Annotated in this window: 55 protein-coding genes and 1 other annotated feature (1 of these 56 cut by a window edge); of the genes, 9 read left to right on the top strand and 46 right to left on the bottom strand. The window is 28.6% G+C overall.

The features are described from left to right. Window positions 1-343, bottom strand: the start of a protein-coding gene (locus tag H8923_RS05275) for a lactose-specific PTS transporter subunit EIIC (protein WP_153924290.1). Its footprint begins 1,385 nt before the window's first position; 343 of the gene's 1,728 nt are visible here — the first part of the coding sequence; it begins with the start codon at window positions 341-343; the stop codon falls past the left edge of the window. A 53-nt stretch (window positions 344-396) separates the two neighbouring features. After that, window positions 397-729 carry a PTS lactose/cellobiose transporter subunit IIA gene (locus H8923_RS05270; protein WP_153924287.1) on the bottom strand — a complete coding sequence of 111 codons (333 nt, stop codon included), beginning with the start codon at window positions 727-729 and terminating at the stop codon, window positions 397-399. 253 nt (window positions 730-982) lie between these two features. Here H8923_RS05270 and H8923_RS05265 point away from each other — a divergent pair, with 253 nt between their 5' ends. From H8923_RS05265 to H8923_RS05250, 4 genes are read left to right on the top strand one after another with little or no spacing between them, the layout of a single operon-like run. After that, a complete protein-coding gene (locus H8923_RS05265) occupies window positions 983-1,738 on the top strand; it encodes a DeoR/GlpR family DNA-binding transcription regulator (protein WP_153924284.1) in 756 nt (251 codons plus the stop codon). Between the two features lie 29 nt (window positions 1,739-1,767). Beyond that, window positions 1,768-2,196: a galactose-6-phosphate isomerase subunit LacA gene (gene lacA, locus H8923_RS05260; RefSeq protein ID WP_153924281.1), complete on the top strand. Its 429-nt coding sequence runs from the start codon at window positions 1,768-1,770 to the stop codon at window positions 2,194-2,196. Window positions 2,197-2,209: 13 nt separating this feature from the next. Next, window positions 2,210-2,725 carry a galactose-6-phosphate isomerase subunit LacB gene (lacB, locus tag H8923_RS05255; RefSeq protein WP_153924278.1) on the top strand — a complete coding sequence of 172 codons (516 nt, stop codon included), beginning with the start codon at window positions 2,210-2,212 and terminating at the stop codon, window positions 2,723-2,725. Between the two features lie 18 nt (window positions 2,726-2,743). Beyond that, window positions 2,744-3,598 (top strand): tagatose bisphosphate family class II aldolase, encoded by an 855-nt coding sequence (locus H8923_RS05250; protein WP_153924275.1) that lies wholly within the window; start codon window positions 2,744-2,746, stop codon window positions 3,596-3,598. Between the two features lie 173 nt (window positions 3,599-3,771). On the opposite strand, the gene H8923_RS05245 is transcribed toward H8923_RS05250, so the two are convergent. Beyond that, on the bottom strand, window positions 3,772-9,936 hold the full coding sequence (locus tag H8923_RS05245) for a discoidin domain-containing protein (protein ID WP_153924273.1): 6,165 nt from the start codon (window positions 9,934-9,936) through the stop codon (window positions 3,772-3,774). A 76-nt stretch (window positions 9,937-10,012) separates the two neighbouring features. Continuing rightward, window positions 10,013-10,786: a hypothetical protein gene (locus H8923_RS05240; protein WP_153924271.1), complete on the bottom strand. Its 774-nt coding sequence runs from the start codon at window positions 10,784-10,786 to the stop codon at window positions 10,013-10,015. A 557-nt stretch (window positions 10,787-11,343) separates the two neighbouring features. Between H8923_RS05240 and H8923_RS05235 the strand changes: the two genes are divergently transcribed. Both H8923_RS05235 and H8923_RS05230 read left to right on the top strand, forming a co-directional pair. Further along, entirely contained in the window at window positions 11,344-12,735 is a 1,392-nt protein-coding gene (locus H8923_RS05235; RefSeq protein ID WP_153924269.1) for a purple acid phosphatase family protein, read from the top strand. A gap of 122 nt (window positions 12,736-12,857) precedes the next feature. Continuing rightward, window positions 12,858-14,009: a YibE/F family protein gene (locus tag H8923_RS05230; RefSeq protein WP_153924267.1), complete on the top strand. Its 1,152-nt coding sequence runs from the start codon at window positions 12,858-12,860 to the stop codon at window positions 14,007-14,009. Window positions 14,010-14,217: 208 nt separating this feature from the next. Here H8923_RS05230 and trhA read toward each other — a convergent pair whose 3' ends face one another. The 6 genes from trhA to H8923_RS05200 all read right to left on the bottom strand — a co-directional run bounded on the left by trhA (window position 14,218) and on the right by H8923_RS05200 (window position 19,945). After that, a complete protein-coding gene (gene trhA, locus H8923_RS05225; RefSeq protein WP_153924265.1) occupies window positions 14,218-14,865 on the bottom strand; it encodes a PAQR family membrane homeostasis protein TrhA in 648 nt (215 codons plus the stop codon). A 258-nt stretch (window positions 14,866-15,123) separates the two neighbouring features. Continuing rightward, the gene (locus tag H8923_RS05220) at window positions 15,124-15,552 is read right to left on the bottom strand and encodes a hypothetical protein (protein WP_153924263.1); all 429 of its coding nucleotides are present in this window, start codon (window positions 15,550-15,552) and stop codon (window positions 15,124-15,126) included. 480 nt (window positions 15,553-16,032) lie between these two features. After that, window positions 16,033-17,022: an anti sigma factor C-terminal domain-containing protein gene (locus H8923_RS05215; RefSeq protein WP_153924261.1), complete on the bottom strand. Its 990-nt coding sequence runs from the start codon at window positions 17,020-17,022 to the stop codon at window positions 16,033-16,035. After that, entirely contained in the window at window positions 17,009-17,521 is a 513-nt protein-coding gene (locus tag H8923_RS05210) for an RNA polymerase sigma factor (protein ID WP_153924259.1), read from the bottom strand. The genes H8923_RS05215 and H8923_RS05210 overlap by 14 nt, the downstream gene beginning before the upstream one ends. Before the next feature lie 152 nt (window positions 17,522-17,673). Next, entirely contained in the window at window positions 17,674-18,957 is a 1,284-nt protein-coding gene (locus H8923_RS05205; RefSeq protein WP_153924257.1) for an FAD-dependent oxidoreductase, read from the bottom strand. A gap of 25 nt (window positions 18,958-18,982) precedes the next feature. Beyond that, window positions 18,983-19,945: a 2Fe-2S iron-sulfur cluster-binding protein gene (locus H8923_RS05200; protein WP_408639058.1), complete on the bottom strand. Its 963-nt coding sequence runs from the start codon at window positions 19,943-19,945 to the stop codon at window positions 18,983-18,985. Window positions 19,946-20,139: 194 nt separating this feature from the next. Between H8923_RS05200 and H8923_RS05195 the strand changes: the two genes are divergently transcribed. Further along, window positions 20,140-20,790 (top strand): TMEM164 family acyltransferase, encoded by a 651-nt coding sequence (locus H8923_RS05195; protein WP_153924252.1) that lies wholly within the window; start codon window positions 20,140-20,142, stop codon window positions 20,788-20,790. A gap of 95 nt (window positions 20,791-20,885) precedes the next feature. Here H8923_RS05195 and H8923_RS05190 read toward each other — a convergent pair whose 3' ends face one another. From H8923_RS05190 to H8923_RS05175, 4 genes are all read right to left on the bottom strand, one after another. Next, window positions 20,886-21,926, bottom strand: a complete 1,041-nt coding sequence (locus H8923_RS05190; protein WP_153924250.1) for an aldose epimerase family protein — start codon at window positions 21,924-21,926, stop codon at window positions 20,886-20,888. A 9-nt stretch (window positions 21,927-21,935) separates the two neighbouring features. Next, complete coding sequence (gene galT, locus H8923_RS05185) at window positions 21,936-23,468, bottom strand: UDP-glucose--hexose-1-phosphate uridylyltransferase (RefSeq protein WP_153924248.1); 1,533 nt, start codon at window positions 23,466-23,468, stop codon at window positions 21,936-21,938. Between the two features lie 61 nt (window positions 23,469-23,529). Then, window positions 23,530-24,516 carry a UDP-glucose 4-epimerase GalE gene (gene galE / locus H8923_RS05180; RefSeq protein WP_153924246.1) on the bottom strand — a complete coding sequence of 329 codons (987 nt, stop codon included), beginning with the start codon at window positions 24,514-24,516 and terminating at the stop codon, window positions 23,530-23,532. A 75-nt stretch (window positions 24,517-24,591) separates the two neighbouring features. Next, window positions 24,592-25,755: a galactokinase gene (locus tag H8923_RS05175; RefSeq protein WP_153924245.1), complete on the bottom strand. Its 1,164-nt coding sequence runs from the start codon at window positions 25,753-25,755 to the stop codon at window positions 24,592-24,594. Between the two features lie 299 nt (window positions 25,756-26,054). Between H8923_RS05175 and bsh the strand changes: the two genes are divergently transcribed. Then, window positions 26,055-27,044, top strand: a complete 990-nt coding sequence (bsh, locus tag H8923_RS05170; RefSeq protein WP_153924244.1) for a choloylglycine hydrolase — start codon at window positions 26,055-26,057, stop codon at window positions 27,042-27,044. Between the two features lie 46 nt (window positions 27,045-27,090). Here bsh and H8923_RS05165 read toward each other — a convergent pair whose 3' ends face one another. The 20 genes from H8923_RS05165 to H8923_RS05070 form a co-directional block, all read right to left on the bottom strand. Next, complete coding sequence (locus tag H8923_RS05165) at window positions 27,091-27,891, bottom strand: formate/nitrite transporter family protein (RefSeq protein ID WP_153924243.1); 801 nt, start codon at window positions 27,889-27,891, stop codon at window positions 27,091-27,093. Between the two features lie 21 nt (window positions 27,892-27,912). Next, window positions 27,913-28,881, bottom strand: a complete 969-nt coding sequence (gene asrC, locus H8923_RS05160; protein ID WP_153924242.1) for a sulfite reductase subunit C — start codon at window positions 28,879-28,881, stop codon at window positions 27,913-27,915. A 12-nt stretch (window positions 28,882-28,893) separates the two neighbouring features. Beyond that, the gene (gene asrB / locus H8923_RS05155; RefSeq protein WP_153924241.1) at window positions 28,894-29,685 is read right to left on the bottom strand and encodes an anaerobic sulfite reductase subunit AsrB; all 792 of its coding nucleotides are present in this window, start codon (window positions 29,683-29,685) and stop codon (window positions 28,894-28,896) included. Beyond that, window positions 29,686-30,696: an anaerobic sulfite reductase subunit AsrA gene (gene asrA, locus H8923_RS05150; RefSeq protein ID WP_153924240.1), complete on the bottom strand. Its 1,011-nt coding sequence runs from the start codon at window positions 30,694-30,696 to the stop codon at window positions 29,686-29,688. It abuts the gene before it with no gap. A gap of 134 nt (window positions 30,697-30,830) precedes the next feature. After that, window positions 30,831-31,496 (bottom strand): Crp/Fnr family transcriptional regulator, encoded by a 666-nt coding sequence (locus tag H8923_RS05145; RefSeq protein ID WP_153924239.1) that lies wholly within the window; start codon window positions 31,494-31,496, stop codon window positions 30,831-30,833. 10 nt (window positions 31,497-31,506) lie between these two features. Continuing rightward, window positions 31,507-32,013, bottom strand: a complete 507-nt coding sequence (locus tag H8923_RS05140) for a nitroreductase family protein (protein ID WP_153924238.1) — start codon at window positions 32,011-32,013, stop codon at window positions 31,507-31,509. Window positions 32,014-32,230: 217 nt separating this feature from the next. Next, window positions 32,231-33,160 (bottom strand): alpha/beta fold hydrolase, encoded by a 930-nt coding sequence (locus tag H8923_RS05135; RefSeq protein WP_243139870.1) that lies wholly within the window; start codon window positions 33,158-33,160, stop codon window positions 32,231-32,233. A 26-nt stretch (window positions 33,161-33,186) separates the two neighbouring features. Further along, window positions 33,187-34,221 (bottom strand): LacI family DNA-binding transcriptional regulator, encoded by a 1,035-nt coding sequence (locus H8923_RS05130; protein ID WP_153924235.1) that lies wholly within the window; start codon window positions 34,219-34,221, stop codon window positions 33,187-33,189. A gap of 235 nt (window positions 34,222-34,456) precedes the next feature. Next, window positions 34,457-34,909 (bottom strand): MarR family winged helix-turn-helix transcriptional regulator, encoded by a 453-nt coding sequence (locus tag H8923_RS05125; protein ID WP_153924234.1) that lies wholly within the window; start codon window positions 34,907-34,909, stop codon window positions 34,457-34,459. A gap of 152 nt (window positions 34,910-35,061) precedes the next feature. Further along, complete coding sequence (gene ytfJ / locus H8923_RS05120; RefSeq protein ID WP_172976677.1) at window positions 35,062-35,499, bottom strand: GerW family sporulation protein; 438 nt, start codon at window positions 35,497-35,499, stop codon at window positions 35,062-35,064. Beyond that, window positions 35,453-36,139: a DUF2953 domain-containing protein gene (locus H8923_RS05115; protein ID WP_153924232.1), complete on the bottom strand. Its 687-nt coding sequence runs from the start codon at window positions 36,137-36,139 to the stop codon at window positions 35,453-35,455. The genes ytfJ and H8923_RS05115 overlap by 47 nt, the downstream gene beginning before the upstream one ends. A gap of 88 nt (window positions 36,140-36,227) precedes the next feature. After that, the gene (gene scpB / locus H8923_RS05110; RefSeq protein ID WP_153924231.1) at window positions 36,228-36,776 is read right to left on the bottom strand and encodes an SMC-Scp complex subunit ScpB; all 549 of its coding nucleotides are present in this window, start codon (window positions 36,774-36,776) and stop codon (window positions 36,228-36,230) included. 4 nt (window positions 36,777-36,780) lie between these two features. Then, a complete protein-coding gene (locus H8923_RS05105; RefSeq protein ID WP_153924229.1) occupies window positions 36,781-37,503 on the bottom strand; it encodes a segregation and condensation protein A in 723 nt (240 codons plus the stop codon). Window positions 37,504-37,529: 26 nt separating this feature from the next. Then, entirely contained in the window at window positions 37,530-38,120 is a 591-nt protein-coding gene (locus tag H8923_RS05100; RefSeq protein WP_153924228.1) for a site-2 protease family protein, read from the bottom strand. Between the two features lie 201 nt (window positions 38,121-38,321). Then, complete coding sequence (locus H8923_RS05095; RefSeq protein ID WP_153924226.1) at window positions 38,322-39,530, bottom strand: dicarboxylate/amino acid:cation symporter; 1,209 nt, start codon at window positions 39,528-39,530, stop codon at window positions 38,322-38,324. 303 nt (window positions 39,531-39,833) lie between these two features. Continuing rightward, window positions 39,834-40,985: a D-alanyl-D-alanine carboxypeptidase family protein gene (locus H8923_RS05090; RefSeq protein WP_153924224.1), complete on the bottom strand. Its 1,152-nt coding sequence runs from the start codon at window positions 40,983-40,985 to the stop codon at window positions 39,834-39,836. 53 nt (window positions 40,986-41,038) lie between these two features. Then, window positions 41,039-41,266 carry a CD1290 family small acid-soluble spore protein gene (locus tag H8923_RS05085; RefSeq protein ID WP_187127852.1) on the bottom strand — a complete coding sequence of 76 codons (228 nt, stop codon included), beginning with the start codon at window positions 41,264-41,266 and terminating at the stop codon, window positions 41,039-41,041. A gap of 102 nt (window positions 41,267-41,368) precedes the next feature. Next, entirely contained in the window at window positions 41,369-41,656 is a 288-nt protein-coding gene (locus H8923_RS05080) for a DUF503 domain-containing protein (protein WP_153924222.1), read from the bottom strand. A 21-nt stretch (window positions 41,657-41,677) separates the two neighbouring features. Then, window positions 41,678-42,013 carry a YlbF family regulator gene (locus H8923_RS05075; RefSeq protein ID WP_153924220.1) on the bottom strand — a complete coding sequence of 112 codons (336 nt, stop codon included), beginning with the start codon at window positions 42,011-42,013 and terminating at the stop codon, window positions 41,678-41,680. 141 nt (window positions 42,014-42,154) lie between these two features. Further along, window positions 42,155-43,834 carry a ribonuclease J gene (locus H8923_RS05070; protein WP_153924358.1) on the bottom strand — a complete coding sequence of 560 codons (1,680 nt, stop codon included), beginning with the start codon at window positions 43,832-43,834 and terminating at the stop codon, window positions 42,155-42,157. A 215-nt stretch (window positions 43,835-44,049) separates the two neighbouring features. On the opposite strand from H8923_RS05070, the gene H8923_RS17735 reads away from it, so the two are divergent. After that, on the top strand, window positions 44,050-44,787 hold the full coding sequence (locus tag H8923_RS17735) for a metal-dependent hydrolase (RefSeq protein ID WP_153924219.1): 738 nt from the start codon (window positions 44,050-44,052) through the stop codon (window positions 44,785-44,787). A 4-nt stretch (window positions 44,788-44,791) separates the two neighbouring features. Here H8923_RS17735 and H8923_RS05060 read toward each other — a convergent pair whose 3' ends face one another. From H8923_RS05060 to H8923_RS05005, 12 genes are all read right to left on the bottom strand, one after another. Further along, complete coding sequence (locus H8923_RS05060) at window positions 44,792-45,247, bottom strand: Fur family transcriptional regulator (RefSeq protein ID WP_153924216.1); 456 nt, start codon at window positions 45,245-45,247, stop codon at window positions 44,792-44,794. A gap of 303 nt (window positions 45,248-45,550) precedes the next feature. Further along, the gene (locus H8923_RS05055; protein ID WP_153924214.1) at window positions 45,551-45,826 is read right to left on the bottom strand and encodes a DUF1292 domain-containing protein; all 276 of its coding nucleotides are present in this window, start codon (window positions 45,824-45,826) and stop codon (window positions 45,551-45,553) included. Between the two features lie 75 nt (window positions 45,827-45,901). Further along, window positions 45,902-46,324, bottom strand: coding sequence for a Holliday junction resolvase RuvX (gene ruvX, locus H8923_RS05050; RefSeq protein ID WP_153924212.1), 423 nt, complete (start codon window positions 46,322-46,324; stop codon window positions 45,902-45,904). A 208-nt stretch (window positions 46,325-46,532) separates the two neighbouring features. Next, window positions 46,533-48,698: a hypothetical protein gene (locus H8923_RS05045; RefSeq protein WP_153924209.1), complete on the bottom strand. Its 2,166-nt coding sequence runs from the start codon at window positions 48,696-48,698 to the stop codon at window positions 46,533-46,535. A gap of 9 nt (window positions 48,699-48,707) precedes the next feature. Next, the gene (locus H8923_RS05040; RefSeq protein WP_153924207.1) at window positions 48,708-48,965 is read right to left on the bottom strand and encodes an IreB family regulatory phosphoprotein; all 258 of its coding nucleotides are present in this window, start codon (window positions 48,963-48,965) and stop codon (window positions 48,708-48,710) included. A 23-nt stretch (window positions 48,966-48,988) separates the two neighbouring features. Next, window positions 48,989-51,628: an alanine--tRNA ligase gene (gene alaS / locus H8923_RS05035; protein ID WP_153924206.1), complete on the bottom strand. Its 2,640-nt coding sequence runs from the start codon at window positions 51,626-51,628 to the stop codon at window positions 48,989-48,991. Window positions 51,629-51,793: 165 nt separating this feature from the next. After that, window positions 51,794-52,010, bottom strand: a binding site (T-box leader). A 67-nt stretch (window positions 52,011-52,077) separates the two neighbouring features. Continuing rightward, complete coding sequence (gene mnmA / locus H8923_RS05030) at window positions 52,078-53,169, bottom strand: tRNA 2-thiouridine(34) synthase MnmA (RefSeq protein WP_153924205.1); 1,092 nt, start codon at window positions 53,167-53,169, stop codon at window positions 52,078-52,080. 242 nt (window positions 53,170-53,411) lie between these two features. After that, entirely contained in the window at window positions 53,412-53,864 is a 453-nt protein-coding gene (nifU, locus tag H8923_RS05025) for a Fe-S cluster assembly scaffold protein NifU (protein WP_147540875.1), read from the bottom strand. Window positions 53,865-53,894: 30 nt separating this feature from the next. After that, on the bottom strand, window positions 53,895-55,094 hold the full coding sequence (gene nifS / locus H8923_RS05020; RefSeq protein WP_153924204.1) for a cysteine desulfurase NifS: 1,200 nt from the start codon (window positions 55,092-55,094) through the stop codon (window positions 53,895-53,897). 15 nt (window positions 55,095-55,109) lie between these two features. Beyond that, the gene (locus H8923_RS05015) at window positions 55,110-55,565 is read right to left on the bottom strand and encodes an RrF2 family transcriptional regulator (protein ID WP_153924203.1); all 456 of its coding nucleotides are present in this window, start codon (window positions 55,563-55,565) and stop codon (window positions 55,110-55,112) included. A 202-nt stretch (window positions 55,566-55,767) separates the two neighbouring features. Further along, window positions 55,768-56,700 carry an ROK family protein gene (locus H8923_RS05010; RefSeq protein WP_153924202.1) on the bottom strand — a complete coding sequence of 311 codons (933 nt, stop codon included), beginning with the start codon at window positions 56,698-56,700 and terminating at the stop codon, window positions 55,768-55,770. A 119-nt stretch (window positions 56,701-56,819) separates the two neighbouring features. Continuing rightward, on the bottom strand, window positions 56,820-57,593 hold the full coding sequence (locus tag H8923_RS05005; RefSeq protein WP_153924201.1) for a GNAT family N-acetyltransferase: 774 nt from the start codon (window positions 57,591-57,593) through the stop codon (window positions 56,820-56,822). Window positions 57,594-57,671: the final 78 nt, after the last annotated feature.

Raw genomic sequence — 57,671 nt, 5'->3', positions numbered from 1 at the left:
ATACTATTGCCGCTATCATCGTAGATATATTATTGATTTGATTATTTTTAGGCATGTTTCTATTAAGCGAGTCTGTTAAATTTTTTGCCGTTGTTGCAGTAACAACTAAAGCTATGATACCCATTGAATAATTATAAGGCTTAAGAATTATTGCTTCTATTTCTGGACTCCATTTAAAGTCAAAAATATTCGGAACAAATGCTATAAGCATAAATATACTTGAGAAAAGTACTATAGGCATTGCAGATATAAATCCATCTCTTATTGCTCTTAAATATTTATTTCTAGATATTTTTTCAAAAAATGGTTTCCACTTTTCAATCTGTCTTACTAAAGTTTCCATGGTTTTATTCCTCCCCTAATATGTATTAAAACCCTTCTTATTTAATTTTATATTTATCTATATATGTCTAATAAATTTCCAATTATATCTTGTAATAATAAAGTTGTCATTAAATGATCTTGAGCATGTACAGTTAAGAAACCAACATCTAAGTTTTCCCCTCTAGCTTCTGTAACTATCATTTTTGTTTGGGCATTGTGTGCATCTGTTAAGCATTGTTTTGCTTCTTCTATAAGTTGTTCGCATTGCTCCATATTTTTACTTTTAGCATTTTTAACAGCTTCAAGTAATTTACTCCTTGCATCACCTGAATAAGCTATTATTTCAAAGGCTATCATACTTAATTCTTCTTTTGTTACTGATTGTTCTACTGATACTTCTGACATTTTAAAATTTCCCCCTTTTATTGTTTTGATTAATTTCGTTTTCAGTTCGTTTTAGTTCGTTTTGGTTTGTTTAATATCATATTATTATTTTTTCATATCCTTGTCAACGATTTCCCGAAATATTTTACCATTTTTTTCATTTTATCCATCTTGACATTACTATTCATTAGTGCTAACTTTAATTCATAGGAAACATTTTCAAAAACTTTAGAACATTTTTAAACAATTAGATATTTTAGAAAGGATACCTTATATGCTTAAAGAAGAACGATACTCTATTATACTGAATCTACTTCATGAGAAAGAGATTGTTAAAGTTAGTGATATAACAAGTGTTATAAATGTAACCGAAATGACAGTAAGAAGAGATTTACAAGATTTAGATAATAGGGGTTTACTAAAAAGAATCCGAGGTGGTGCTCAGTTATGCAATGTTGTAATCGAAGAAGAACTAAGTCATATCGAAAAACAAAACATTAATATTGAGTATAAAAAAAATATTGCTAAAAAGATAGCCGAGAAAATTTCAGATGGAGATTCTATTTTTTTAGGTCCTGGTACAACAATAGAATTAGTGTATGAGTATATAACAGCTAACTATCTAAAAATAGTAACTAACTCTATACATGTATTTAATAAATTCAAAGATGATCATCGCTATGAGTTAATTTTGGTTGGAGGAAGTTACCGCAGTAGAACAGGGGCATTTGTAGGTAGCATCGCTAATGATATATTATATAAAATGAATATAAAAAAAGCCTTTATTGGTGTAAATGGTATTTATAATAGTGCTATTTCAACATCAAATGAAGACGAAGGTATGATTCAAGCGACTATACTTAATAATTCATTAGAAAAGTATATTGTTGCAGATTCATCAAAATTGAATAAAAGAGACTTCTATCAGTTTTATAACTTAGAAAATGTAACTGCTATTATAACTGATGAAAATATAAGTAAAGAAAATATTAATAAGTATTCTAAGTATACAGATATATACTTTAAATAAATAACAGATTTAGGGGGAGGAATTTTTCTATGAAAGTTTTAATTGGATCTGACTTTAAAAGTTCAAGTTTTAAAAATTCTATAAAGGAGTACTTATGCAGTAAAGGCTTTGATGTTATAGATAAAACTGAAGAAGAAAACTTTGATTTCTTCGAGACATCTAAAGCTATAGCAACTGCTATGCTTAATAATGAAGGTCAAAGAGCAATAGTTATAGATGAGTATGGTTCAGGCTCTTTTAATGTATGTGCAAAACACAAAGGAATAGTTTGTGCACAGGTTGCTGATGAACACTCTGCAAAAATGACTAGAGATCATAATAATACCTCTATAATAACTATTGGTTCAAAAGTAACAAGTTTAGAGATTGCTAAGAAAATTTGTGAAAAGTTTATCCTATCTGACTACTCAGGTGGTAGACATCAAATTAGAGTTGATATGTTAAATAAAATGGCTTAAGGGGGAAAATAACATGATTATATCAGTTGGTTGTGACCATATCGTTACAGATATAAAAAACAAAGTAGTAGACTATTTAGCATCAAAAGGGCATAAGGTTATAGATAACGGAACATATGACCATGAGAGAACTCACTATCCTATCTATGGTAAGTTGACAGCTGAAAAGGTAGTAAATGGCGAAGCTGACTTAGGAATTGTTATATGTGGCACAGGGGTTGGTATTACTAATGCTGCTGCAAAAATTAAGGGTGCAAGAGTTGCGCTTGTAAGAGATGTAGAGACAGCAAGATATTCTAAAGAGCAATTAGGAGTAAATGTTTTAGGATTCGGAGGAAGAATCACAGGACTTGGCCTAATGGAAAATATAATAGATGTATTTCTTGATACAGAGTTCAATCCTTCTGATGAAAACAAGGAACTTATACATAAGATAGATTCAGTAATTGAAAAAGACTTTGCAAATGGTGATGAACACTATTTTGATGAATTTAACGAAAAATGGGACAAAGGCGGATATCACGACTAAATTTAAGGGGGAATTAACATGGGGATACTATCAACAAGAGAAATATTAAAAAAAGCACAAAACGAAGGATATGCAGTACCTGCATTTAATATTCATAACTTAGAAACACTACAAGCAGTTGTTGAGACTGCTGGTGAATTAAAATCACCTGTAATTCTAGCTGGAACACCTTCTACTCTAGTTTATGCTGGTGGTGATTATATAGTATCAATGGCTGAGGTTGCTTCTAAGAAATATGATATTCCTATAGCAATACACTTAGACCATTATGAAGATGTAAGTGAAATCAAAAACTATATAGACTTAGGATTTAAATCTGCAATGATAGATGCCTCTCATCTATCTTATGAAGACAATATTGAAACTGTTAAAGAAGTTGTTGAATATGCTCATAGATTTGATGCAACTGTTGAAGCAGAACTTGGTAGACTTTGTGGACAAGAAGATGATCTTATAGTTGATGAAAAAGATACAGTATACACTAATCCTAAACAAGCAAAAGACTTTGTAGATAGAACAGGTATCGATTCACTAGCTATTTCTATCGGAACATCTCATGGATTGTATAAAGGTGAAGCAAAGCTTGACTTTGATAGACTAGTAGAAATAAAAAAGTCTGTTGATGTACCATTAGTTTTACACGGTGCTTCAGATATACCAGATGAACTTGTAAAAAAATCTATATCCCTTGGAATTTGTAAAGTAAATATAGCTACAGACTTGAAAATTCCATTCTCAGATTCTTTAAAAGAATATTTCATAGAAAACCCACAAGCAAATGATCCTAGAAAATATATGGCTCCTGCAAAGAATAGTATGAAGAAAATAGTTGCTCATAAGATATACGTTTGTGGGAGTAATAATAGATATTAATAACAATAGTTAATTAAATAAGCCTAATATCTTTAATGATATTAGGCTTATTTAATTACAATCAACTTTTTTATCACTTAATTCTCAATATAAGAAAACCTATGATGAGGTATACTTCTCTCATAGGCTTTCTTTATTTTACTACGCTTTATACTGTTTTATAAAGTCATTTGCTACTTTTTGTATTTCTTTCTTCTTATAGCTACTAATCCAGCTAAAGATGCCATCCCTAATCCTAAATACCCTACTATTGAGCTATCTGATGTTTGCACATTATTATTTTGTTCTTCCTTATCAGTACTTGGTTTTAATGGTTTACTAGGCTCTTCTGGTTTACTAGGTTCTTCTGGTTTACTAGGCTCTCCTGGTTTACTAGGCTCTTCTGGTTTACTAGGCTCTCCTGGTTTACTAGGTTCTTCTGGTTTACTAGGCTCTTCTGGTTTACTAGGTTCTTCTGGTGATGCAGCTAACTCTAAACCTTCTATTGCATCTTGTATTTCTTTTATCAATTCATTTACTTCTTCTTGTGTTGCATCTTCATTTTCTAATACTTTTAAGCCTTTATCTAAAGCTTCTTTTAGTTTCGATATACTTTTCTCGGTATATTTTCCACCTTCAACTTCTTCATCTTCTTTTACTATTCTATTACCTGCTGATAATATAGTAGATAATATATCTTTGTTTACTTCATCTACTACTGGCGGTTCAACTTCTTTTAGTTCTAAGTTACTTATTACATATTGTATTTCTTTTACTAATGCGTTCACTTCTTCTTGTGTTGCATCTTCTTTGCCCAATACTTTTTGACCCCTGCTTAAAGCTTCTTTTAACTTTGATATACTTTCCTCAGTATATTTTCCACCTTCTACTTCTTCGTCTTCTTTTACTAGATTAGTTCCGAGTTCTACTATATTTTCTAGCACATCTTTATCTACTACTGGTGATGAAACTTCTTTTAACTCTAAACCATCTATTGCATCTTGTATTTCTTTTACTGATGCATTTACTTCTTCTTGTGTTGAATTTTCTTTGTCTAATACTTTTTGACCCTTGCTCAAAGCTTCTTTTAATTTAGATATACTTTCCTCTGTATATTTTCCACCTTCTACTTCTTCATCTTCATTTTCTATATTCTTTCCTAGTTCTACTATATTAATTAGAATATCTTTGTCTACTACTACTGGTGGTACAAACTCTCTTAACTCTAAGTTATCTATTGCATATTGTATTTCTTTTACTAATGAGTTTACTTCTTCTTGTGTTACATTTTCTTTGTCTAATACTTTTTGACCCCTGCTTAAAGCTTCTTTTAATTTAGATATACTTTCCTCTGTATATTTTCCACCTTCTACTTCTTGGTCTTCTTTCACTAAATTATTTCCTGATTCAATTATAGTAAATAATACATCTTTATTTACTTCTGGTTTTTCAACAACTTCTTTGAATGTTACATTTAAAGTATGGTTATTTTGTAAATATTCAAAAGTAAATTTATTATTATTTATTTTGACTTCTTTTCCGTCCACTAGTACCTTATCTACTTCGTATCCTTCTTCTGGCGTTATGAAGAAAGTCTTATCCGCTTCTGCAAAAGTAACTACTTCACCTGTCTGGCTAACTTGCCCACCTTCTCCCGCTGTTACATTTATGTTTAATTTTTCTCCATTTGTCACATATACTTCACTTATATTAAATGTTTTTGCATCTCTTCTTGTTTCAATTGTCAATACACCATCAACAGCATCATATCCAAGATTTTTAATAGTATTTAACTTTTCCCCATTAATAAATAGAGTTAAATCATATTTATTAGAATCGTTTAATCTATACTCTAAAATCATTTCATATTCTTCATTAGCTCTTAAATGTTCTCCACCAAAATATCCATAACCTTCTTTGGCTGAATCATAAAACCAAGAGTTTGCTCCTTCATCATATCCTATTCTTATTCCAGAACCCGATTGGTTCTTGATTCTAAACAATGTCTGGTCAGAAGTATTATCTACAGAAAATCTTGTATATAAGTATCCTTCTTTTAATCCAGGTGCATCATTATCTGTTGCAGATGAATTAGCTCCTAATCCTAGTTGTAATTTTCCATTTGAAATATTCACTGAACCAGCTGAGTAATTTGCCTCTTTACTAACCATGTAATCTTTATGATAGTTTACGAATTGTGCTACTTTAACAGATTCCTTAAACTCATTTAAAGCTTCTTCTAATGAAGCATATTCTTTTTGTCTATCTTCTTGTAAAGTTTCGTCTGTAACAGCTTGAGCACTTCTTATAGCACTTTGTAATTTATCTTTTGATTCTTGTGTATATTGACCTGGCTTTATACCAACTTCAGCATTATTATGTACTTTAGTAGCTTCTGCTATTAAAGCTTTCATATCATCCATAGAAACTTTTTGTGGAACATATGCTTTTACAGTATTTAACTTTGTTATATGCCCTGCTACATTAGTTAACGAAACTGTCGTATCTATCGCAGCACGAGTTTGACCTTTCGGCTTAAATACTGTATTTAATATCTCCTTATATTCAGTTAACTCATCAGCTTTCTTTATACTAAATCTATATTTTAATATATGATTTGTCTCACTTATTTCTTCTTTTGATATATCTCCAACAAGAGCCACTAACTCACTATTATGAGTTTCATTACCTACATAATCTACTAATTTTGGATTATAAGATAATTCAACTTCCATAGACTTATAACGTTTATAAATATTTTGAGTTCCTACTGATAAAGTATGGTTACCATCTTTTTCTTCTGTTGTTTTCACAACTGTTTCAGCATCACCACGAACTTCTGTACCATAGACTTCTAATTCAGTTAAAGAAATTCCCCAAGTGTCATTCCTTTCTTCTCCAGATATTCTTACATAACGAGCTACTTCTGACTCTAAATCAGTTGAATTAAGACCTGGTAATGCATCAGAAATAGTCTTAACAGTATTCCATTTCTCTCCATCTTCTGAAACTTCAATTCTATATTGTGTTGCATAAGCTCCTGGTGTCCAATCTACAACAACTTTATTAATACTATATAGTTGCTCTAAATCTACATAAATCCATTCATTATCTGACGGATTACTTCCCCAACGAGTTGCATTACTTCCATCAACTGCATTTGAAGCTGCTTTGCTTTCGTTTTCCTCTGAACTTGCTACTACATCTTTATTTTTTGCCAGATTTTCTTCTGATGATTGAGTATATGGTTCTACTATTATTGCATTTACCATAGCTTTATCACCATTTACACCCTCAAATCCTATATCTAAAACTCCATCTTTAGGTACTGCATTTAATGTTATATCTACGCCTTTATTTGCTCCACCAGCAGCATTTTTAATATTAAAGTTTTCTTTTACTACTTCTCCATTAACTTTTATATTAAAAGTATGATCTTTTGATTGTCCATCTATTGTCCCTTCATTGAAATACATTTTTATACGATATTGACCAGGTTGAACTTTAAATTTATATCCAAAGTTTTCTCCTTCTCTACCTGTTTTTAATACAGTTCCCATACCTGCATCTGGATTTGGAAGTGTATCAAAATTTCCTAAGACTTCAGTACTTTCACCATAATATCCACTTCCTTTTGTTGGATATTGTGCATCAGCATATAATCCATCAAAGCTTTCTCCACCAGCATTTATACGCATATTAACTTCAGACATTGCATTTTTAGTTAAAGATATTCCGTTTAAAATAGGTTTTGTTTCAATACCATCAGTGTTGTAAGCTGAAACTAACTTCACATCTATAACTCCATTTTCAGGGTATACTTGACCTATTTCTTCAATCTTTTCATTTGAATTTAAAACATATCCTTCTTTATATGGATTTCCATTAACTAATATATCAAACGTTCTATTTTCTACTTTTTCTAATTCTGCAAAGTTTAACTTGATATTGTAGTTTCCTTTTTCTACAAAGAATTTATAACCAAATTCACTTCCTGTAAGTGCAGTATTATTTACATCTTCACTAAACACTTTTTTACTTAACCTAGACATTTTTTTACTTAACTTTGAAACTTCTCCATAATATCCAGATTGTTTATTATTAACATTAACCTCTTGATCTTTTGAATATCCTTCAACTTCTTCTCCACCTGAGTTAAAAGACGATGATTGAGAAACTAATTGTAGACTCCATTTTTGGCTTTCCATATTTGAAAGTTCTGACATTACAATATTATTCTCTTTCTTTGTTAAATACTTATTGTTTGCTTTTAAATGATATAAGCCTGTTTTTAAATCCTCAACTTGCCAAATAGTATCATCAGCTTCTGATAATTTTCCTTCACTATTTAAATATAAATAAGTATTATCTTCTGTATTCCAAATACGTATCTTAAATCCATCTTTAGTTCCTACAAATGTAAAATCCTGATTATCATCTGTATTTTGAGAAAATCCTATATCTTTGCCTTCTGTATTTTCTAAATAAAGTCTATCATCATCATTCATAATTCGATAAGAAGCATTTTTTTCTATATCAAAATCTAAAGAACTAGTCTCTGATTCATGTACACCTATATCTGGTGCTCCTTGATATAATTTATTCCCATAAAAATCTTCATATATATTTCTATCTGACTTTGAGTCCCAGAACCCATTATTAGCAGATGATGCCTTTGGAACTACATTAACATATTCTCCTTTACCTATAGCAGGTGAGTCACTCTTTACTTGATATGCTTTTAATGTATCCCAATTATTAGTTTCTCCACCACCTGGATTAACAAACTTAGGATCTGCTTTAATTACATTTGGAGGTTCATTTTCTCCGCTTTTTCCAGATGCTTCATAAACCATTTCACCTGCTATATTTAAAGCATCTGACCATTTTGTTTTCTTCCAGTTAGTTGGAACATCTTTACTGTAGTTGTAATATATATTGTTAAACCACTGCCAATTTGTTTTTAAACTATCTTCATTAGTTCCATCAGGATTATTATTATGAATAAATTGCCAATCAGCTCCATCATAATAAAATACATTATTATAAATATAACTTGGTGTATTACTATTACCAGCTATATGTCTAAATGCTAAACCATCATTTTGACTTATATTATATCTTACAATATCTGTATCATTTCCACCCATAAGAAGCATGAATCCCATTGGTGTATCGTGGCTATAATTATATTCAAATATAGTTCCTGCACTGTTATAATCACTGTCATAAGAACATCCATCTTGATTGTATAATGGTCCACCATAAGACTCATTATATCTAAATAGAGTATCAAAAGTATTCCAGCTCCAGATACCTGCATTAGCACCTGTACCTCTCATTGTGTGATTATATAATAAGTTGTGCTCAATTAAAGCTCCTTTCGTTGAGTCAACTAATATACCATCTCCACCAATGTCTGATAAATTATTATTCTTGACAACGTAGTTTAGTGAAACTTGATTGTTATCTTTTCTACGTATATTAGCATAACGTATATGATCTCCACCTTGATCTTCACCAACTTCTCCAAGTTCTGTTAATCTAACACCCTTGATTGCAGTACGATCAACTTTGTGTATTCTATTATTTTGAATTGTTACTCCATCATAGTATGGGAAATTAGTAGTTGATTGTGTAAATTTAATTTCTACACCAATACCACCACTTAATTTATTTGTATTACGATTTTCATCTCCATCTACATCATGTATATAACATCCATCTATGTTGATGCCTTTCCATGCACGATTAGAATTTTTATCAAAAGTATCCTCAGCTTTTTCATTTATCGCTACATGTATCCCTAGACGCCTATCCCAGTTATTTCTATTATTATTTGGATCATCTGCTTTATCAGTTAAGTTAAATGCATCATCATTTGTAACTTCTATTCCTGTAATATCAACATATTCCATATTTTCAATTAAAACAGCTTCTAGGAATTTACGATTAGCATTTATTACTGGCATCTTGTCGCCATCTCCATAACTGCTAATTAAAATATGGCTCTCTTCTGTACCGCGACCTCTTGGTGTTAATTGTTGATCATCAAAAATACTACCTTTTTTAAGTAATATAGAATCTCCTGGATTTAAGTTAATTTCATTTACTTTTTTTAAACTCTTAAAAGGTGCATCCTCTGATGTACCTAGGTTACTATCGCTACCATTTACACTATCAACATAATAAGCTGTTCCTATACCTATCTTATATTCATTTGATGCTATTGCTATATTATTCAAGTTTTCATAGTTCTCATCAGCAAATGACTTAGTAATTGGTCCATTAGACATAATCATAGCTGCTGCTAATACTGAACTAATAATTTTTTTACAAAATACATTATTTCTCCCCATATGTTTCTCCTATCTTTATAATTATAAAAATATTCAAAACAAAACAAAACATACCTAAAACAAACTATTAATTAAATTAAGTTAAACCATTCTTTAATAGATCATCTAGTCTCCTTTCATCTTTAAATTTTACAGAAGCTTTTTTAGCTTCCTTATTCATATATTGATTAAATTTTTCATTTAACCCCATATCCATAACGCTAGATTTTACCATTTCAAAAGGTAATAATTCTAGCTTCCCTGTTTCATCATTTTCAGATTGAAACATTTCCTTATTATTTTCATAAACTAACTCAAGTTCTTTATCTGATATTTCTAAAGTTTTATTATCAGTTAAAACTTTTCTTAACTGTATACTTAAGTTAGTGTTTATATATTGGTAATATTCACTGAAATCAAATATAGTAGTTCCATATACAATTTTATTGTTGCTCTTATCTTCTATACGACTTTTATTTTCTTTATCCAATTCTTCTTTTATAGATTTATAATCAATATTATTTATTAATCTATATTCCTTTGCTTTTATTTGCAACAGTTTCTCATATGTACTTTTTTCTATAGCTTTATTTTTTAAGATATCACCAGCTGTTTGATTCTCTAATATTTCTTTATCCCACGAAAATTCATCTGATTCTATTTTATAAGTTCTCATAATTTCATTTCTTACAGATGAAGATAAATATTTTATACTATTTAGTAACTCTTCTTCATATACAGGCTCTTCATTAACATAAAGCACTATGCTATCATTTTTATTTAATTTCGACACTATAAATATTAACGACACAATTAATATTAATGCACTAGTTAATATTAGTAACACCCTTTTATCTCTTGTACATCTCATATAATCTACTCCCTATGATAATTAAACTAACTACAACTTCTGCAAACATTTTCCCAATCCCCACTATTAATGCTAATAACTCAGTTGTATTTTATATTATTTTTCTTTAATATATTTAAATTAATTCTGATACTAAGACTTGTTGAAATTAATTGTACCTATTTTGATTACAATCCTAGATTTTATCTAGAAGATTTAAAACTTGATTTGTTCGATTTGATTTTATTAATATAATTTAAAATTTCACTATTAAATTATTTTTGATATGTATAATTTCATAATTCTATTTAATTTTACTATATTTTACTATATTTGTAAACATAATATATATTATAAGATATTTTTTAATATATGTTCTAACTACAACTAGAACCTCATACGTAATTATTTTTAATTAACCATTATCTAACTTTATAATAACTTCATATTAACGACCCCTAGTGATGAGATTTATCTCGTAAGTTACTTTTATCTAAATCTAGGATAAATATAAAATCATACTTATATTTTTTTAGGGAATAATAATTTAAAACAATAACTATCTAGGGGGCTGAAAAATGAAAGTACCAAAGAAAATTATTAGTAGTATTTTAGTCATCGCAATAATTACATCAACATCTTTATCCTATCAATCAACTAACGTAAACAAAACTTCACAAGAATCCATTAAAATTCCTAAAACAACAGAGACGAACAATTTAAAAAGTAAAACACCCCAACAAGTAAATGTTCATATGGGATATGATACATCTACTCAAGTAAATATTTCATATACAACTATAGCTGGTGAATTAGAAACTAAGGTTGTATTAAATAAGGTTGGAGATAACAAAAAGATAATAGCAAATGGTGAAAATACTATAGGCAATGCTAATAAATATTTCCATAGTATTGTTGTAAGTAATCTAGACCCTAATACAAAATATGAATATACAGTGGGTTCGGGAGATAACATATACAGAGGTAGCTTCAAAACAGCTCCAGCAAAAGGAAGTAAGAATAGTTTTAAATTTGCATTCTTATCAGATACCCAAGTTTCAAATGAAAATAATGCTAAGGCTGCAGGAGCAACTTTTTCCCAATTAAGTAAAGATCTAGACTTCCTTTATCTTGCAGGAGATATAACTGATAAAGCTACTAACGAAACTCAATGGGAATTAGTATTTAATAACGAAGGTGCCTTTCCTAATGCTGGACAAGATTTACTAGGAAGTATATTAATAAGTGCAGTACAAGGAAACCATGATAATAACACTCTAACTAGACATATTAATGCACCAGCAGAATCTGGAAGTATAGTTTATTCATATGATTATGGTCCAGCTACATTTATAATGCTCAACTTAGAAACTGCTAGATATGATGCTAATGCAAGAGCATATCAAAAAGAATATTTAACTAATGCTGTTAATGAGGCTAAAAAAAGAGATCAATGGACTTTTGTAGGATTTCATAAATCTTTATATACGGGAGCGTCTCATATCACTGATTCAGATGTTATTGAAGCTAGACAATACTGGGCTCCAACCTTTGCAGAACTCGATGTCGATGTCGTAATGCAAGGTCATGACCATGTGTACTCAAGAGGATTTGTAACTTCTAATGGATATAATGCTAACCCTGCATCTGATGAAAATGGTTCTATTATAAATCCAAAAAATGCTCCACTATACATGGTAGGTGGTCACGCTGGTGCTTTAAAGTGGTACTCTAAAAAGAACTATACAGTTGGAGCTAATGACCCACTTGCTCCAGGATACTCTTTCTTAGATGTAAACTCTGCAGATACAGGAAGTGATGTAAAAAAAGAACAAGTAATAGTTGAGTTCGAGGTTTCTGAAAATGATTTAAGTGTAAATACTTACATGATGAAGTATGATACCGAAATTGATTCTATTACAACAGATAAATATTTATACGATTCTTTCTCAGTAACAAAAGACAAATGAAAAATTCAGATTAATATTTTATAATTAAAATAAAATATGCATAATAAAAATAAGGCAATAAACTTACTAAGTTGGTTGCCTTATTTTAAATATTTAACTATCAATATGAAAGGTATAAACGTATGCAAAAAACTAATAAAAAAATAACTTTTAAAAAAAGTTACATAGTATGGACTTTTTTCATGATATCCTTTTTTATATTATTATATTTTCTTAATAGTTCTTTAAAATTTAATCAACCTGAAGATGCACCTATAGGTATTGTATATGAAAAAGCAGTGGTTACAAAAATTACTTCTGATACTTTATCTCCTGACCCTGATTATCCTTATATTGATATAGGAAAGCAGTACTTAGAAATTAAAATTACTACTGGTGAAAACAAAGGAAAAATAGTTTCCACTATTAATTTTGTTGGCAGAACTGACAACAAGCCCGTTAAAGTAGGAACAAAACTAGTAATATCAAGCTACGATGACTTTATAAGTACAATAATAGTTAATTATAATCGTGAAGTATCAATTTACATACTTCTATTTATATTTATATTTGTTGTTTTATTTTTAGGAAAATTAAAGGGAGCAAAATCTTTATTTTCGCTAGTATTTACAATGATTTGTATTTTCTTTGTATTTATACCATTAATTATTAGAGGTATAAATCCTATTGCTTCGTCAATTATCATTGTTATTTTATCAACTATGGTAACAATGATTTCTCTAAATGGAGTAACTAAAAAAACCTTTGTAGCAAGCTTAAGCTGTATTTTATGTACTATAATTGCAGGTCTTATTGCCTATATATTCGGTAAATTTAATAATATTTCTACTTTTAACACAGCAGAAGTTCAAGACTTATTGTTTGTATCTACTAAGACCTCTTTAAAAGTTAAAGACTTACTTTTTGCAGGAATCCTAATCTCTTCACTAGGTGCAATAATGGATACTACAATGTCTATTACATCCTCTATCTTTGAAATAAAAGATGTGAATAATAACTTAAGTAAGTCACAGCTGTTTATCTCAGGAATGAATATAGGTAAAGATATTATGGGTACAATGACAAACACTTTAATATTAGCTTTTACTGGTAGTAGTATAAATATATTAATAATTTACTTTATGTATTGTATGCCATATATTCAGTTGATAAATATAGATTTAATTGTTCTTGAAATAGTTCAAGGCTTATCTGGTGGGATAGCTGTAATACTATCTATACCTATAACAGCATTTGCTGCATCTGAGTTAATTGGATACAAAAAAGCTATTTAGATGTATAGATAATTTAAAATATTGAAATAAGTATATAGTATAAGAGGGAATTGTTTTTGCAACTCCCTCTTACTACTATATACTATTATATTAACCTGTAAACTCATAATTATCATTATTTATTAGCTTGCTCTAAGTTGCCTTTGTAAATTCAATGTATCTTAATTTGTTATGCAACTCAAATAAAAATTAATTAAATTAGAATATTTTATATGACATATTCATATACAGAAAAAAAGTGACAAAGGCTTCCTAATAGTATAAAAATATGAAATATTTCATGAAACCCTAGACTTTTAAACTTAAGTGATTCTGGTTTAATTCCATATATTATAGCTCCTATAGTATAGAATATTCCTCCTAATACCAATAGTAATACTCCTTCAAATGGTATAGAATATAAAAGTGGTTTTATTAAAAATATAGATATCCATCCCATTCCTATGTAGATAGATGTAGATATCCACCTAGGACATTTGAACCAAACCATCTTAAATAATACACCACATACAGCTATTGTAGCTACTATGCTAAAAGCTACCCCTCCATAAACTCCCTTTAATCCTATCAAACAAAAAGGAGTATAAGAACCTGCTATAAGAATAAAAATCATGGAATGATCTATTTTTCTTAAAAATGCGATTATTTTTTCAGATGCAATTACTAAATGATACGTAGCGGATGCACTATAAAGTAACATTAAGCTAATTCCAAATATAATTACTGCAGCTATGTCTACAACAAAAGGGCTTGTTAATGTAGTTTTAATAACTAATGCTAGCAAACCAACAAAGGAAAGAATCGCACCTCCTAAATGTGTAAATCCATTTATCGGTTCTCTAATATATTCTTTCATAAAGTACCTCCTATTTATCCAAGTAATCAGTCGGCCGGTTGACCGATTATTTTTTAATTTTATACCTCTTCAATATGAAAGTCAATATAATAATAAATCTATAAAAACTATAACTTACAACTTTTCCATATTTAAACTTTATAATTTTGCTCCCACAACAGCATCTACTTTACTTATAATAAAAAAAGCCTTAGCCAATATATAAATAGGCTAACGCTTTTCTCTAATCTACTTAAACTTTATCTATAGAAGTATAAATTACATTTCTTCCTTTGTATCTTCATTAGAATTTTCTATTATAACTTCTTCGTACCCTTGTATATCATCAGCATCTGTTATTATTGATTCTTCTCTTATATCTTCACTAGGGTCTGCTATTATAACATTATCTTTTTTATCTTCACTATTATACTTTTTTACCTCACTTGATATATAGTTTATTTTATTTATAAAATATCCTATTGACCAGAATGATACTGCATAGAATAGATATGGCACAGATGCCCCTACACAGTAACTTATTACACTTTGTAATTCATCACTTATTACAAGACCTTGTGCAACAAGACTTGATATGTATGTATATGAATTATACATTGTAAAGATTGTGTATACACCTAAAAGAATAGATAATACATACATTATTATAGCTACTGGGTTTTTACTTTTTTTATTACTGTTTTTCATTGTTGTTTTCTCCTTTTATATTTTTCTTATTTTTATTTAAGATATTTGAGTATATGTCTTATTTCTCAATATTTTATATTATAATAAATTATCCTTAACTTAACCTTAAAAAATATACATAAAATATATAAAAAATCATCTTCTATTGAAATATAAGTATAATCTAATACATAACAATTTTTTATATAAAAAATATTTTTTATTATAGACATAATTAGTCATATTATTGTATTATTTATTTATAATCATCAAGAAACGACATATTATTTCAAAACACTAGGAATTGACATAAATGGAGGAACTTTATAATTTGTTCCTCCAACTTTTATAAATTCACAATACTACACCTTACTTAATCGTTATTTATAAGCCCAATATAGAAACATCTAAAAAAGACTGTAATGAAAACAGTCTTTTTTGTTTTATATTAACTAAAAAATTAGATAGTATAATCGATTAATTTATGGTGTAAATATCTTATTAATATAGGGGGTCAACGGCAATCCCAAATGTAGCGCCTTTTATATAAGATTTATCAAGCAATAACTCTAACTCTTCTTTACTTCCTTCTACTATAAATCCTAGTATTTCTATATTCTTAGAGCTTTTCTTCCCCTCACTAATCAAATAATCATACAACTTATTACTGTCTTTATTTCTGCTTTCTTTTAAACTATCCATCCAATTATTATAAATTCCATTAAAATAATTAATTCCTTGATATATATTTCCATTGTTATAACTATATCCGTAATTTAAACCTTTTACCTCAGATTCATTTATTCCACATGACTTTGGGTCATATTCATTTACTTCTTGCTTATACTCATTCATTTCTTGTTTATTAAAAGTATCTAACCATATCCATTTAGTACTAAGATTTCTTAAATCAAAAGCTATATCTACGATTTCATCAATCTTATATGCCTTATCTAAAGATATAGCCATCTCTATGATTTTTTCATCATCCATATCTTCCATATTGGCTAAATCATTTTTATATTTCTTATACTTTATTTTTGGATGGAAAAATAACATCTTTCTATATCCATTATCCCACAAATTAACTCCCCACGAATCATCATTTACAAAATCTTGATATGCTTTAGTTAAACCTACCATTGGAGGGTTTATTCCGAATGTTTTAGTTTTATTTTCTAAAGTAACAACTCTACCTCCTATATTTTTAGATATATTGTACTCCACTTTTCCTCCTAAAATTCCAGCTGTATAATTCGCTTTGCTAATATATCCTGTTGGTACACTAGACTCAACTTCTTCATCTAAACTTTCATCAAGCTTATTTATAGAGGTTATATTATAAATTGAATTAATAAAAATACATACAACTAAAGTTATAATCACTATAAAAGTATTTCTTATAAAACTTTTTCTCTTAGCTTTTTTTACTGTCTTTTCTAAACTATCATTATTAAAACTATTTTCAAAATCATCATCAAATTTGCTCATTAATTTTCCTCCATTCTTCCTTGAACTTGTTTCTAGCTCTGTACATATAAGTCTTTACAACATTTTCATTTAATCCTAAAAGTAACCCAATCTCTCTGTAACTTAACTCCATATCATATTTAAATATTAAAATTGACCGATACTCATCTTTCATTCCATTTAGAACCCTCAGAACGTCTTTAGATTTTTCATTTTTCAAATATTCCTCTAAGAGATTATAATTATCTACCAATTCACTATAAAAATAGGCATTATCTATAAAAATATAATTTTTTTTCTTTGATTTTTTAATATAATCTTTATATGTATTCATAGATACAGTAAATAACCAAGATGAAATTTTATTATTATCTACACCATCAATATATTTAATAGCCTTTATAAAACTATCGTGCATTATATCTTGAGCATCTTCTAGATTGCATCCATTTTTCATGAGATAATATACTATTATCTTCGATTGATTTCTATACAAATCAATAATCTTGTCATTCTTCATAGCATCTCCTTCCCCCAGATTTCATAAGGCCTTATATTTATAAGACTATTAAATCTATAAATTGTAAACAGTCTTTATCATATTTTTTATAATTTATTTAATAAAGATAAAACCACCTTAAATACAATACATTTTAAGGTGGTTTATGTTATTTATTTAATTATTTTCTTATTATATACACCTTCTAGACCTACATCTTTTACTCTCTTTCTAATGACATCAACATCAGTAGTATAAAAATCTTTTTCCTTCATTCTATTAAAATAAATGCTACCCGCAAAAGTAAATCTCTTCATATCTCCATCTTCCTTATGCATTTCAATATTAGAATAGGCAATAAAGTCACCAATCAATAAATTAGTAGGAAGTTGAAGTAAATACATGCCATCACAGTATCTTGCAGCATTATGACCAGCTAATGAACCTGTGCATATAGCTTCTGTATGACCAACATAAAATCCACTTTTTTCTCCAGCCACAAATAAATTACTCATACCTTTAGCTCTCATATAATTATCTCTAGGAGCTACAGATAAATATCTTATAGAGTTACCCTTACCTCCAGAATATGGGTCAACAATAACTGCACTTTCAAAGCCTGGAACCATTCTTAATTTTTCTAAATTAAAAAATGGAGACATTAATTTTGCATGACCAGTATCTATAAGAACTATATTTTCTGCAAAAGCTGGAAGTGCATATTGTTGACATACCTTTATGTCTAATTTTTCTTCATTTCTTAATTCTTCTGGTAAAGGCACAACTGCACATCCTTTTTCATTTAATTCTTTTTGTATTTCTTCGCTTAATGATTCTTTTAATAATTTCATTGAACCACTAAATGCACCATAGTCACCATTACTCCTTCTTCCTATCATATCTTCAATACCACATCTAGAAGTAACACTTACTCTGCCACCAAAAGATGGACATCTTAGTATACACATAGCGCAACCATTTCCATACTTAGTACAATTTCCCATAGGACCAGATGAACCTGTAGTTTCTACAAATGCATCTCCATATATTTTCTCTCCATCTTCTAATTCTACTGCTCTTATTTTATTACCATCTAATTCAACATCAATAACCCTACTAAAGAACCTCACATCAATACCCATACCTCTAACTAAATCTCTGATTGGTTTTTCAATTTTAGTTACATTATATATACTTGCATGTTCATGTCCTGGGAAATCTATTCCTTTATGCTTAGTGTACTTATCTGTAACTTCAAATAATTCCTTTCCTCCTAGAGCTATGCATTCTTCTGTTGCAGTGTATCTTCCATTATTTCTCATTATTCCACCAACATTACCTAACCCCAATAGTAAATCTGTTTTTTCTAATAAAATAACTTCGCAACCAGCTTTCCTTGCACCTATAGCAGCAGCACAACCAGACCAGCCGCCACCTATAACAACAACTGTAGCCATTAGTATCTCCCCCTAAAATATAGAATCATAGAATGTCTAGTAAATTTCTACTGTTAATTTGAGCTTTACAAGACTTGACTCTTTCTCCATTTAAATTCACAGTACATGCTCCACAAATACCTTCTCCACAGCAAATTAAATTATTATTTGCTATAGCTAATTCAATCTCCTTATTTACGCTATCTACTAATTCTTTCATATATTTATTAAAATTATTATATCCACCGCTATAAACAAGGCTTACATTATTTCGCTTTATATAGTCTAAGATGAAGTTTTTATCTTCTTCTATATCTATAATATGAATATTAACGCCTAGATTATTTAACTTTTCAGTAACTTCTTCTAATATTATTGAGTTTTTATTAATAAATACTTCTACTGTATTTTTATTCTCTAATAGTTTTCTTACTACATTGATAGAATTCACTTGAGATAATCCGCTTAATCCAACTAAACAATTTGAGTTTTTAATTTTACATATTTTATCCACCCCAAAAATCCCATTAAAATAAGGACCCTTAACTATAGCATCTTCAAAGTTTAATAAAGTTTTAGTTTTTATTCCTACTTGCTTTATAACAACTTCAAGTATGCTATTTTCTGCGTCCACATTCATCACTGATATAGGTGTGTTAAAAATTGCACTTTCTCTATTTTTGCTTTTTAATAAAACGTAAGCACCAGGACTACATAAGTGTTTTGCTAAATTCTTAGGTATCTTTATTTTAACTAAAAATAAATCTTCTGCTATTTCACTTTTCTCAAGTATATCGCAAGAATATTCTTTTCTCTCATTCACTAATTTTTCGTTACTATGTTGTACCTCATTATAAACACATATCCCTTGCCATGCACAGTCACATGTTTTTTCTCCTCTTATCAAGCTACATTTTATACAATCTCCTGTATATGCTAGATGACATGGACAATATTGGCTGCCACAATCAACACAGATTTTATTATTTCCCCTATACAAATTATCCACTTCCTTAAAATGATTTTTTCTATATACTATTAATTTATTAGGTTAGCTTTTTTTTGTTACTTACCATGACTTTATATTCTATTATTTCTAAAAAAAAATATAATGTATATATAGGATTTTCATATATCAATTTAGAATACTATGAATATACATATATAAATACATATAATTTTATAATAGGAGATAATGATAATATGGTTAATACTTTTCTTTTTTCTAGGGACCACTTAACTGTACTTTTTTTCTTTGCTTTGTTCTTATACTTTTCTCCAAAATTGACTAAAAATTTACTACCTTATAGCTATATTGTAGAAAAAGTTATCTGTATACTTATGATTTTAGAAATTGTATTTGAACAAGCATTTATTTTATCTGTTAATAATTATTCTACTCTAAGTTCATTACCTATTGATATTTGCAGATTTGCTGAATATATTTGCATTGCCATCCTATTTTTTAAACAGTATCAATTATTTAATGTGTATTTTTCTTGGAGTTTAGTTTGCTCAATAGGAGATTTAATTTTCTTCAAATATGTACCTTACGATTTTCCTAACTTTCTTCATCTAGTCTATATCTTTTCTAATGTACTTTTACTTTATGCTAATGTTTACATGGTACAAGTGAGAAAATTTAAACTTAATAAACATGCAATACTAGATAACTTGTTGGCTTGTGGAATTTATTTTTCATTTATATTCCTTTTAAATAAACTTATTGGTGCAAATTATGTTTACACTTTTTCTAGCTATAATCTTTTGAGTATATTAGTTTTTCTTGGATTAACAACTTTAATTTATATTCCTTATTATATTTTTAATAGAGATGAGTCTAGTTTTAATTGACTACTAAAATAAAACTATTTTTTACCTAAATATAAAACAAGCTATGATTTAAGAATTTTAAATTCTTAAATCATAGCTTGTACGTATATTATACTTTAATTTTTAACTGAAAACTGATAAATAGTTTTTTGTGTATATATCTCACCTTTATTTAATATAGAATCATCTATAAAACACATGTTTCTTCCTATCGGCGGTGCTTGTGTTTCAAAGCATATTCCAAATCTATTCTTTGGCCTTTCTCCTGTGTAAGCTTCAAGTTCATCATCAGAGTTCATACTATATATCACAACAGCTTTTTGATCTGTAGTTATGGACATAGTTCTCTTTGATTCTCTATCTTCTATATATATGTTATTACCATCATCTAATAAAAATACATGGTCATAACCGTTTCCTATTTTTATTTGTTCATGTTCATCATCTATATCTTTCCCTACACATTTTATAGCTCTAAAATCAAATGGAGTATTTTCAACGTTTACAATTTTTCCTGTAGGAACACAGGTATTATCTAGCTCTAATATACTATTACTATCCACTTTTAAATACTGCTCAGTTATAGGTCTTTTTATATTGCCACTTAAGTTAAAATAACTGTGGTTAGTCATATTTACTAAGGTAGTTTTATCACTTACAGCTTCGTAAATTTCTTCTATTCTATAATCTTCATAAATTTTAAAGTATACTACCACATCTACATTTCCGGGATAATTTTCTTCATTATCGTAAGATTTAGATGATAACTTCAAAGTTATATTATCATTTTCTTCTAATACATCTACATCCCATATTTTATGACTAAAACCTATATACCCTCCATGTCCTTGATGCGGATTATAATTTTTATTTAAATCATATTCCTTACCTTCAATAACAACCTTACCTTCATAGATTCTTCCAGCCGTCCTACCTATAAGGCCTCCATAGTAAAATGGATTTTTTATATAATTCTCAACATCTTTATATCCTAAAACTATATTCTCTAAGTTACCATCTTTGTCTGGCGTCATTATCTTTGTTATAACTCCACCAAGGTTAAGTATCTCAAATTCAAATCCATTTTTTCCAGATACATTGTAAGATATTATCTCTTTATCATCTATAACTTTTAGGACATTCTTAGTGTACTTCATAAGCTTCACCTATATACCTTCTATGTATGATTTTACATCATCCATATATTTTTTCATTGCTTTCTTTCCAACTTCATCCCATTTGAAAACACCGCAGTGCTCAAGTACTTTTGCAAATACTGCACCTACTTCATCTTCTATTATAGTATCTATATTATCTACATTTAAGTTATTGTACTTAGACTTTATACTATTGAACCAATCTAAATGTATCTTTAAACTTTCATCTTCTTCAACTTTACTAGATTTATTTTCATCTAATAAACATTCTTTTATTTTAGCTAACTCATCCTTTAGCCTAGCTGGCAATACTGCAAGTCCTAAAACCTCTATAAGTCCTATATTTTCTTTCTTTATATGATGAAGCTCTTTATGTGGATGGAATATTCCATCTGGATGATCATCATCACATCTATTATTTCTTAAAACTAAATCTAACTCATATTTATCATTTCTTTTTCTAGCAATCGGAGTTATTGTATTATGAGGTGTGCCATCAGTATAGGCATAAACACCTACCTCTTCATTAGAATAATCTCTCCAGTGATTTAATATCTTTTCAGCTAACTCACTAAGTTTATTTCTATCTTTTCCACTTATTCTAACTACTGACAAAGGCCATTTCACAATGGATATTTTTATATCTTCATATCCCTTTATTTCAAACTTGTATACATCTTCAGCTTTTGCCATAGCAAATTCATATCTGCCTCCTTGATAGTGATCATGAGTAAGTATCGATCCACCAACTATAGGTAAATCTGCATTTGAACCTATAAAGTAATGTGGTAATTTTTCAACAAACTCTAAATTTCTATCAAAAGTATTCTTGTTAATAACCATAGGCTCATGTTTACTAGATAATACTATGCAATGCTCATTATAATAAGAATATGGCGAATACTGAAGATTCCACTCTTCTCCTTGTAACGTAAAAGGTATTATTCTTAAATTCTGTCTAGCAGGATGGTTGACTCTACCGGCATATCCTACATTCTCCTTACACAATAAGCACTTTGGATAAGAAGCACTCTTCATATTCTTAGCTGCTGCGATAGCCTTAGGATCCTTCTCTGGCTTAGATAAATTTATAGTTATATCTATATAACCATACTCAGTAGCAGTCTTCCAAGTAATATTTTGAGCAATTCTATCAGTACGAACATAATCACATGCCTTGCTTAAATTATAAAAATAGTCAGTAGCACTTTCCTTACTATCTTTATATCTAAGATTAAACTCCCTTATAACCTCAGAAGGTCTTGGCATAAGTAAGCTCATTATCTTAGTATCCAATAAATCCCTATAAACAGGAGAATTCGATTCTAATACACCATTTTCATAAGCGTAATCCAATATGTTATCCAATATAGGTGTAACATTTTCTAAGTTTTCATCTTCTACTTCTTCAAATATATATTCATCTAATTTAAAAAGGTCTATAAGAGAGTTTCTTATATAAGTCTTATCTTCTTTTTCAAATAGATTATGCTTCAATCCATAATTAACAAGTCTTTCAAATTCTCTATGTATATTAATCATTTTATTCTCCCCCTATAAAATCCACTCCGATAAGTTTTCTGAAATACCTACCCGAAACGGCCTATTTCAAAAAACCCTCAGGATGACTTTGATGCCACTTCCAAGCAGAAGATATCATAGCTTCAACATTTTCAAATTTAGGTTCCCAACCTAATTCTTCTCTTGCCTTTTGAGATGCTGCAACAAGTTTAGCAGGATCTCCTGGTCTTCTTTCGCATACCTTAGCTGGTATTAGATGTCCTGTTACGTTTCTGGCAGCTTCTATCATTTCTTTTACAGTAAATCCATTTCCGCTTCCTAAGTTATAAATATTACTATCATAACCTTCTCTTAACTTATGAACTGCTAATATATGAGCGTCAGCTAAGTCAGTTACATGTATATAATCTCTTATACAAGTTCCATCATGAGTATCATAATCATCTCCAAATATTGATATAAACTCTCTCTTTCCTAATGGTACTTGAAGAATTAATGGTATTAAGTGTGTCTCTGGATTGTGGTCTTCTCCTATTTCTCCACTTTCATGAGCTCCTGCTACATTAAAGTATCTTAAAGATATATATTTAACTCCATGTGATATATCTGCCCATTTCATCATTTTTTCCATAGCTAATTTAGTTTCCCCATATGCATTAGTTGGATTAGTTAAATCACTCTCAAGTATTGGTATATTCTTAGGCTCTCCATAAGTTGCTGCAGTTGAAGAAAACACTATTTTCTTGACATTATGCTTTATCATAACCTTTAGAAGTACTTCTGTTCCATGAACATTATTATTATAGTATTTTAAAGGATTTGTCATACTTTCTCCAACTAAAGAATTAGCTGCAAAATGTATTACCTCATTTATTCTGTTTTCTTCAAATACTTTATCTAATTCTTCTTCATTTCTTATATCTACATTATAGAACTTAGCTAGTGGATGTATAGCATCCTCATGACCTGTTTCTAAATTGTCCACAATTATAACTTCTTCATCTCTATCTATAAGCTGTCTTACTGCATGACTACCTATATATCCAGCTCCACCGCATACTAATATCATATTAATTTCCCCCTATCTAATATACATATCTATTTTTCATTAATACTTACTATATACTTACATTGACTATGTTTATTATATTTCTCGTGTTCCATCCCCTATATTTGCAACATAGAAATCTGCATCGTATCCGATTATTTCTTTGTACCCTTTACCTACAGCATTTATGAAATCTTCTGCCATGGCTTTTTTTACTATAGAAACTGTACATCCACCAAATCCTGCACCAGTCATTCTTGCTCCTATTGTAGCTTCATGTTTCCATGCTAAATCTACTAATGTATCTAATTCTTTACCTGTTACTTCATAATCATCTCTTAAAGATATATGAGATTCATTCATAAGTTTTCCGAAAGTTTCTATGTCATTATTTTGTAAAGCTTTAACAGCTTTTAAAGTTCTTTGATTTTCATAAACTGCGTGTCTAGCTCTCTTCAATATTGTTCCATCATTTATAATATGCTTATTATTTTCAAACTCTTCTTCTGTAACCGCTCCTAAAGATTTTATATTTAACTTAGTTTGAAGTTCTGATAATGCAATTTCACATTCACGTCTTCTTTCATTATATTTAGAGTCAGCTAAACCTCTTCTTTTATTTGTATTAGATATTATTATGACTTCATCTTTTAAATCAACTTTACTATATACAAATTCTAAAGTATTGCAATCAAGTAAAATTGCACTATCTTCTTTTCCCATTCCTATAGCAAATTGATCCATTATACCACAGTTAACACCAATAAATTTATTTTCTGCTTCTTGGCAATACTTCACCAGTTCAACTCTGTCTATGTTGAAGTTAAATATCTCATCAATCATAACACCCATTAAAAGTTCTAGTGATGCTGATGATGATAACCCTGCTCCATTTGGAATATTACCAAATACAGCCATATCAAATCCTTGCTTTATATCATATCCATGATTTCTTAATATACTTATAACACCCTTTGGATAATTAGCCCAATCATGTTTCTCTTCATTTTTTAAATCATCTATATTAAAAGTTATAACTCCTATATCTTCAAAATTCTCAGAGTACATTCTAACTGTTTTATCATCTCTTAAAGCTATTGCTCCATATGTACCAAAGCTTAATGCACAAGGAAATACATTTCCTCCATTATAATCAGTATGTTCCCCTATTAAGTTTACTCTCCCTGGAGAGAAGAATACTCTAGTTCCCTCTCTATCACCATAAACTTTAGTAAATATTTCTATTATATTATTTTTCATTTTTACCTCCCCTTTCTTTCTTTTGTCACTCTGATATAATAATAACACAGCAGATTTACTCAAACAATAACGTTTTCATATATTTACTAAATTTTTTTATTTTTTTACTCTTTTTTACTAACTGTAAAATACCTTTTACGTTTCTATATATAATAAAATTTAGTTTTTGTTTAATTATTACATATGTGTATTACTATAAAGTGCAATCCTTTTCATTATTTCCCATAAATATTTTTTTACTTTTTCCATAAGATAATTTATAATATGTATTTTATTTTACAACAAAGGATGTGTTAAGCATGTGTACTGGTTTAACTCTTACTACTAATGATGGATACCATTTATTTGGTAGATCTATGGATATCGAGTATTCTTTTAATCAATCTCCACTTTTTATACCAAGAAACTTTACTTGGAATAATGTCGTTACAAAAGATATAAATAAAATCAAATATGCAATATTAGGAATGGGAACTATGATGGAAGGTCATCCTATGATGGCTGATGCCTTTAATGAAAAAGGATTGGCATGTGCTGGATTAAATTTTCCAGGTTATGCTTCTTATGAAGAAAATATAATAGATGGTAAGATTAATATCGGACCTTATGATTTAATATTATGGGTTTTAAGTAATTTTGAAAAAGTATCAGAAGTAAAAGAAGCTCTAGGAAATCTTAACATAGTAAGTGTACCTTTTTCTCAATCCACTCCACTTCCAACACTACATTGGATTGTGTACGATAAGAACGATGATTGTATAGTAATAGAAAAAGTAAAAGGAAAATTAAATGTTTATGATAATAAAATTGGAATTCTAACAAACTCTCCAACTTTTGATTGGCATATTACTAATCTAAGACAATATATGGGATTAACTTCTACTCAACCTCCAGAAGCTATATGGCATAAGCAAGAACTTATACCATTAGGCCAAGGTCTTGGATTATGCGGATTACCAGGAGACTTTTCTCCAGCTTCAAGATTCGTAAGAACTTCATACTTTAAAAGTCATATAGCACTTAATAAAGATGAATTATCTGGAGTCACTGCATTTTTCCATATTTTAGCCAATGTTTCTATGGTTGGAGGTTCTGTTGTAACACCTGCAAACCTTAATGATATAACACTATACAAGTCATCTATGTGTCTTGAAAAAGGAACTTATTATTATAATACGTACTATAATAATCAAATAACCATTATCAATATGCATAATGAAGACTTAGATGCTTCAGAAGTTAAAGTTTTCCCATATAGAGATGTCCAGTCTATATATTACGAAAATTAATTATTTAATAAAACACAACTGACGCCATATGGCGTCAGTCTTTATATTATATAGCTTTTGATTTCATATTAGCTTTAGCTTTTTCACTTCCAAGTATATAAACTCCAGTTCCCATAAATAATACTCCACCAATCATATTACCAATCGTTACTGCCACTAGGTTATACATTGCACCAGCTAATGTAGCCCCTTGTACTGATGATGATATTAAAGATACTGCATAAATAGTCATATTTGCTACGCTATGTTCAAATCCACTAGTTATAAATGTAAACAAACATAAAAAAATTATTATTAATTTAGCACTATCATCACTAGTTCTGAAAGAACATAATACAGCTACACAAACTAATATATTACAAAGTATCCCTCTAAATACAAGTTGTATAAATGGAGTAGATGCCTTTGCTATAGATATTGTTGCAAAAAATTCCATTACTGGACCTTTACTTACTAACCCACTTCCTACAAATAAAACTGAAACTAATATTGATCCTAATAAATTACCGATATAGCTATAAATCCATACCTTGCACATATCTTTTGAACTTATTCTTTTATTTAAAGTTCCTACAGTCATTATCATATTATTCCCTGTGAATAATTCTGTTCCAGTCATAATAACTAAACTTAATGCTACTGCAAATGAAACTCCCATCATTATTTTAGTTATAGGGGAGCCTGAATTAGTTAAGATACCTCCTATTGTAAATATTAAAATAATTCCTAATCCTACATATAATCCTGCAAAAGCTGCTGATATTAGATATTTTGCTTTACTATTATTAAGCATATTAATTTTATTTTTTGATGCGTTCGTTAATTTATCTAAAGTTTCCTTATGCATAATATATCCCCCTGATTTCAATTAATATCTTATACCACTCCAGTATATATTTTCACTAACCTTCACTATGTCATCTAATTTTATTCCATCTAAAGCCCACTGCTTAAATTCCATAAATCCTGTTCTATCTACTATATAACCTATATGCTCTTTTCCTCCTGTAGCATTTAAATCTATATACTCAGTTACATATTTATAAGTATTAAGTATTATTTTTATAATAGATTCCTCCTCTGCCCAAAGCAAAAAATCCTCTGCTAGCCTTGGATTTTTCTTTCCTGTTCTCCCCATAATAGCTAGTCTATAGTACTTTTTAGAATCTCTAGTCCAAGCACTAGTTGGACAGTTTAATGTACATTCTCCGCATCCTATACATTTATCATGATTTCTTATTATTTTATAGTTTTCCATTTTTAAAGCACCTGTAGATAGTTTTTCACATTTTTTTACACAAGCACCACAAGAAACACATCTATTCTTATCGTACAGAGGAAGAGTCATACCTATTATTCCAAAGTCATGTGTTCTTGCTTTTATACAATCATTTGGACACCCTGTTAATGCTATTTTAAAATGTAAATTATTAGGAAATATTGCTTTTTCTATTTTCTTTGCAAATTCAGTAGTATTATACTGAGCCTTTGGACAGACTTTATTTCCTATGCAAGCGCATATATTTCTAGTTCCTGACGCTGGATATCCTTTATACTTTTTATCTTGATTTATATCCATTTTTTCTATAACAGGCTGTATCATTTTATTTACTACTTCCATATCGTCCATACTTATACCCAGTATCTCAAAACCTTGTCTAGTAGTTATATGAATATCACCATTTCCATACTCACTGGCAATTTTTGATACTATCACTAAACTGTCAGGGTCTACACATCCACCAGGTATTCTAACTCTAAGAGAAGTTTCATATTTATTCTTTGTTATTCTGTAAGCATTTTTCATAACCTTTTTAGTATTTATATCTCTTATCATAACTTATTCCTCCTAATCTATAAGATTTTTAGCATAAGAATAATTAAATACTGGACCATCTATACAAATATAAGTATTATCCATCTTACAATGTCCACATTTCCCTACTCCACAACACATCTTTCTTTCATATGAAACCCATACATTATTTTCAGCTAAATCTTTTTTTAAGAATTCATCTACAGTAAACTTCATCATAATTGGAGGTCCTACAACTATAACTGAAGTATTCTTCTTATCTTCTATTTGAAGCTCTGGTATATATTTAGTAACTAATCCTACATTACCAGAATAATTCTCATCTGCATTGTCTACTGTGACTAATACATCTAATTTTTCACTCCATTTTTTCATATCATCTTTAAATAAAATATCACTATAAGATTTAAAGCCAGCTATTAATTTAAACTTTTTACATTTATCTATATTATTGTAAAAATATTCAACTATGCCTCTTACTGGTGCTAGTCCACTACCACCTGCAACTACGATAACTTCTCTTCCTTTATATGAACTTATATCAAATCCATTTCCATAAGGCCCTCTAATAAAAAGGTCATCTCCTACGTTGTAGTTAAATAATTCTGAAGTAACCTTTCCTACATTTCTTATTGTAAAATCTATATAATCTTCTCCATATCCGGAAACTGAAATTGGACTTTCTCCATACTTAGGTATAGATATCTCATAAAATTTCCCTGGAAGAACATTTTCTGTACTGCAACTTACCCTGAATGTCCACTCTATATTCGTATGTTTAGTTATATCTACTATCTTCGAAGAAATTGGTATATATGGGTTCATTTATTTTACCTCCTCTTTAACTGCAACTATGTTATTTATTTTATCTATGCATTCTGAGAATGATATATATTGCGGACAAGCATCATCGCATCTTCCACATCCTACACACATGTGATACCCAAATCTCTTATTAAAATCGTGTATCTTATGCATAACTTTAAATCTCATTCTTTCCCCTTTATTATTTCTAAAAGAATGTCCGCCAGCCATATCTGTATATCCATCAACTTGACAAGATGCCCAAACTCTTCTTCTTTCTCCTACATTTTCATTTTCCTTATAATATATATCTTGCATAGTAAAGCACGAGCAAGTTGGACAGACAAAGTTACATCTTCCACAAGCAATACATCTTTGATCATAATCCTCCCATATAGAATTTTTTGATAGTTCTACTAGATTTGAAATTTCTGGAACCTCTACAGATATTGTATTTTTTTTAACAAAATCAACTTCAAAATTACAATCTTTCCCATTGAATACATTAAGTTCTTCATCTTTTATATCAAGGTATATTTCATCTTGTCTTATATTTAATGCCATGGAGTAGTCATCGCTTTTGCTAGTTCCCATGCTTACACAAAAGCAGTTTCTAAAGCTTTCTTTACATCCTATAAGTACAAACTTTACCTTTTCTCTTAATCTTTCATAGTAATAATCTTTTTCTACCCCATTTCTTAAATATATTTCATCTAATCTCTTTATTCCATTCAAATCACAGGCCCTTAAAAAAACTAGTAATTTCTTATTATCTACATCACTTTCTTTATATTCTTTTTCTGTAAAATAAAATAATACTTGGTTAATAGGAAGTATAACTTCCTTAGCTGAAAAGTTTGATTTTTTATTGAGTTCGACTTCTTCTATCGTAGTTATTTCTTCATATTTAGTTATATCTGTATCTGAATATGTTCCTTTAAAAGGTATAGTAACAGGTGCAAGTATTTTATACTCTGACTTTAATGTTTTTAGACCTTCATTGAAACTTAATTTATCTAATCTTATCTTCATAAAATCTCCTCCTATACTTTGTTAAATAAATATTAACATTCCTTTATTGTATAAGTCTGTGATATTTATCACAATTTTTAAAAATAAAAATAGTAGGTATAAGTTTACCCACTATTTTATCTTAAAGTTATATTTTAAGTTATTTTAAAGTAATCAGAAAGCTTTTCTTTTTTTACATATACTTTCTTGCCCTCTATTTTTACTAGTTTTTCATCTTGAAGTACCTTCATTGCTCTAGATAAGCTTTCTCTTTTACAGCCTAACATATCAGCTATATATGTTATAGTTAGATTTATATTTATTAAAGTCCATTCTCCCTTTTCTAAGCCAAACTCTCTACTAATACGATAAAGTTTGGCTGCCAGTTTTTTATCTATTCTTATAGATACAGAATTCTTAATTTGTCTATACAGTCTTTTATTTCTATGCTGTATACAACTAATAATATTCTTAGTTAATATAAAATCTTTCTCCATAATATTTATAAAATCATTAATACTACATTCTAAAATTATTGATGGTTCAAATGCCTCGCACCCAATTGTTGAACTATTCATATTATCCAATAAAATCTCATTTATCATTTCTCCTTTTTTTAAAATGAATATTATCTTTCTCTCCCCATTTTCATTCATTTTAAAAATAGATATTTTACCTTCTTTTAAGAAATATACCTTTTCTACAATATCCCTTTCATTAAATAGTATTTCTTTCTTCTTTAAAGTTCTAAAAGATAATTTCTTACTCAATTCAATTTTACTATGATCTTTTATATTTTCAAATACTTGTATGTCATTCATATATCTACCATTATTTTTCATATAAATTTATATGTATTTTATATTTATTAAACCTATTTACAAGCTCAAATTCTTCATCACTATATCCTAATGGTATTAATGCATACGGGACTAGATTTTCAAGTATATTTAATACTTCTCTAACATAATCTACTCTTTTTGTTTTAGGAAATACTCCTCCCAAACAAGATGCTAAACCTTGATTAGTAGCTTCAAGTAATATATTTTGAGTACATGAGCCTAAACCCTGTACCCATTTGCCTACTTTTATAAATCTATCCCTATTACCTAAAACTGCTATACATATGTTACTACAACTTATATGACTTGACCTATAGTGAAGTTTTGAAAGTTTATGTAATAAATCTTTGTCTTCTACTGTAAACTCCCAATAATTTGAATTTTTATAAGAAGATACTTGCATACATTCTCCTAACATTACTTTAATTTTTTTCCATTCAATCTTTTCATCCGTATATGTTCTTAAAGAATGTCTATTTGCTATTACATCTAACATATTCCTCTCCCAAACTATAATCTCTATAAATTTTACATTTATATACAATATGATTATACCCTTTTTAGTATATAAAAATATAAAAAATAAAAGCCTCTTAAAATGTATATATAATACTAAATTTTAAGATAACTTTTATCTTTATTAAAAATATATTATTAACAACTAGAGAATCATATAGTTTTAAACTTATACTTCCTAAAATTTACAATTACTATCATAATTCATTACAATTAGTATTGTAAAACTCAATTATTTGATATATATAATTATCCAATATTTCATCCCGCTCATTATATATCTCATGTTTCGCATTTTCAATACGCACTAACCTACAATCTTTAGCGTATCTTGAAAATTTATTTTGTCCACCTGATCTTACAAAAGTATCTTTGCCTGCTTGAAACAATAGGATTGGTATATTAACACACTGTGCATTTTTCTTTTTCACTATTTTTCTTGTAGCTTTAAAGGATTCGTTTAACCAGTTAAAAGATCCACCAGATGTTTGAAGGTACTCACATTCTTGTTGTCTATTACGGTATTTATAATGCCTACTACTAGAATCAAATTTAGAATCATGGTCATTAAAATTTTTATTGAAAGGTCCGTGTCCTAAGATATATTTATCCCCTATACCTGCTATGCAAAATACCTTAGTTATTATCTTACTTATGAATGATGGATATTTGCCAGTATCTATTTCCATCATTGGACAGCTTAGTACTGCTGCATTAAAATAATTATTATATTGTTCTAAAAATAGAGCACCTATACCCCCACCCATAGAATGTGCAAATAAAAACAATTTATTATTATTTAATTTAGACTCTACAATAACATCTAAAAATGATCTCAAGTCTTCAACATAATAATTAAATTTTTCTACATTAATTTGATTATTATCAATCCCAAGTCTGCCTGATTTACCATGTCCTCTATGATCTAATGCAAACACAGAAAAATCATTCTTATTAAATATATTAATAATCTCATAATACTTTTCTACAGATTCACAAAATCCATGAGATATTACTATAGTAGCAATGATATTTTTAACCTCATAACTTTTGTAGTATATATTTAAATCATTCTTTCCTTTAAAAAAACCGTCTTTATATATTACATCATTTACTATATTCTTCATTTTGTACCTCATCTTATAAAAAGACTTTATTTAGTCAACTTTACTTCTTTTGCACTATCTCTTATTACAAGTTCACTTGGTATTATAACTTTTTTACTATATTTCCTGTTCCTATTTATTCTTTCCATAATTAAATCGACAGAAGCACTAGCTAAATGCTCAATATGTACCCTTACAGTAGTAAGAGGTGGTATAGTATGTTGAGATGCAATTAAATCATTAAAACCTACTATACTGACATCTTCGGGAACATTTATGTTATTTTCATATAAAGCTTTAAGTACTCCAGTTGCAATAGTGTCTGTACCTACAAAAAATGCAGTTGGCATATTTTTATTATCTTTTATAAATTTTTTCGTGATTTCATAACCATTTATAGCGGTCATTTCTTTAGTATCTAAAATATATTCTTTCTTATATAACGATTTTGATCTCATATACTCTGTGAAAAATTTCAATCTATTGTCTTGTGTTTTTTCTCTATAATCATCTGGAGTTTTTGTACTCCCAATATACCCAATTTCCATATGACCAAGCTTAATTAAATGGTCTAAAGCTTTATATGTACCTAATTTAAAATTTACTTTAACAGAATCATATTTTTGTTCATTTGGAGATGAATCTAAAAATACTATATCATCACAAACTTCATTTAACATAGATACTTCATTTTGAGTAAATTTTCCTATTGCAATTATTCCACTTAAGATTTCATTTCCTATATATTTATATTCATCTTCAGTTTTATATAAGTTTACTACCTCAATTTCATTATCAAAGCATTCTCTTTCTACCGCACTTCTAAGTAATAAGTAATAAGGATCTTGTAATTGTTCACTATAATTATACATTTCAACTATTCCAACCCTTAGTTTATTTGTTTTAGTTTTGCTATTAGTTTTCCTTTGTTTTAATGTTTTATATTGCATTTCTTCTGCAACTTCAAATATTTTTATCTTAGTATCATCTCCAACACTTATAGTGCTATCATTATTTAAAACTCTAGACACAGTACCTACTGATACACCTACAGCATTAGCAATTTCCTTTAGAGTAGCCACTAGATTCCCTCCTTTTCAAATAAATTAGATCATATTAATAACTTAATCATCTTTAGTAAAAATTAGAATTTTATAGTTAATTTCATAGTAACATATAGAATTTTCCTTTACAATAACGATTACCTGTTTTACCTTTTTTACTAGTTATTTTACTAAATTTATAAATAATCCTTAAAATAAAAAAGATTATGCTAATAATGTTTAATTACATTAGCATAATCCTTTATATTTTTATTTACTTATCTATAGTTACAAACTTCTTTGCTATTCTTTTAATGTTTTGTAAAGATTCAATCATAATTTTTCTTTCATCTGTACTTAGCATCATAAATTTAGATTCTAAAATAGAAGATATCTGCTTCATTTCATTATTAATTATTTCTTCGCCAATTTCTGTTATCCCATAGAAAGTATTTCTTCTATCTCTGCTATCTTCTTCTCTATAAACATAGTTTTGGTCAACTAATTTATTAAGTAATATACATAAACTAGATGTAGATACATTAAGCTCTTTACTTAAATTCTTAAGCTCCATCTTCTTGCAATTATATATTTTTAGCAAAACAAAAAATTGCCTCTCTGTAAGAATCTTATTTATAATAGCTCTTTCTCTATTAATATTCTTTATAAGATTATTAAATAATTCAATATCATACATAAGTAGTTGCGCTAAGTTTTTTTCATGCATATCCTCACCCCAAAGTCAAATTCTATATATTCAGCTTATATTACTATCATTTTTCTAATACCTTTTTATTATACTCCATAAAAAGTAATTTTCATATTAAAAATATTTCATTCTTAAATATTTAATAATTCAAATAACTAAATATAGTCATATTATTTCTTTTTATCTTTATGATTATTATTTTTATTACATTTTTCTTTATTCATTTTTTGTATTTTCTCTATAACCCTTGGAGTAATTGCAAGTATATTATCTACTAAATTAAGATTATCATCTAAACTCATAAGTCTAGTTTCTCCATCTTCAACTACTACAAATGCCACTGGTTGTACAGATATAGCTCCCGCACTACCTCCTGCAAAATTTGTATCATTTTTTTCATTATCTATTTCAATACCATTTCTATTATCATAGCCCTTTGAGTATTCTCCACCACCTATTCCAAATCCAATAGTTACTTTTGATATAGGTACTACTACTGTCGTTTCTGTTTTTATTGGATCTCCAATTATAGTATTTGCATCTATAGAACCTTTAATAGTTTCAAGCGTTGTCTCCATAAGGCTTTGTATTGACCCTGTTGCTCTCATTACGATCACCATCCTTGTTTTTTCTATAATTTTGTATAAAAGCTATAGCTAATTTCCATAAATCCTCTATCTTGGGACTTATATGTATTTTTACTTTTCCATTAATATAATTTTCTAAAAAGTTAGGTTCAACATTTAAGTAAATTTTTTCTGCATTTATTAAATTACTTAAATTACCATAAATAGTATTAATAAATACATATATAAAACATGTAAAATAAATATTTTTATTACCAAAACTTATATTAGAGTATAATTCTTTTACTTGTACATTGCTTGCAACTGCGTATATTCTTAATATCTCATATGAAAATAATTTTATCTTCCTTGTTTCTGATTTCTCCTTTTCCTTTTTATTTTTTATTTCTTCTTTCTTTACTATACTTTTCTTTGGTGGATAAAGTTGAATTTTTATATTCAGCAAATTAAATAAATATTTTATATTTAACTTTATTAACTTGGTATTATTATCTATGTCTATTGAAATTATAATATTAAGTCTTGATTTATAAATAATAAATAATACTAAAATAGTAATTGCTATAAAAAAATATAAATTAAACATCTCAATATGTTTCATGTTAGTATTATTTTCTAAATAATAATTATCTATACTTTTTATTGAAATTTTATTAAACATAAAATCCTTGCAATAAAAAAGGCCTATCTTAAAATAAAGATACAAAATATAATTATATTTTGTATCTTTATTTTAAGATGGCTTTATTTTATTCACTATCTTGTTGTATTTCTATAGTTTCATAATTCTCGATAGGTGGTAAATCTTCTAATCTCTCTATATTTAATAATTTTAAAAACTCATCTGTAGTTCTGTATATTATAGGTTTCCCTATTTTATTTAATCTTCCAGCTTCTCTTATAAGATCATTTTCTAAAAGAGTTTGAAGTACTTTATCACACTTAACGCCTCTTATATCTTCTATCTCAACCTTTGTTATAGGTTGCTTATATGCTATAATAGTTAATGTTTCTAATGTTGCCTGGCTTAAAGTTTTCTTTCTCTTTGGCTCAAGGACTTTCTTAATGTAATCTGCATATTGTTTATTTGTACACATCTGATATTTACTTTCTAGTTTTATTATTTGAATACCTCTGTTACTTTCTTTATATTCTTCCTTTAAAGAATGTAACATATATTCAATTTCTTTTGGTGAAAGTTCATCATTTATTATAGAGTTTAACTCTTTTATGCTTATAGGCTCTCCATATGCAAACATTACTGCCTCTATAATATGCTTTATCTCCTCACGTTTCATCTTATCACTCCGAGCTTTTCTTAATTAAAATATCGTCAAAGAATATATCTTGTTCTACTGTTATTTCTTTTGCTTTAATTAGTTCTAGTATAGATAAGAAAGTTGCTATTACTTCATTTTTATCACAATCTTCTATAATATTAGTAAAGTGAACACACTCTTTCTCTCTAATAATATCTCTTATATATACCATTTTTTCTTCAACTGAAACTATTCTTCCTTTTACGATTTTATTTAACCTATCATCCTTATACTCAGGTTCCTCTGTTGTCTTTATCTTTAGGATATGTGGAAGAATCATTTTTATAGCATCGATTGATATATCTTCTAAGTCAATTTTTTCATCTATAACTATTTCTTCTTTTTTTCTATAGAATACCTCACTTAAATCAGTAACATTACTTTTTAAATCTTGTGCTGCTAACTTATATTTCTTGTATTCTTCTAATTTTTCCATAAGTTCTAATCTTGGATCTTCCTCTTCTTCATCATCTTTTTGTTTATATAATAAATATCTAGACTTTATTTGAAGAAGTTTTGATGCCATTGTTATAAATTCACTAGTTATTTCTAAGTCCATTTTATCTAGCATTTCTAAATAACTCAAGTATTGTTTAGTTATTTCTGTTATAGATATATCTTTTATATCTATTTTTTGCTTTGATATCATATCATAAAGTAAATCTAGTGGTCCATCATAGACCTGCAAGTGTATATTATATTTCATCAAGTTACCTCTTAACTCTTAATTACTTATAAAAATATTCCTACAATACTCAATAATACACTACGTATTGGATTAACAATTATACTGTAAGCACCTGTAAATATTGCAAGTAATAATATTAATTGTCCATAGCTTTCATATTTATAAACAAATTCACTCCATTTTAAAGGTATAAACGCTGATACAACTCCCCATCCATCAAGTGGTGGTATAGGTAATAAGTTAAATGCAGCAAATGCTATATTTAAAGATGCAGTTGTAGAAGCTATCGCATATATAGCATACATATGTGAATTCTTCATAACTATTACAGCAATTATAGCTGCTATGATATTTCCTACTGCTCCGGCTAGAGATACTATTACATTTCCCCACTTATAACTTTTAAAGTTATTAGGATTAACCGGAACTGGTTTAGCCCATCCTATATGGAATATTAATAATGTTAGTAAACCAATTGGATCAACATGCTTAGCTGGATTTAATGTTAATCTTCCATACGCTTTAGCCGTATTATCGCCTAATAAATAAGCTGCAAGAGCATGACCAAACTCATGTACCGATAGTGCTATTGCTATAGCTACTAAGTATACTAATATATTACTTAAAAAATTCATAACTTATCTCTCCTATTTTACTTTTTCAATAATACTATTATACCATGTATAAAATTATAATCAAAATATTTATATAAATCGATTCTATAAATATGAATCCTATATTCTTCTAATTTAATAATTTTAAAACGAAAAGACCCTTTCAAGATAATATAATTATCTCAAAAAGGCCTTCTTTTAAATCTCCTAACTACTGATTACTTAATTATGCTGTTTTTTTGATTTGTCATTCTTGCTCCATTTATTATTTAAATGGTCAACTATTACAGCTATTGCATTATCTCCAGAAACGTTTGCAGCCGTTCCAAAACTATCTTGAGTTAAGTATAAAGCTATCATTAAACTTGCTAATCCACCATCAGATGGTATACCTATCATTGGTAAGAATGGAAGTGCACTCATTATAGCTCCACCTGGTGCTCCCGGCGCTGCAACCATTGCTATACCTAACATTAATATAAATGGTAACATAGTTGTTAAACCATAATCCATACCATTCATCATAAGTACTGCTACTGCAAATGATGTAACTGATATTATACTACCTGATAAATGTATAGTTGCACATAGAGGCACACAGAATTCTCTTATATTCTTACTTACACCATTCTTTTCTGCACAGGAAACGTTTACAGGTATAGTAGCTGCAGAAGATTGAGTTCCTACTGCTGTTAAGTAACCTGGTATTTGGTTCTTTAACATTACAAATGGATTTTTCTTAGATATAGCTCCAGCTGTTATAAATTGTAATGATATGAATATAATGTGTAATGGTATAACTATTAAGTAAACTCTCCAGAATACACCTAATATGTTCCATACTTGTCCTGCATAAGTTATATTTGCAAATGTTCCTGCTATGTATATTGGTAATAAAGGTATTATTACTGTTGATAACGTTTTCGTTACTATTTCTTGGAATTCCTGGAATAAGTTAAATAGAGTTTCACCTTTTCCATTATTTCTTAATGCTGATATTCCTAATCCCATTGTAAATGCAAATACTATTGCAGCTGTTACATCTACCATTGGGCTTAGTGGTATTGAAAATATTGCCGATAACATTCCAGCTTCTGGATCACCTATATTACCTGCAACACTTGGATCTATAAATGATGGGAATATTACTGATGCTACTGTAAAAGCTATAAGTCCAGCTGTTACTGTCGAACCATACGCTATTCCTGTTGTTACTCCCAATAGTTTTCCTGCTCCTGTAGCTAAGTCGGCTATACCTGCAGTAACAAATCCTATTATTATAAATGGTATTACGAACTTTAAGAATGCTGAGAATAAACTACTTGCTGTTACTAGCACTCTTACTAAAAACTCTGGTGCAAATTGACCAATAAGTATACCTGCTATGATACCCATGATTAATTTTGGAACTAATCCAATTTTCTTTTTCATAATTGCTCCTCCCAAATATGATTACATATTATTCCTTATTATAATTATTTTCTTAGGGAAAACCCTTGCATACCTATATTAATAAATTTTTATAGAACAGTCAACAGTTTTTTGTTATTTTTTCTACAAACATACCATTTTTTTGTATTTTTTCATATTTTATACATAATAAATATATGCTTTATTATATTTATTATGTATATATTATTATTTCTTACTAAATTTCAATATTGAGGTCTTAAGCACATAAAATAGGTGAAGCTCAGAATTACTAAGCTTCACCTATTTTTTAGTGGTATTCTTTTATAACATATTGTCTATAACTCTTTGTAACATTTTTAAATAACTTGCTTTATTTACATCTTTATTATTTACTAGCTCTACCTTACCTACTAAATCTTTACCTTTATATACTTCTACTATACCTAGCGTAGTGCCCTTACTTATTGGTAATTTAGGCTCTCCATACACTTTTATCTTTTTAGTAAATTCTTTTGAATCACCTTTCTTAATGAGTACAGTTAAATCTTCTTTTGCTACTAAACTTACTTTATCGCTTTCAGCTTTTTCCATAGTTAAAGTAGATATCTTATCATCTCTAGAACAAAGTTTTACACTTTCATAGTTTGCAAATCCATAATTTAAAAGAGATGATGCATCTTTAAATCTTTCTGGAGATGTTTCTGCACCAAGTGTTGCAGCTACTAAGTGTGTATCTCCTCTCTTAGCTGATGCTGATAAACAATATTTTGCTTGTTGAGTAAATCCTGTCTTAACTCCTGTAGCACCTTGAAAATGTTTAATTAATTTATTAGTATTAGCAAGACCTATAGAAGTTTGTTTTTTACCTACAACTACTGAATCCATCCAAGTAGTTAAGTACTTGTTTATAACATCGTGCTTTAATAATTCTCTAGACATTGTAGCTATATCATATGCTGAAGTATAGTGGTTATCTACTGGTAATCCATTAGTATTTGCAAAATGAGTATCTTTCATATTTAATTCTTTCGCTTTAGCATTCATCATATCTACAAAAGATTCTACGCTACCTGCTATGTATTCTGCCATAGCAACACAAGCATCATTTGCTGATGCTACCGCAATCCCCTTTAATAAGGTATCTACAGTTTGACTTTCACCAGGTTCTAAAAATATTTGACTTCCTCCCATACTAGAAGCAATTTCACTTACTTGAACTTGATCGTCAATCTTAATCTTACCGCTATCTAAAGCCTCACATATTAATAACATTGTCATTACTTTTGTTACACTTGCTGGCGGTAATTTTTCATGAGCATCTTTTTCATAAAGCACTTGTCCACTACCTACATCCATTAAAATAGCCGATTTAGATGATATATTTATATTACTATTATCATTATTAGCAAACGCTAAATTAGCTGGTGTAATTATAAGAATTATAGCTAATATAATGCTGGATAGTTTTTTCATTTATGTCACCTCTAAATTAATATTTAAGATTAGTCTTTCACCTTTATCTTTTTTTATTCTAAATGTGTTGTAATGGTTTGATTTAAATTATTGCATATATTTCTTTCTAAGTCTCTTTTATTTTCTAAATTAATAAAATAATTGCTTAGTACTCCATTAGACTTTGCATTTTCTATTATGTCAAATACATCCTCATGATTCATTCCATAATCTGCTGCAATTTCAAATTTAACTTGTTTTAAAGCTATTCTTGCATTTTTATTTTTTACATTATAATCCACAATATAACCTCCTATATATTTTTGTATAATTATTTTTTACTAAAATAAATCAAAAAACCCGTATATATTGAGAAAATTTTTCTCATATACACGGATTTTAAATTAATAATTCATTATTTCATCTTCAATTCCTATAATCTCTGCATCAGTATTCCCTTCTATAAAACTAATTATCGATTCCATAGAAGAATTACACTGACTGTTATTTAAATCAATCTTAGATATCCCTATAGTTATCCTATGATGTAAATCTTGATTGTCTACTTCAATTACAGATATATTAAATGTATTTTGAAGCTTTTTTACTATACTTTTTACAACCATTCTTTTTTCTTTTAATGAATGTACCCAATTAGCTCTAAGATCAATTCTCATAATTAGTATTTTCATAAAATTTCTCCTGTTTTTTGTTTACTTATAATCATTTTCTACTGCATCTGATAGTATAATATTTATATTATTCATCATTTTAATAAGTTTTTCCTCATTTTTTAAATAATTATACACCTTCTTATTATTTTTAATTTTATTTTCTAAAGACTCTATTCTTTTCATTGTCTTTTTATCTATACCTTTATTTTGAATTCTATAACTTTGCAATCCCATTTGACTCATTTTATAATCTTTTAATAAATTCTCACTTTTTTCATCAGCTCTTAACTCTTGCATACTTTTTTGAAAAGCTTTGTATTCTTTGCTCTTTTTTATTTCACTAGCTAAACTTGTAGCACTCTCATATACGCTCATAAATACCTCCTAGAAATCTATTCTAATTTAATATATTTATTATCGTGCATTAAGTTGACTTGTTCACTTTAATATATTACTTTAAATTATAAGCTTAATAAAAATAGGCATGGAATTATTCCATGCCTATTTTTATATTCTCTATACTTCCATTATTATTGGTAGTATCATAGGATTTCTTTTAGTTTTTTGATATAAATATTCTTTTAGGTTTTCTTTTATATTATTTTTCAGATAAGCCCACTCTTTTATATTCTTTTCTTCACATTCAACTAAAACGTCTTTTATTACATTTTTAGCTCCATCCATTAAATCCTCTGATTCCCTTACATATACAAACCCTCTAGATATAATATCTGGTCCTGCTAAAACCTTTCCATCTTCTTTTGAAATAGTTACCACAACTATCATTAAACCATCTTCAGATAAATGTTTTCTGTCTCTTAATACTATATTCCCTACATCACCAACACCTAGCCCATCGACTAATACATTTCCTGTTGGTATACGATTTGTTACACCTGCAGAATTCTTGTCTAATTCTAGAACTTCACCTGTTTGCATAACAAATACATTATTTTCTGACATTCCTAATTCTACAGCAAGTTCTGCATGTCTCTTTAACATTCTGAACTCACCATGAGCAGGCATAAAGTACTTAGGTCTTACTAATCTATGCATAAGTTTTAATTCTTCTTGACATGCATGACCTGATACATGTATATCTGCTATATCATTATATACAACCTCTGCTCCCTTTTCAAATAAGAAGTTTATAACTTTAGATATTAATTTTTCATTTCCTGGTATTGGATGTGCTGATATTATTACTAAATCGCCTCTTCTTATTTCAACTTTTTTATGTTCAGCTGTTGCCATTCTAGCAAGAGCAGACATGGGTTCACCTTGTGTTCCCGTAGTTATTATTACTAATTCATTATCTTGATATTTTGATATATCATTTAAATCAATTAGCATATCATCTTCAATTTCTAAATACCCTAACTCTTTTGCAACACCGACTACGTTTACCATAGATCTACCTGATACAGCAACTTTTCTTCCAAACTTAGCTGCCATATTTACTATCTGCTGTAGCCTATGAATATTAGATGCAAATGTAGCCACTATTATTCTGCTGTCACAACCTTTTCTAAATAAATCATCTAATCCTGTACCTACAGTTCTTTCAGACATACTGTAACCTGGCTTACCAACATTAGTACTATCTGCTAACATTAAAAGAACTCCCTTTTGGCTTAACTCACAAATTCTATGCATATCCATAACATCACCATCTATTGGCGTAAGGTCAACCTTAAAGTCACCCGTATGGAAAATAATACCTTGATCTGTGTGTACGGCTATAGAATATGCATCTGGTATACTATGATTCATCTTTATAAATTCTATATCCATATTAGCAAGCTTTATGATTTGTCTAGGAGTTACGACATTTAACTTAACATTATTAAGTTTATGTTCTTTTAACTTAACTTGTATCAGAGCAATACTAAGTCTTGACCCATAAACAGGTACATTTAACTTTTTAAGTATATAAGGAAGTGCTCCTATATGATCCTCATGACCATGAGTTATAAATATACCTTTTATCCTGTCCTTATTTCTCATTAAATAAGTTATATCCGGTATAACTATATCTACCCCTAACATCTCATCTTCTGGAAAACTTAATCCCGCATCAATTACAATTATCTCATCTTTATACTCAATAACGGTCATATTTTTACCGACTTCGTTAAGTCCACCTAGGGCTGCTACCTTAATTTTATTGGCGTTCTTTTTGAACAATTGCACCATCTCCTTCTGTCTATTCAATTTTCATCAAATCCACACTATTTTTATATTAATTTTAACTAATATCAAATCACGAACTCTACCAGTTATTATCATTGTACCACAAATCTTGATATATTTTAAGTAATATTTAAAATACATTTATTCTATTATTTTGACAAAAATAAACTATTCTGATATCCTCTGAATATATTAACTTATTATTTCTAGGAGGATTTATGCGTGGTAGAACCCATTGTACTATAGGTGTGCTAGCATCTATACAAGCTTCATTAATTTTTAAAATACCAATTTCAATAATTTCTATTATAATATCAGCTATTTTTTCTTTACTTCCAGATTTAGATGAACCAAATTCTACAATTTCTAACTTGTTTTTTAAAAAAAATATATCTAAATTTTTATATAAATTATTAATATATCTCATTAATATATTAATATTCTTTTTTTCTATAAAGATAAACAACAACTTTTATTTAAGTTCAATTATAACATTTGCATCTATTTTTATTATAGAATCAAAATTAACACATAACTTCTTAAGGAAGTTATTTTTATCTTTAACATTTATATTATTAGGGATATGTCTTTATTTAGTAAATACAAAATTTTACATAGTTCTTTTTGTGATGATGTTGGCTATTTTCCCTTGGCTAAAGCACAGAGGTTTATCACATAGTATCTTCGCAATCATTATTATATATATTTTATTGAAACAAATAGAACTACTAACTAATATATACAATTTATCGTTTTGGGGAACTATAAGTTATGCAAGTCATATATTTTTAGGAGATATATTTACTCGACAAGGCGTGCCATTGTTTTATCCTTTAAGTGATAAAAAATTCTCTCTCGGTAATTTAAAAGTCGGTGGATATTTTAGTAATATAATGGAAATTTTTTTAATAATCAGTTTAATATTTTTGATAATTTACTCTATAATAAAAATATAAGTCCTTACTCTGGACTTATATTTTTATTACATTCTTCACATAAACCATAAAATTTCACATCATGGTCTACTATTTTAAACTTGTATAAAGATTGTATTTCACGTTCTATACTTTCTAATAAATCTTCTTTTACTTCTATTATCTTATTGCATTTACTGCATATAAGATGATGATGGTGATGACAATCTTCCTCATTTAAACTTATCTCATACCTTACGCATCCATCATCTAAATTCAGTTTTGATATCACATTTATATCATCTAGTAACTGCATTGTTCTGTATACTGTTGCTAATCCTATTTCCGGACAATCAACTCTTACTAAATCATATATTTCTTCGCTACTTAAATGTTCATTTTCATGTTTTAATAATATCTCTATTATAGCTCTTCTTTGTGGAGTAATTTTAAATCCAGTTTCCTTTAATTTATCTTTTAATTCATCCATTATATTCTTCATTCATTTCACCCTTTTTCAATTGATAATCTTTATTTATTAAAAATTCTATCTAAATTTTATTCATTTGTCAAGAATTAAGGTAAAACCTATTCCAAATCATCTTCAATTGAGAATGTTAATTTTGAATATCACTTAATATTAGTTTTCAATTCTACCTATATACTATAGTATTATTACCCTATTTTTTTAGATTTAAGCAATAAACTCATATCTTTTTAAAATTCATTATTATCAGTTTTTAAATAATAAAAAACCTATTTGATATATAAAATCAAATAGGTTCTCTATATAACAAACTATATTTTATTGTTCGTCTTCGTCAAAGTTTAATCCTTCTTCTTCCATTATAGCATTGTATACTGCTACTACAGTTTCATACTCATCATCACTTTCTAAAGGAACTAATATTTCTCCTTCTTCATCTTGGTCTATTCTAAATATGAAAGCTTCTTCTGCTTCTTCATCTTCAACAGGCATTAATATAGCATATTCTTTTTCTTCTGCTTCTAGAGTTAATATTATTTCAAATTGACTTTCTACTCCATTTTCATCTTTTAAATTTATTATATTTTCTTGCATCTTGTTCACCTCAAATTATTATTTGTTATTTATATTATATATCATAAATTTATAAATTTATAGATATTTTATTTATTAATTTCCTTTTAGGTCTAGATATCCTTGCAGTATAATCACTGCTGCTAACATATCTATTACCTTTTTTCTTTTTTGTCTACTAACATCTGCTTCTATTAGAGATCTTTCGGCTGCAACCGTTGACAGTCTCTCATCCCAAAATTCAATTTCAAGTCCAGTTTCTTCTTTTATTAATTCACAAAACTTTAAAACTTTTTCACCTTGAGGACCTAATGTTCCATTCATATTTTTAGGAAGACCTGAGACAATTTTATTAACTTGTCTTTCTTTTATTATTTCCTTTAATTCTTCAATATCTTTTTTCTTACCTACTCTTCTTATAGTCTTTACACCTTGTGCAGTAAGCCCCATTAAATCACTTACAGCAACACCAATAGTCTTATCTCCAATGTCTAATCCCATTATTCTTCCACTTAGCATATTTTGTCTCCTTTGATTTTCTTATAATTCTTCATAAAAATCAATAAATAATATAACTTACTATTTAATTTATTCTTCCTATTTAGAAATCATTCATACCTTATTTTATATTATTAATACATAACTTTGCAAATAAAATTAAATTTAATATAAAATCGGGCTGATTATAATCTCAGCCCGATTTTATAGTTTATATTAAAACATTCTCTTATTTCTCATCCTCAAATATAATCATATTTATACTCATTATAATAATTGGAATTAAAATATAAATAGATGCTGTTGAAGCTGCTACTATTCCTGAGTCATTAACTAAAAGAGCAACTACACATCCTACCATTGAGGCTATAAAGCCTTTAAATATAATAGGATATCTTAAAGCTATTCTTTTAAAATGCTCTGACGGTCTAAATATAAGAACTCCTATTACAGCAATACCAGCAAGCAATATATTAACCCATACACTAGTGTGAGCTAATTTTATATTCATATGTATCTTTCTCGCAAATGTACTTATAATAGCACTTGGCCCTTCTGATAATATTTGATTAACAAAAGCTCCTAAATGAGACTGACTTCCTGATACTAAATCAAATAAAGCAAATACTCCCACAACAGCTATTGCAGATAATCCTAAAATAATAACTTTCTTAAAATCTATTTTAATATCAAATATAAGCATAACAAATAATAAATATCCTATAGATTCTGAAATCGCACCACCTACATTAGCTCCCATTGCTGGATGTGCACTAGTAATAAGTATTATGAATAACGCTACTGCTGCTAACCACTTTGGTATCTTTTTATAGTTTAGTAAGACTGAAAAACCAAATATAGCACTTGCTATTGTAACTCCTTCATATTCATTTCCTACACCATAATATCTAGCTCCAATTAATGCATCATAACTCATTATATTATTTTGCATTAAATAAGTTCCAAATACCGAATCTATTGCTATTATCATAATAGTTAAGAAAGCAAAGAATCCCATATTTTTTATATCATCTTTAAATAATACTTTACCAAGTACATATAAAACTAAAGTTGAAATAATTATTGTAGTTCCTATGCTAAATTCTGTTCTATAATTTACTAATGGTGCTACTAAAAATGCTAGAGGCATTATTATGCCGAGCTTTATAAGCTCTTTTATTACTGTAAATACTTTTTCTTTATACGGTATTTTATTTCTAGCAAATACTGCTAGCATTCCAATTACCCATGAAGCTGCTATAATAATTACAAATGTATTAATTATATCAGATCTTGTTTTTGATATAGAAACTATTTTATCATATTCATGAGATAAATAGCCAATATTATCATCTTTATCAATAAATGATAAAACCCTTCCAGACATTAACTCATTACTTAAACCAAATTCATTTAATATATCAACACCTAAGTCTATATTAGATATAATACCATCTCTTCTAGTTGTTGACGATGCTAATATACCTTTACCATCACCAGATAATTTTACTACAGGAGATAGTCTTCTTTTATTTTTATAATCTGATTCACTAGGGAAAACACTAGTTATATATATAACATCATCTTCATCTACCATGCTAAACACTTCTCTTAGATATTTGTCTATATTACTATATATAGCAGTTCTCATTTGTCCTAGTGTTTTCGAATTAAGGTTCATTCTATAATTATCTAACCTATATGTATCACCTAATTCTATAAATAAAGCATCACTATTATTATAGTATTTATTAGTTTCAGTAATTAGTTTATCATAATCAGTTCTAATTCCAAATGGCATTGAAGAGTCTTCAATATTTATATCTTCAATATTTCCAGAAGGTATTCTTCCGTAATTATCCATAGCAAGTAAACCTATGTTTCTATTCTTTACCAATTGATCATTAACTTGCATATCGGCATTACCTAGCACTGAGTAATTTATATTATTGTCTGATAGTGTTTGACCTAATGTACCTAATATTGCTCCATATTCACCTTGCTTACTTGCCGCTAAAGACATATTTATAGTTATATCGTTTATGGCCTTAGGTTTTTCACCAACTGAAGATTCATATAGTTTTGAATTCATTTCTGTATTTTCTACAAAGTTTATATATTCATCTGCTGCTACATTCGCTTTACGACCAGCTCCTATAGATGCATAAGATCTTTTATCATCAGTACCTTTGTCACCTCTTATGTTCATAAGGCCAATGTAACCTCTTTTAACTAACTCATCCTTTATGGCAGGTATTTCAAGCATACTTTCTAGGCTTGTTCTATCCATATTAATAAATATTGTTTTTTTACTTTCATCTGCAAAACTATTACTTGGTATTGAGCACACCAATATCATAATAGTCATTAACAATGATGCGATCTTTTTCTTCATGAAGTTGACCTACTTTCTTTTTACATAATAAGAAATTACCTCTTCAAGAATTTCATCTCTTTCGAATCTCTTTATTATTGCTCTTGCATTTTTATGACTAGTTATGTAACTTGAATCACCAGAAAGAATGTACCCTATAAGTTGATTTATAGGGTCATAACCTTTCTCTATTAATGCTTTATATACAAAATCTATTGTATCCCCAACACTCATTTTATCTTCAGATAAACATTCGAACTTAACAGTATAATCTAGATCTTTTTCCAAAGTAAATCCCCCTTCTAGTAAACTTATTTTACTTGAGATTTTATTACCTCTCCTGCATAATTTAAAGCTTCTTCTACTTTTGTTACATCGCTTGCTCCAGCTTGAGCCATGTTAGGTCTTCCTCCACCTTTTCCGCCAGCTATTTGAGCAACTTCTCTAACTATATTACCTGAGTGTATACCTTTTTCTAATACATCTTTAGTTGCAGTTACTATGAAGTTAACTTTATTATCTGCTACATTTGCCATAACTACGACACCTGAACCTAATTTATCTCTTAAGTTATCAGCTGTTTCTCTTAATGTGCTCATATCCATATCTTCAAATTTTGCAGTTACTAAGTTTACTCCATTTATTTCCATCTTAGAATCTAATATAGAATCTGCTGATTGTAAACTCATCTTAGCTTTTATTTCATGTAAATCTTTTGCTAAAGATTTATTTTCTTCTACTAATTGAGTAGCTCTTTGTGTTAAATTATCTTCTTTTGCTTTTAAAGTTGTACAAATATCAGCTATTACTGCATCTCTTTCTTTTAAGTATTCATATACAGCTTTTCCTGTTATAGCTTCTATTCTTCTTACACCTGCAGCAACTCCACCTTCAGATAATATTTTGAACATACCTACTTGAGAAGTATTTTTTAAATGAGTTCCTCCACAAAGTTCTATTGAGAAATCTCCCATAGAAACAACTCTTACTTCCATACCATACTTTTCGCCAAATAGTGCTGTAGCTCCTTTTTCTTTTGCTTCATTTATACCCATATTTTCACAATTTATTTCTAAAGAAGCTAGTATTGCATCATTTACCTTTTCTTCTATTAATTTTAACTCATCTTTAGATATTGCTTCAAAATGAGTAATGTCAAATCTTAATCTTTCTGCATTAACTAAAGATCCAGCTTGGTTAACATGTTCTCCTAATACTTCTTTAAGTACTTTGTGTAATAAGTGAGTAGCAGTATGGTTTCTTGCACTTGCCATTCTAACATCTCTATTTACTAAAGTTGTTAACTCATCATTTACTTTTACTTCCCCAGATTTAACAAATCCTATATGTTTTATAGTATTGTTAGCGCCCTTTCTAGTATCAGTTATTTCTATAGTTACGTTAGCGTTAGAAAGTATTCCACAATCACCTGCTTGTCCTCCACCTTCTGGGTAGAATGTAGTTTGATTTAATACTATAGCTATTTTATCTCCTTCTTTAGCAGATTCTACTATTTCATCATTCATAACTATCGCATTAACTTTACCTACTAAGCTTAAGTCATTATAACCTTCAAATGAACTTGATGCAGATTCATCTAATTTAGATAATGGATCTTCCTTCCAGCTTTCGCCTTCCATATTTCCTCTTGCACTTCTTGCTCTTTCTCTTTGCTTATTCATTTCATCATTGAAAGCTTCTTCATCTAAATCAAGACCAACTTCTTCTAATATTTCTTTAGTTAAGTCTATTGGGAAACCATAAGTATCATATAATTTAAATGCATTTTCTCCACTTAAAGTTTTTGAATTATTTTTCTTTAAATCTTCTATATATGAAGCTAATATTTCACTACCTTGATCTATAGTTTCATTGAATTTTTCTTCTTCTATTTTTATAACTTTCTTTATGTAGCTTTCTTTTTCTACTAATTCTGGATAAGCTTCTCCACTTACTTTTATAACTTCATCAACTAATTTATATAAGAAGTTTTCTTTTATTCCTAATAGTTTTCCGTGACGAGCAGCTCTTCTTAATAGTCTTCTAAGAACATATCCTCTTCCTTCATTTGATGGTAATACTCCATCTGCAACTAAGAAGCTTACAGCTCTTATATGGTCAGTTATTATTCTTATAGAAACATCTGTTTTAGCATCTTTTCCATATTCTACATTGGCAACCTTTTCTATACTACTTATTATATGCCTTATTGTATCTACTTCAAATATATTATCAACATCTTGCATTATACAAGCCATTCTTTCAAGACCCATACCAGTATCTATGTTCTTATGTTCAAGTTGCCCATAGTTACCTTCTTCATCTCTATCAAATTGAGTGAATACATGGTTCCAGAATTCTAAGTATCTATCACAATCACATCCTGGCTTACAATCTGGATTATCGCAACCAAATGATTCTCCTCTATCAAAGTATATCTCTGAACAAGGACCACATGGTCCAGTACCTATTTCCCAGAAGTTATCATCTTTTCCAAGTCTAACAATTCTTTCTGTTGGGAAATTCATTTCTTTTGACCATATATCAAATGCCTCATCGTCTTCTTCATATACAGTTACCCATAATCTATCTTCTGGTATGCTTAAGTGCTCTGTTACGAACTCCCATCCCCATCTTATAGATTCTCTCTTAAAGTAATCTCCAAATGAAAAGTTTCCTAACATTTCGAAGAAAGTTCCGTGTCTTGCAGTTTTACCTACATTTTCTATATCACCAGTTCTTATACATTTTTGACAAGTAGTCATTCTTTTACTTGGTGGCACTTCAACTCCTGCAAAATAATTTTTTAAAGGTGCCATACCTGAGTTTATAAGTAATAAACTTTTATCATTGTGTGGAACTAAAGAAGCACTTTTTGCAGCATAATGTCCCTTAGATTCAAAGAAGTTTAAAAATTTACTTCTGATTTCATTTAATCCCATGTTTTGCATATAAATTTCCTCCTGTAAAATTACCTTATGTTTATATTCTTTATATTAGTAAATTATTTATGTAACAAAAATTTGCTTGATTTTAGTACATGTTGCAAATATTTTAATCTCAGAAAGTAGAAATATAAAATAATTAGAAATAAAAAAACTCGCGCCTATATAAACTATAGGGGCGAGATTATTTCGCGGTACCACCCTAATTATCATAAAATTTATGATATCTTCGGAAAACCTTAGTTATAACGGAACTACCGACAGCTTATACTAAATTTCCAAGCTGTAACTCCAAGACTGCTTCAATTATTTTATTCTAAGGGCTTCCACCATTCCCCTCTCTCTGTAAGACTTCAAATAATTTACTATTTCTTTTCAGTGTCTTTAATGCTTTTAAATTTTGACTCTATATATTGTTATATTACTAAATTTTACAAAAATAATCAATACGTATTTTATAAACTTTTAGTTATAATCGCACCACCAACAACTATGTCTCCATCGTACATTACAACTGATTGACCTTTAGTTATTGCCCTTTGGGCTTCATCAAATACCATTTTTATAGTACCATCACCATTATTATAAACAGTAGCCCATGAAGGTTTTGCTGAATATCTTACTTTAGCTTGTACTCTTATCGGCTCTTTTATTTCATCTATACTTATTAAATTTACATCATGTGCTATAAGCTCATGTTTAAATATATCTTCATTAGAACCAAGAATTACCGTATTTTTAACTGGGTCTATATCGACTACAAACATTGGCTTTCCAAAAGCAATCCCGAGACCTTTTCTTTGACCTATAGTATAATGAACTATACCTTTGTGTTTACCTAGTACATTACCTTTAGTATCTACAAAGAAACCTTCCTCTATTCTTTTGTTTGCATGTTTTGTTACATAACCCGCATAGTCATTATCTTTAACGAAACATATTTCTTGACTATCTGGTTTATTATGAACATCAAAACCTAATTCCTTAGCAATTTCTCTTACTCTCTCTTTTTCATAGTTTCCTATAGGAAGTAATGTATGCTCTAATTGATCTTGAGTCATATTGTATAAAGCGTATGTTTGATCCTTTTTATCTGTTACAGACTTTTTAAGTAAGTACCTTCCAGTTTCTTCATCCTTTTCTATTTTAGCATAATGACCAGTTGCTACATAGTCACAACCTATTTGTCTAGCTCTTTTATAAAAATCATCAAATTTTATATGTTTATTACATGCTATACAAGGATTTGGAGTTCTACCTTCTAAGTATTCATCTATAAAATAATCAATTACCTTCTCTTTAAACACTTCTCTAAAGTTTAAAACATAGAAAGGTATACCTATCTTTTGAGCTACATGTCTTGCATCCTCAACTGCAGCTAATGAACAACAACCTCCGTCATTTTCAATTATATCGTCATCTTCATCGTCTTGCCATAACTTCATAGTTACACCTATTACATCATAGCCTTGTTCTTTTAATAGATAAGCAGCAACCGAACTATCAACTCCACCACTCATACCTATCATTACCTTTTTCTTGCTCATTAAAATCACCTCGTTCTTTTTATTATATCTACTTTATACACTTTTTAAAAGTACAAACTTATTTCAATCTTTTTATATTTTCTTCTCACTAATAAAATATTTAGATAGAATTTATGTTATACCAAAGCGAAGGGCTGGAAATATAAATATAAATGTCATTTGCAGCATTATTTCAGCTGCATGACAGGTATATTTATATTCCAGCCCAAGCCCCACGTATAACGTGTTATATAAAATATTTATTATTCTTCATCCTCTTCTATATCATGATGATGGTCATGATCATCATCTATAACAACACCATCTAATTCTGGTATGTGTATATTATTTTTCTTTGCATAATCTATTAATGCTGATTTTATAGCTTGCTCAGCTAATACTGAACAGTGCATTTTTACTGGTGGTAAACCATCTAAAGCTTCTGCAACAGCTTTATTAGTAACTTCTAAAGCTTCATGTATACTTTTCCCTTTAACCATTTCTGTAGCCATTGATGAACTTGCTATAGCAGATCCACATCCAAATGTCATGAATTTAACATCTCTTATTATTTGGTTTTCATCTATGTCAAGATATATTCTCATTATATCTCCACACTTTGCATTTCCAACTTCTCCAACACCACTTGCATCTTCTATTTGTCCAACGTTTCTTGGATTCATAAAATGGTCCATAACTTTATCACTATATTGCATAATTGTATCCTCCTAAATCTCCATCAATAATTATTTATTTAATTGCCCTTGCTCTCTTACATATGTCTCATAAAGAGGTGACATGCTTCTTAATCTCTCTATAACCCTTGGTAAGTTATCTATTATATAGTCTATATCTTCTTCTGTCGTAAAATCTCCAATTGAAAGTCTTAATGATCCATGAGCTAATTCGTGTGGTAATCCTATCGCCATAAGAACATGAGATGGATCTAATGATCCTGAAGTACAAGCTGAACCACTTGATGCAGCTATTCCTAACATATCTAATAATAATAGTATTCCTTCACCTTCTATAAACTCGAATCCAAAGTTTACATTACCTGGTAATCTATGAGTTAAACTACCATTTACTCTTGTATGTGGTATTCTTTCTAATATTCCATCTATTAACTTGGTTCTTAACTTAGTTAAAGTCTCTATATGGTTGTCCATATTTGCTTTTGCCATTTCTGCAGCTTTACCATATCCAACTATAGCTGGTATATTTTCAGTTCCTGCTCTTCTCTTTCTTTCTTGAGCACCACCATGTACAAATGTATGAAGTTTAGTTCCTCTCTTTATATATAGAGCTCCTATTCCCTTTGGTCCATATATTTTATGAGATGACATACTCATTAAGTCTACACCTAAATCTTTTACATCTATATTAATGTTTCCTGCAGCTTGAACAGCATCTGTATGGAATATTATTTTATGTTCTTTTGCTATTTCAGCTATTTCTTTTATTGGCTGTATAGTTCCTATTTCGTTATTAGCAAACATTATTGTTATTAATATTGTTGTATCTTTTATTGATTTTTTTAATTGTTCTAAATCTACTCTACCTTCAGAGTCAACATCTAAATAAGTAACTTCAAATCCATGATGCTTTTCTAAATATTCACATGGATGAAGTACACCGTGATGTTCTATCTTAGAAGTTATTATGTGATTACCTTTGTTTTTATGTGCAAATGCAACACCTTCTATTGCCCAGTTGTCACTTTCTGTTCCACCAGCTGTGAAATATATTTCATTTGGATTTGCATTTATAAGTGAAGCTACTTGACTTCTAGACTTATCTAAAGCTTCTTTAGCTTCTCTACCGAATGAATGGAAGCTTGACGCATTTCCAAAATAGTCTGTTAAGTAAGGCATCATAGTTTCTACAACTTCTTTTTTAACTGGAGTAGTTGCAGAATAGTCCATATATATTCTTCTTTTTTCCATTATCTTTTACACTCCCTATCTTCTTGATATTAAATTTGCTATATCATGTTCTAATAATCTATTTTTGTCGTAATCATTTATCATATCTTGTAGGGTAATTGAATTTATAACATCTTCTATACCCTTTTTTAACTTTTCCCAAACTATTTTTGTTATACAAGTTCCTGAATTTTCACATACATCTTCATCTAGTACACATTCAGATAAAGATACTGGACCTTCAAGAACTACTAGGATATCTCCAACACTAATATCTTTAGCATCCTTACCTAATAGATACCCACCCTGTGCACCTCTTACACTTTTAATTAAGCCCGATTTTTTTAATGTAGAAAAAATCTGCTCTAAGTATTGATCTGAAATATTTTGATTTTTAGCTATTACCTTAAGCGGTACTGGGCCTTGACTCTGATTTATGGATAGTTCAAACATAGCCTTTAATCCATATCTACCCTTAGTTGATAGTTTCATATTTAATCACCCTCTATACTGAAATCTAAATCATACTATTTCAGTAGGAATTATCTTCAAAATTATTGTATTATAACCTAGTATTTTTGTCAAGATTAAATTCCTAGTATTTTTGTCAGATTTAAAATTAATTATATTACCACAAAAAAGCTAGCAAATCCCCAATTTTAGGTTTCTTACTAGCTTTCATATATCATGACTTCTATAGAGCCGAAGCCCCTAATATACCTGCATCATTTTTAAATTCAGCAATTACTATCTTTGCTACTCCATTTCCATTGTAAATAACCCTTTTCTTTATCTTTTCTTCTAATCCTTCTAATATTATATCACTAGCATTTGATACTCCACCACCTATAGATATAACCTCTGGGTCTATAAAATGTATAACACTCATAATACCTTTTAATAAATATTCCTTAAATCTCCTAACTACATCTCTTGCAACTTCGTCATCCTTTTTATACGCATCAAATACCATTTTAGCAGTTATCTTTTCTATATCACCTTTAGCCATGTTGAATATTAAAGTTTCTCGACCTTCTTTAATTAATTTTTGTGCATACCTTATTATAGCAGTTGCTGAACAAAAAGTTTCAAAGCATCCATTATTTCCACAGTTACAAGTGTAGAAATTGGAATCAAGTATAATATGACCTATTTCAGAACCTATTCCATGAGCCCCCGAGAAAGGTTTTCCATTTATAATTATACCGCCTCCAACTCCAGTTCCTAAGGTTAACATAACGCCTATATCATAACCCTTCATACTTCCATACTTATACTCAGCAACAGCTGCTACGTTAGCATCATTTTCAACAACTATCTTTATATTAGGAAATTTCTCTTTTAACTTTAATTCCAAAGGATCGCCTTTTAACCCTAAATTTACACAATTTACGCATCCTGTTTTATCTACAACTCCTGGTATTCCAATTCCGATAGTGCTTATATCTTCTATTTTTATTTTTTTCTTTTTTAAAATTTCATCTATAACATACTCGATGTCTTCTATGACCTCTTTAAATCCACAGGCTTTTCTTACGTCTCTACTTGATTTTACTGTTATATTTCCATCTTCAACTAAACCAGCTTTTATACTAGTTCCACCTACATCAATCCCTATATTGTACATTCTGATTCCCCCTTCTATTTTTGTTAATTTTTTAATTATATAAATATTATATACAATTTTATATTTCAAGTTCAATTATAATTTTTAATTAAACAAATAATAACTAAAATGTATAGCTACTAATTCTTATAATAAATACTCCAATTACCAATATTCTCAAAACCTAGTTTTCTATATATTTTACCAGCTTCCTCATTATCATAAAATAGACAAGGAGTCTTATTTTCATCCAAAAGTTCTGAACATATTTTTACTATACATTTAGTAGCTAATCCTCTATTTCTATAATTAGGATGAGTTCCAACTCCTACTATCATAGCATATTTCTTGTTTTCTGCTGTACTCTTAGCCATGGCTACTATTTGCCTATCAATTTCTATATAATATCCTCTACCTGTTTTAAGTCCACTCCTAAGATTTTCTATTGTTGTATTTTCAAATTCATCAATAGATTCATATAACTTTGTTACTTTATTTAAGTGCCTAAATCTCATCTTTTTGACTTTTACGTCTACCCCATCATCATTTAAAAATTGTTTACTCTCTAACTTACAAAACTTAACTTTTCTACTCTTATATAATCTTAATTTATTAGCTAACTTATCTACAGCATCAGACTTTCCACTTATTTCTGAGTAATCCATATTATTTATTAAATTTGCAAATGCATTTATATCAAACTTGTCATAAGCATAAAAAATAATAAATTCAAAACACTTTAAAAGTATACCTTCTATTTCCCCTCTTCTATTTATTCCTGCCCATATATTCAAAAAATAGTTATCATACCCATACCTCTCTATGTCACCTATTGTTAATAGATTGAATTCTGATTCTTTTTCTAGGTACTTTATAACTTTATTATGATAAGAAGAATCAAGCTTTATAATCATAATACTTCCCCCTGATACAAACTTAAATAACGAAATATTTCATTTTATATTATTAGTTTATTAATTTAATATTAATTA

The organism is Romboutsia faecis (genome assembly GCF_014323405.1).
Lineage (GTDB): Bacteria > Bacillota > Clostridia > Peptostreptococcales > Peptostreptococcaceae > Romboutsia_E > Romboutsia_E faecis.
The sequence above is the reverse complement of the archived record's forward strand: the minus strand, read 5'-3'. Positions and strand labels throughout refer to the sequence as shown.

What these genes read in the sequence shown, in the direction of transcription:
- H8923_RS05270 (WP_153924287.1), bottom strand. Translation starts at nt 729, where the DNA reads ATGTCAGAAGTATCAGTAGAACAATCAGTAACAAAAGAAGAATTAAGT.
- H8923_RS05265 (WP_153924284.1), top strand. Translation starts at nt 983, where the DNA reads ATGCTTAAAGAAGAACGATACTCTATTATACTGAATCTACTTCATGAG.
- lacA (WP_153924281.1), top strand. Translation starts at nt 1,768, where the DNA reads ATGAAAGTTTTAATTGGATCTGACTTTAAAAGTTCAAGTTTTAAAAAT.
- lacB (WP_153924278.1), top strand. Translation starts at nt 2,210, where the DNA reads ATGATTATATCAGTTGGTTGTGACCATATCGTTACAGATATAAAAAAC.
- H8923_RS05250 (WP_153924275.1), top strand. Translation starts at nt 2,744, where the DNA reads ATGGGGATACTATCAACAAGAGAAATATTAAAAAAAGCACAAAACGAA.
- H8923_RS05245 (WP_153924273.1), bottom strand. Translation starts at nt 9,936, where the DNA reads ATGGGGAGAAATAATGTATTTTGTAAAAAAATTATTAGTTCAGTATTA.
- H8923_RS05240 (WP_153924271.1), bottom strand. Translation starts at nt 10,786, where the DNA reads ATGAGATGTACAAGAGATAAAAGGGTGTTACTAATATTAACTAGTGCA.
- H8923_RS05235 (WP_153924269.1), top strand. Translation starts at nt 11,344, where the DNA reads ATGAAAGTACCAAAGAAAATTATTAGTAGTATTTTAGTCATCGCAATA.
- H8923_RS05230 (WP_153924267.1), top strand. Translation starts at nt 12,858, where the DNA reads ATGCAAAAAACTAATAAAAAAATAACTTTTAAAAAAAGTTACATAGTA.
- trhA (WP_153924265.1), bottom strand. Translation starts at nt 14,865, where the DNA reads ATGAAAGAATATATTAGAGAACCGATAAATGGATTTACACATTTAGGA.
- H8923_RS05220 (WP_153924263.1), bottom strand. Translation starts at nt 15,552, where the DNA reads ATGAAAAACAGTAATAAAAAAAGTAAAAACCCAGTAGCTATAATAATG.
- H8923_RS05215 (WP_153924261.1), bottom strand. Translation starts at nt 17,022, where the DNA reads ATGAGCAAATTTGATGATGATTTTGAAAATAGTTTTAATAATGATAGT.
- H8923_RS05210 (WP_153924259.1), bottom strand. Translation starts at nt 17,521, where the DNA reads ATGAAGAATGACAAGATTATTGATTTGTATAGAAATCAATCGAAGATA.
- H8923_RS05205 (WP_153924257.1), bottom strand. Translation starts at nt 18,957, where the DNA reads ATGGCTACAGTTGTTGTTATAGGTGGCGGCTGGTCTGGTTGTGCTGCT.
- H8923_RS05195 (WP_153924252.1), top strand. Translation starts at nt 20,140, where the DNA reads ATGGTTAATACTTTTCTTTTTTCTAGGGACCACTTAACTGTACTTTTT.
- H8923_RS05190 (WP_153924250.1), bottom strand. Translation starts at nt 21,926, where the DNA reads ATGAAGTACACTAAGAATGTCCTAAAAGTTATAGATGATAAAGAGATA.
- galT (WP_153924248.1), bottom strand. Translation starts at nt 23,468, where the DNA reads ATGATTAATATACATAGAGAATTTGAAAGACTTGTTAATTATGGATTG.
- galE (WP_153924246.1), bottom strand. Translation starts at nt 24,516, where the DNA reads ATGATATTAGTATGCGGTGGAGCTGGATATATAGGTAGTCATGCAGTA.
- H8923_RS05175 (WP_153924245.1), bottom strand. Translation starts at nt 25,755, where the DNA reads ATGAAAAATAATATAATAGAAATATTTACTAAAGTTTATGGTGATAGA.
- bsh (WP_153924244.1), top strand. Translation starts at nt 26,055, where the DNA reads ATGTGTACTGGTTTAACTCTTACTACTAATGATGGATACCATTTATTT.
- H8923_RS05165 (WP_153924243.1), bottom strand. Translation starts at nt 27,891, where the DNA reads ATGCATAAGGAAACTTTAGATAAATTAACGAACGCATCAAAAAATAAA.
- asrC (WP_153924242.1), bottom strand. Translation starts at nt 28,881, where the DNA reads ATGATAAGAGATATAAATACTAAAAAGGTTATGAAAAATGCTTACAGA.
- asrB (WP_153924241.1), bottom strand. Translation starts at nt 29,685, where the DNA reads ATGAACCCATATATACCAATTTCTTCGAAGATAGTAGATATAACTAAA.
- asrA (WP_153924240.1), bottom strand. Translation starts at nt 30,696, where the DNA reads ATGAAGATAAGATTAGATAAATTAAGTTTCAATGAAGGTCTAAAAACA.
- H8923_RS05145 (WP_153924239.1), bottom strand. Translation starts at nt 31,496, where the DNA reads ATGAATGACATACAAGTATTTGAAAATATAAAAGATCATAGTAAAATT.
- H8923_RS05140 (WP_153924238.1), bottom strand. Translation starts at nt 32,013, where the DNA reads ATGTTAGATGTAATAGCAAATAGACATTCTTTAAGAACATATACGGAT.
- H8923_RS05135 (WP_243139870.1), bottom strand. Translation starts at nt 33,160, where the DNA reads ATGAAGAATATAGTAAATGATGTAATATATAAAGACGGTTTTTTTAAA.
- H8923_RS05125 (WP_153924234.1), bottom strand. Translation starts at nt 34,909, where the DNA reads ATGCATGAAAAAAACTTAGCGCAACTACTTATGTATGATATTGAATTA.
- ytfJ (WP_172976677.1), bottom strand. Translation starts at nt 35,499, where the DNA reads ATGAGAGCAACAGGGTCAATACAAAGCCTTATGGAGACAACGCTTGAA.
- H8923_RS05115 (WP_153924232.1), bottom strand. Translation starts at nt 36,139, where the DNA reads ATGTTTAATAAAATTTCAATAAAAAGTATAGATAATTATTATTTAGAA.
- scpB (WP_153924231.1), bottom strand. Translation starts at nt 36,776, where the DNA reads ATGAAACGTGAGGAGATAAAGCATATTATAGAGGCAGTAATGTTTGCA.
- H8923_RS05105 (WP_153924229.1), bottom strand. Translation starts at nt 37,503, where the DNA reads ATGAAATATAATATACACTTGCAGGTCTATGATGGACCACTAGATTTA.
- H8923_RS05100 (WP_153924228.1), bottom strand. Translation starts at nt 38,120, where the DNA reads ATGAATTTTTTAAGTAATATATTAGTATACTTAGTAGCTATAGCAATA.
- H8923_RS05095 (WP_153924226.1), bottom strand. Translation starts at nt 39,530, where the DNA reads ATGAAAAAGAAAATTGGATTAGTTCCAAAATTAATCATGGGTATCATA.
- H8923_RS05090 (WP_153924224.1), bottom strand. Translation starts at nt 40,985, where the DNA reads ATGAAAAAACTATCCAGCATTATATTAGCTATAATTCTTATAATTACA.
- H8923_RS05080 (WP_153924222.1), bottom strand. Translation starts at nt 41,656, where the DNA reads ATGAAAATACTAATTATGAGAATTGATCTTAGAGCTAATTGGGTACAT.
- H8923_RS05075 (WP_153924220.1), bottom strand. Translation starts at nt 42,013, where the DNA reads ATGAGCGTATATGAGAGTGCTACAAGTTTAGCTAGTGAAATAAAAAAG.
- H8923_RS05070 (WP_153924358.1), bottom strand. Translation starts at nt 43,834, where the DNA reads ATGGTGCAATTGTTCAAAAAGAACGCCAATAAAATTAAGGTAGCAGCC.
- H8923_RS17735 (WP_153924219.1), top strand. Translation starts at nt 44,050, where the DNA reads ATGCGTGGTAGAACCCATTGTACTATAGGTGTGCTAGCATCTATACAA.
- H8923_RS05060 (WP_153924216.1), bottom strand. Translation starts at nt 45,247, where the DNA reads ATGAAGAATATAATGGATGAATTAAAAGATAAATTAAAGGAAACTGGA.
- H8923_RS05055 (WP_153924214.1), bottom strand. Translation starts at nt 45,826, where the DNA reads ATGCAAGAAAATATAATAAATTTAAAAGATGAAAATGGAGTAGAAAGT.
- ruvX (WP_153924212.1), bottom strand. Translation starts at nt 46,324, where the DNA reads ATGCTAAGTGGAAGAATAATGGGATTAGACATTGGAGATAAGACTATT.
- H8923_RS05045 (WP_153924209.1), bottom strand. Translation starts at nt 48,698, where the DNA reads ATGAAGAAAAAGATCGCATCATTGTTAATGACTATTATGATATTGGTG.
- alaS (WP_153924206.1), bottom strand. Translation starts at nt 51,628, where the DNA reads ATGCAAAACATGGGATTAAATGAAATCAGAAGTAAATTTTTAAACTTC.
- mnmA (WP_153924205.1), bottom strand. Translation starts at nt 53,169, where the DNA reads ATGAGCAAGAAAAAGGTAATGATAGGTATGAGTGGTGGAGTTGATAGT.
- nifU (WP_147540875.1), bottom strand. Translation starts at nt 53,864, where the DNA reads ATGCAATATAGTGATAAAGTTATGGACCATTTTATGAATCCAAGAAAC.
- nifS (WP_153924204.1), bottom strand. Translation starts at nt 55,094, where the DNA reads ATGGAAAAAAGAAGAATATATATGGACTATTCTGCAACTACTCCAGTT.
- H8923_RS05015 (WP_153924203.1), bottom strand. Translation starts at nt 55,565, where the DNA reads ATGAAACTATCAACTAAGGGTAGATATGGATTAAAGGCTATGTTTGAA.
- H8923_RS05010 (WP_153924202.1), bottom strand. Translation starts at nt 56,700, where the DNA reads ATGTACAATATAGGGATTGATGTAGGTGGAACTAGTATAAAAGCTGGT.
- H8923_RS05005 (WP_153924201.1), bottom strand. Translation starts at nt 57,593, where the DNA reads ATGATTATAAAGCTTGATTCTTCTTATCATAATAAAGTTATAAAGTAC.